Consider the following 53,815-nt stretch of genomic DNA (forward strand, 5'->3'; position numbering starts at 1 on the left):
GCCCCGCAGGCGAGCGCCTTCCATGTTGCCATCTCACATCCTCCCAAGGCCTATTCTTGTTCCAAGGACCCTCGGGCCGTGCGCCTGCGGAGTCAAAGGCCAAGGCGAAGCCGAAAACGGGGAGACGACGATGGCGGGTGATCTGGACTGGGTGTCGGCCGGGGAGCTGGCGGACATGCTGGCCGCCGGAAAGGTCAGCGCGCTCGAGGCGTTCGACGCGGCGGTGGCGCGTATCGAGGCGCGGGACGGCCCGCTCAACGCCGTGGTGGTCCGCGACTTCGACCGCGCCCTGGACCAGGCCAAGGCGGCCGATGCGGCCCTGGCGCGGGGCGAGCGCAGGCCGCTGCTCGGCGTGCCCATGACGGTCAAGGAATCTCACAACGTGGCCGGCCTGCCGACCACCTGGGGCTTCGAGGGCGCCCGCGGCTTCGTCGCCGACGCCGATTCCGTCGGCGTGGCGCGGCTGAAGGCGGCCGGGGCGGTGATCCTGGGCAAGACCAACATCCCCGTCGCCCTCGCCGACTGGCAGAGCGTCAATCCGATCTACGGGCGCACCCGCAATCCCTGGAACCTGGAGCGCAGCCCCGGCGGCTCCTCCGGCGGCGCGGCGGCGGCCCTGGCCTCGGGGATGGTCCACCTGGAGTTCGGCTCCGACATCGGCGGCTCGGTGCGGGTGCCGGCCGCTTTCTGCGGCGTGTTCGGCCACAAGCCCACCTACGGGATCATCCCGGCCCGGGGCCACGCCCCGCCGGGCCTGGACGGCGCCGACGTCGAACTGGGCGTGGTCGGCCCCCTGGCGCGCACCGCCGCCGACCTGGACCTGGCCATGGACGTGCTGGCCGGCCCTGCGCCGGACGCCGCGGTCGGCTGGCGCCTGGCCCTGCCGCCCGCGAGGGGTGAGCGCCTCTCCGACTATCGGGTGATGGTGCTGGCCGCGCATCCGGCCGCGCCGCTGGACGCGCAGGTCGCCGCCGCCCTGGAGCGCCTGGCCGGGCGGCTGGAAGCGGCGGGGGCAAGGCTCGTCCGCTCGGTCCCGGGCCTGCCCGACCTCGCCGCCGCCCATCAGGCCTACGGCGAGATGCTGGGGGCGGCCATGTCCCGCGGCGCCCCCGGCGCACAGTCCATCTCCGCACACGCCTGGATGGACCTGATCGACGCGCAGACCGCGATCCGCCGCGCCTGGGCCGAGGTCTTCGGCCAGGTGGACGTGGTGCTGGCCCCCACCTTCGGCGTCCTGCCCTATCCCCACGACGACGCGCCCTTCAACGAGCGCACCCACATGATCAACGGCCAGGTGTCGGCCTACGGCGCCCAGCTCGCCTGGCCCGGCATGGCGACCATGGCCAACCTGCCGTCCACCTCCGCCCCGATGGGTTTCAGCGCCGAGGGCCTGCCGATCGGCGTGCAGGTCATCGGGCCCTATCTGGAAGACCGCACCAGCATCGGCTTCGCCCGGCTGATGGAGCGCGAGTTCGGCGGGTTCACGCCGCCGCCGGGCTACTAGGGGGCCAATATCGCCGCGCCGGGCCCGCCGCGGCGCGCTATAGGGCGGCCATGTCCGATCCGATCCGAATCTGGCTGGCCGCCGACCACCACGCCGCCTTCCGCTGCGGCGGCTGGGCCTTCGTGCGCCAGGCGGCCGGCGCGGCCAGCGGCGCGGCCGGCGGCGACCGCCACGTCACCGCCGAGCGCAACGAACTGGCGGGTCTCGCCGCGGCGCTGGCCGACCTGCCGCCGGGGCCCCTGGAGATCCACACCGCCAGCCCCCGCCTCCTTTCGGCCGGCGCCGCCATCGCCGGGACCGCCGCCGGCGAGGACGCCCCCGCCGAGGACCTCGACCTTTGGGCCCGGATCGCCACCGCCGCCCGCGGCCGCGCCGTGCGCCTGGTCCGAGCCGATCCTGCGCCGAAGACCCCGGCCGCCTTCGCCGCCGCCTGGGCCGACCTCGCCCGCGACCGCGCCAAGGCCAAGGGCCCCTTCACCGCCCCGATCCCCAAGCCGAACCTGGCCAAGGCGTGGGGCGGGTAGGGCGCGGTTCCCCTCTCGCGCGACCTTGACATAACCATATAAAGATATCTTTATGTCCGCCATGGCGATGAGCGCTGAACAGGCGGTGGAGGTGTTGCGCGCGGCGGGCGAGCCGACGCGCCTGCGCATCCTGGCGCTCCTTGCGCGCGAGGAGCTGGCGGTGCTGGAGCTGTGCCGCGTCCTCGACCAGAGCCAGCCGCGGGTGTCGCGCCATCTGAAGCTGCTCGCCGAGGCCGGGCTTGTCGAGCGATTCCCCGACGGGGCCTGGGTGTTCTACCGCCTGTTGTCGGGGCGCGAGGGCGGGGCGCTGGTCGCCCAGGCCCTGGCCCTGATCGACCCGGCCGACCCGGTGATCGCCCGCGACGGCGAGCGGCTGGGCGCCGTGCGCGCCGAGCGCGAGTCCGAAGCCCTGGAGTATTTCGCCCGCAACGCCGCCCGCTGGGACGAGATCCGCTCGCTCTACGTCTCCGAGGCTGATGTCGAGGCCGCGATCCTTGCCGCCGCCGGCCCCGGCCCCTTCCGCCGGATGATCGACCTGGGCACCGGCGCGGGGCGCATGCTCACCTTGCTCGGCCCCCACGCCGAGCGGGCGCTGGGCCTGGACCTGTCGCAGCAGATGCTGAACATCGCCCGCAGCCGCGTCGCGCGGGCGGGGCTGGCCGGCTGCGAGTTGCGCCACGGCGACATCTTCGGCACCGGCCTGCCCGGGGAGAGCGCCGACCTCGTGGTCGTCCATCAGGTGCTGCACTACCTGGGCGATCCGGCCGCGGCCCTGAAGGAGGCCGGGCGTCTGGTGGCCGAGGGCGGACGTCTGCTGATCGTCGATTTCGCCCCCCACGCCCTGGAGTTCCTGCGCGAACAGCACCAGCACCGGCGCCTCGGCTTCTCCGAGGCCGAGATGGACCGATGGCTGGCCGAGGCCGGCCTCGCCGAGGTGTCCGCCGTGGAATTGCCGCCCGCCCGCGAGGCCGGGCTCACCGTCAAGATCTGGACCGCGGTCAGGCCGACCGCGCGTCAAAGGAGCGCCGCATGAAGCCCGTCGTCCCCGAACCGGAGCGCGCCAGCGCCCTCGGCCCCGTGGCCCGCGCGGGCGCCGGCCTGGGCCCGCGGCCGAAGATCTCCTTCGAGTTCTCCCCGCCCAAGACCCCGGTCGCCGAAGAGAACCTGTGGGAAGCCATCCGCCGCCTGGAGCCGCTGAACCCCGACTTCGTCTCGGTGACCTACGGCGCCGGCGGGTCCACCCGCGACCGGACCCACCGCACCGTCACCCGGATGCTGAAGGAGACGCGGCTGAAGCCCGCCGCCCACCTGACCTGCGTGGAGGCCAGCCGCGCCGAGGTGGACGAGGTCGTCCGCGGCTACTGGGACGCGGGCATCCGCCACATCGTGGCCCTGCGCGGCGATCCCCCGGGCCAGATCGGCGGGGTCTACACCCCCCGGCCCGACGGCTACCTGAACGCCACCGAGCTGACCGCCGGCATCCGCGCCATCGCTCCGTTCGAGGTGAGCGTCAGCCTCTATCCGCAGAAGCACCCCGAGAGCCCGTCGCTGGACCACGACATCGACGTCCTGAAGGCCAAGGTCGACGCCGGCGCGACGCGGGCGATCACCCAGTTCTTCTACGACATCGACGCCTTCCTGCGCTTCATGGACAAGGTCCGCGCGGCGGGGGTGACCATCCCGATCTCTCCCGGGATCATGCCGGTGTCCAACTTCAAGGGGCTGAAGAAGATGGCCGAGCCCGTGGGCATCCCCCTGCCGGCCTGGCTGGGCAACCTGTTCGAGGGTCTGGACGAGGACCCGGAGACCCGCCGTATGATCGCCGCCTCCGTCGCCGCCGAGATGTGCGTGCGCCTGGCCGAGGAAGGCTATTCGGACTTCCATTTCTACACCCTGAACCGGGCCGACCTCGTCTATGCGATCTGCCGCGTGCTGGGCGTGCGGGAGGTCGCCGCGTGACCCGCGCCAGCGCTTTCGCCGTCCTGGCCGCCCTCGCCGTGGCGGCGCCCGCCGCCGCCCAGCCGGCCGCCTGGAGCGCGCCGACCGAGCCGTTCCAGATCGCCGACGGCCTCTACTACGTGGGCACCCAGGGCATCTCGGTGTTCCTCATCACCACGCCCGAGGGCCACATCCTGGTGGACGGCGCCATGCCGACCAGCGCGCCGCTGATCGAAGCCTCGATCCGCAAGCTCGGCTTCGAGCCCGGGGACGTGAAGATCCTGCTCAACACCCACGCCCATTTCGACCACGCCGCGGGCCTGGCCGAGCTCAAGCGCGACACCGGCGCGATCCTGGCCGCCATGGCCCAGGACAAGCTCGCCCTGGAGTCCGGCAAGTACATCGGCTCCGAGGAGGTCGCGGCCTTCGACTTCGCCCCGGTCGCGGTCGACCGCGTGCTGAAGGACGGCGAGGTCGTGGAACTGGGCGGGGTGAAGCTGACGGCCCACCTCACCCCGGGCCACACGGCCGGCTGCACCACCTGGACCTTCCCGGTGACGGTCGAGGGCCGGACGCGCCAGGCGATGATCTACTGCTCCACCTCGGTGGCGGCCAACCGCCTGGTCTCCAAGGCCAAGGGGCCCCAGTACCCGGGCGTCGTCGCCGACTACGAGGCAAGCTTCGCCAGGCTGAAGGCGCTGAAGGCCGACGTCTTCCTGGCCCCCCACGCCGAACAGTTCGGCCTGGCCGCCAAGCGCGCGGCCCTGGCCGCCGGCGCCCCCAACCCATTCGTCGATCCCGGCGAGCTTGCGACCGTCGTGGCCGCCTCGGAAGCCGACTTCCGCAAACAGCTCGCCCGCCAAGAGGAGGCTGCGAAATGACCAAGGTCCAGCCCGGCCGCGCCGAGCGCATCGCCAAGCTGAAGGCGATCTCCAAGGAGCGCATTCTGATCCTCGACGGCTCCTGGGGGGTGATGATCCAGAAGCGCGGCCTGTCCGAGGCCGACTACCGCGGGGAGCGCTTCAAGGACCACGCCGTCCAGCTCAAGGGGAACAATGACCTCCTGTGCCTGACCCGGCCGGACATCATCGCCGACCTGCACGGCCAGTACTACGCCGCCGGCGCCGACATCTCCGAGACCAACACCTTCTCGGCCACCTCCATCGCCCAGGCCGATTACGAGATGCAGGCCGCCGTGCGCGACATCAATCTGGAGGGCGCGCGCATCGCCCGCCGGGTGGCCGACGAGTGGACGGCCAAGGAGCCGGACAAGCCGCGCTTCGTCGCCGGCTCCATGGGCCCGCTCAACGTGATGCTGTCGATGAGTTCGGACGTGAACGACCCGGGCGCGCGCAAGGTCACCTTCGACCAGGTGTACGAGGCCTACCGCGAGCAGGTGCAGGCCCTGCACGAGGGCGGCGTCGACATGTTCCTGATCGAGACCATCACCGACACCCTGAACTGCAAGGCCGCCATCAAGGCGATCCTGGACCTGCAGGACGAGGGTTACGAGCCGCTGCCGATCTGGATCTCCGGCACCATCACCGACCGCTCCGGCCGCACCCTGTCCGGCCAGACGGTGGAAGCGTTCTGGAACTCGGTGCGCCACGCCAGGCCCTTCGCCGTGGGCCTGAACTGCGCCCTGGGCGCCGAGCTGATGCGCCCGCACATCGCCGAGCTGTCGCGGATCGCCGACACCCTGGTCTCGGCCTATCCCAACGCCGGCCTGCCGAACGCCATGGGCGAGTACGACGAGACCCCGGACCAGACCGGCCACATGCTGCACGACTGGGCGGCCGACGGCATCGTCAACATCCTGGGCGGCTGCTGCGGCACCACGCCGGACCACATCCGCCACGTCGCCGACGAGGTGAAGGGCATGAAGCCGCGGCAGATTCCGGAGCGACCCGCGGCCATGCGCCTGGCCGGGCTGGAGCCGTTCGAGCTGGCGTGACCGCCAGCCGGGCGACAGAGCGGCGATGAAGACCTAGAAAGGCCTGACTGAGGCTGGATCCCCGCCCGTGCGGGGACGAGCGGGATTCCCAATGCGACCGACCTTCATCAACATCGGCGAGCGGACCAACGTCACCGGCTCGGCGAAATTCCGCAAGCTGATCGCCGAGGGCGACTATCCGGCCGCCCTGTCGGTCGCCCGCCAGCAGGTGGAGGCCGGCGCGGCCGTCATCGACGTCAACATGGACGAGGGCCTGCTGGATTCGGTCCAGGCGATGAGGACCTTCCTCAACCTGGTCGCCGCCGAGCCGGACATCGCCCGCGTGCCGGTGATGATCGATTCCTCCAAGTGGGAGGTGATCGAGGCGGGCCTGCAGACCGTGCAGGGCAAGGCGATCGTCAACTCCATCAGCCTGAAGGAGGGCGAGGCCAAGTTCATCGAACAGGCCAAGGCCTGCCTTCGCTACGGCGCGGCCGTGGTCGTCATGGCCTTCGACGAGCAGGGCCAGGCCGACACCGCCGAGCGCAAGATCGAGATCTGCACCCGCGCCTATCGCGTGCTGGTCGACAAGGTGGGCTTCCCGCCCGAGGACATCATCTTCGACCCCAACATCTTCGCGGTGGCGACGGGGATCGAGGAGCACGACAACTACGCCGTCGACTTCATCGAAGCGACCCGAGTCATCAAGCGGACCCTGCCGCACGCGCGGGTGTCCGGCGGCGTCTCCAACGTCTCCTTCAGCTTCCGCGGCAACGAGCCGGTACGCCGGGCGATCCACTCGGTGTTCCTCTACCACGCCATCGCCGCGGGCATGGACATGGGCATCGTCAACGCCGGGGACCTGCCGGTCTACGACGAGATCGAGCCGGAGCTGCGCGAGGCGGTGGAGGACGTGATCCTGAACCGCCCGCCGCGGGGCAACGTCACCAACACCGAGCGGCTGGTCGAGCTTGCGCCCAAGTACAAGGGCGAGAAGGGCCAGGCCAAGGTGGTCAACCTCGCCTGGCGCGACGCGCCGGTGGCCGAGCGCCTGACCCACGCCCTGGTGCATGGCGTCACCGATTACATCGAGGCCGACGTGGAGGAGGCGCGCCTGGCGGCCGAGCGCCCGCTGCACGTCATCGAGGGTCCGCTGATGGACGGCATGAACGTCGTCGGCGACCTGTTCGGCTCGGGCAAGATGTTCCTGCCCCAGGTGGTCAAGTCCGCCCGCGTGATGAAGCAGGCCGTGGCCTACCTTATGCCCTTCATGGAGGCCGAGAAGCAGGGCGGGCGCGAAGCCGCCGGCAAGATCCTGATGGCCACCGTCAAGGGCGACGTCCACGACATCGGCAAGAACATCGTCGGCGTGGTCTTGCAGTGCAACAACTACGAGGTCATCGACCTCGGCGTCATGGTCCCGGCCGACCGCATCCTGGACGAGGCCAAGGCCCACGGCGTGGACATCATCGGGCTCTCGGGCCTGATCACCCCCTCCCTCGACGAGATGGTGTTCGTCGCCGCCGAGATGGAGCGGCGGGGCTTCGACATCCCCCTCCTGATCGGCGGCGCCACCACCTCCAAGACCCACACGGCGGTGAAGATCGAACCGGCCTACAAGGCCGGCTCCACCACCTACGTCCTCGACGCCAGCCGCGCGGTGGGCGTGGTCTCGGGCCTGCTGTCGCGCTCGGAGCGCGATCGGATCCAGGCCGAGACGCGGGCCGAGTACGCGCGGGTGCGCGAGCAGTTCTCCCGCGGCCAGGGCTCGCGCGCGCGGGCCAGCCTGGAAGACGCCCGCGACAACGCCTTCACGCCCGACTGGTCGGCTTATGAGCCGCCCCGGCCCACGTTCCTGGGCCTGAAGACCTTCGCCCCCTACGACCTGGCCGAGCTCGCCCGGCACATCGATTGGACGCCGTTCTTCGCCAGTTGGGAGCTGGTCGGCCGCTTCCCGGCGATCCTGGAGGACGACGTGGTGGGCGAGGCGGCCCGCGACCTCTATCGCGACGCCCAGGCGATGCTGGAAAAGATCGTCTCCGAGAAGTGGTTCGAGGCGCGCGGCGTCGTCGGCTTCTGGCCGGCCAACGCCGAGGGCGACGACATCGTCCTTTGGACCGACGAGCAGCGGATGACCGAGCTGACGCGGCTGCACACCCTGCGCCAGCAGATGGCCAAGGGCGAGGGCGGGCGGGCCAACGTGGCCCTGGCCGACTTCGTGGCGCCGGTCGACACCCGGCCGGACTGGGTCGGCGGCTTCGCCGTCACCGCGGGCCACGGAGAGCTCGAGGTCGCCCGGCGGTTCAAGGAGGCCGGCGACGACTATTCGGCGATCCTCGCCACGGCCCTGGCCGACCGCCTGGCCGAAGCCTTCGCCGAGGCCCTGCACCGCAAGGTCCGCACCGAGCTTTGGGGCTATGCGCCGGACGAGCCGTTCGACCTGGACGCCCTGATCGGCGAGACCTATCGCGGCATCCGGCCCGCGCCCGGCTATCCGGCCCAGCCCGACCACACCGAAAAGGCGACGCTGTTCCGCCTGCTCGAGGCGGAGAAGCGCGCCGGCATGGCCCTGACCGAAAGCTTCGCCATGACCCCGCCGGCCAGCGTGTCGGGCCTCTACTTCTCCCATCCCGAGGCGCACTATTTCGGCGTCGGCCGGATCGGAAAGGACCAGGTCGAGGACTACGCCCGCCGCAAGGGCTGGGACGTCAAGACCGCCGAGCGCTGGCTCGCGCCGATCCTCAGTTACGAGCCGGCCTGAACGGGCTCAGCGCCCCTCGGCCCAGATGTCGAGGGGTTGGTGCTCTTCCTTGCGGATCACGCCGAAGTAGCCGACCGCGAAGACGACCAGGGCGCTCGCCAGTCCGCCCCAGAAGCCGGCGGGGGTGGCGAACCAAACCGTCAGGCCGGCGATCAGCACCGCCAGGTGCAGGGCCGCCCAGCGGACCAGCAGGTTGAAGACGTGATAGGTGCGCTCGTGCGCCAACAGCTCCCGGTCAGGAGGAGCGGTAAAGCGTTCGTCCATGACGTCGCCTCCGAGGGTCTGTCGTTCCCCGACCTGAACCACCTTAACGCATGACGGCCGCCTGAGGATCAGCCAAGGCCGTCCCGGGCGGCCTGCGCCAGCACCCACTCGCGGAAGGCGGCGATCTTGGGCGCGCGCCGGCGTTCGACCGGATAGGCCAGCCAGTAGGCGCCGAACGGGATGGACAGGTCGACCGGCTGGATCAGGCGGCCCTGCTCGATCTCGCGACGCCACAGCACCTTTGAGCCCATCGCCAGGCCCTGGCCGGCCAGGGCCAGGCCCACCTCGATCATCTGGCTGTCCGTGGCCAGGCGGGCGCCAGGAGCGCCGTGGCGGGCGGCCACGCCTGCGGCCTCGAACCAGAGCGCCCATTCCGCGTCGTCACCGATCCGCGGGACGTGCAGCAGGTCTTCGGCCCGGCGAAGGCCGCCGAAGCGCTCGGCGAACTCCGGCGTGCACAGCGGCACGAGGTCGGCGGGCGCGAGCTGGCGCGTCTCCAGGCCCGCCCAGCCGCCGCGCCCGCCCCGGATGGCGACGTCCAGGCCCTCCCGCTGCAGGTCTACCACCCGGCCGGTCACCTCGAGGCGCACGGCGATGCGCGGATGGGCGAGCTGGAAGTCGCCCAGCCGCGGGGCCAGCCAGAGGGTGGCGAAGGAGGGCAGGGCGGTGATCGACAGAACCCCCTCGGCGGCCTCCGTCAGGTCCGACAAGGCCGTCCGCAACAGGCTGACCGCCTCGCCCGCCGCCCGCGCCAGGCGCTCGCCGGAGGCGGTCAGAACCACCTCGCGCGTCTGGCGCACGAACAGGGGCTGGCCGAGGCGCTTCTCCAGGGCCTTCACCTGCCAGCTCACCGCCGCCTGGGTGACGCCGAGCTCCTCCGCCGCCCGCGTGAAGCTGCCGTGCCGGGCGGCCGCCTCGAACATGCGGATAGCGCTGAGCGGGATCTGAGCGAGCGGGTCTGACATAAGTGATGCTTATGTATGTGCGAGGAGGACGCGTTTGTCACCTCCCCGGCCATCCAAGAAAATATGCGGGATAGAAGCACATGACCCTGGATGACCGCCATGGAAGATCCTCATCGTACACATAAGGAAGTCCCCTTCGGATGGGTGTTGGTCCTGCAACAGGCCCTGGCCTCGCGGCGACGGCCGCGCGGGCGCGGGCCCTGGTCCGACCCGCCCCCCGCCCCGGAACCCGCCTCGGGACTGATGCGCCTGTCCTCGCCGCACTGAGGGGCTGGCCCGATGCTTGAATCGGGGTTCGCCATGGCGTTGCATCATGGGACGCTGCGCAACCGCGGTTGAGGGAGGGCCATGTTGCAACCCGCCAACGACAACGCTCGCGTGGAGCGGCGCACGGGCGAGCGGCACAGGGTGCTGCTGAGCGGCAAGGTCGCCTGGATCCACAACCTCCAGTCCAGCGACTGCGCCATCCGCGACCTCTCCGAGACCGGCGCGCGAATCCGCCTTGCCGATCCGCTGGCGCCGAACGATCCGGTGCTCATCGTGCTGCGGTCCGGGGCGGCGCACTGTGCGCGCACGGCCTGGCGGCACGGCGCCCATGTCGGGCTGGAGTTCCTCGACACCGTGGACCTGACCGGTCCGGTCCCCGCCCACCTGGACCGCCTGCGCCGGCTTTGGGTCGATCAGCTTCCGCGCTGAGGCCGAAAAAAAGGGGCGGCTCGTGAGAGCCGCCCCAGCATGAAGCCTAGAGAGGGAAGGACCTCTAGAACTTCTTCGTCAGGTTCAACTTGTAGTAGCGCCCAAACGGGTTCGCCGTAAACGGGTCGTAGCTCAGGTCGAGGCGCGCGAACGGCGGGTCCTCGTCGAGCACGTTGATCACCGACAGGCTCAGCGTGGTGTCCCACGGCAGGAGGGCCCGGTAGGAGATGTCGTGCGTGACGAAGGCGTCGATCTTCTGGCCGGTCGGGTTGGTGGCGAAGGTCGCCGAGCCCGCGCGGGTGTCGATCATGTCGTCGATGTAGCGCACCGTCCAACGCACGTTGTGGATGTCGCGGTTGTACTCGGCGAACAGCGAGCCCTTCCACTGCGGCTGGGAGCCGTAGCCCAGGTAGTCCATCGTGCCGGCGTAGTCGTTGGCCTCGGCCACCGTGACGCCCTCGATGACGTTGGCCTCGACCTCGTACTTGAGGACGTAGGACAGATCGACGCCGAAGTTCAGGTCGCCGCCGCCGAACGCATCGCGCATGCGGTAGCTGGCCGACACGTCGATGCCGTCGGTCTTCACGTCAGGCCCGTTGACGTACTGGATGCGCACGCGGTTGATCGCCGTGGCCGAGCAGGCGCCGGTGAAGGTGATCCGCGAGAGCAGGCCGGCGTAGGCCGGATTGGCGCAGTTGTTCGCGCCGGTCGCGCCGTTCGGGAAGATCGCGTTGACGATGTCCGAGCCGGATTCGTTGTCGATCGGGCCTTCGAAGTCGAACGACCAGTAGTCGATCGACGCCGTGAAGTCGCCGAAGTCGAACAGGGCGCCCAGGTTGAGGGTCTGGGCTTCTTCCGGCTCCAGGTTCGGGTTGCCGAAGGTGTCGTAGGCGCGATAGCCGCCCGCGGCCGTGGTGTAGGCCAGGTTGGTCGTGGCGCCGGGGGCGATCTGGGTCTGCGGCGGGGCGCGGAAGGTCGAGCCGGCCGAGGCGCGGAACGCCAGCCAGTCGGTCGCCTCCCACTTGAGGGCGACCTTGGGGTTGGTCGTGGCCCCGATGTTGCCGCCGTAGTCCTCGTAGCGGATTGCGAAGGTCAGCGAGAGGTCGTCGGTGATCGGCGCCTGCATTTCGGCGAAGCCGGCGATGACCGAGTAGTCCAGGTCATAGTCCGACAGGGCGCCGAAGAAGGTGAACGGGCCGTTCTGCGCCGCGCAGGTCGCCGCCGGATTGACCGGGGAGTCCGTGCAGGGGCTGACGGCGACGTTCGTGTAGTCGCTGTTCTGGCGCTCGATGCCGCTCCAGCGGTACTGGGCGCCGGCGGCCCAGGCGAACGGCCCGGCCCCGAAGTCGACCGGCAGTTCGCCGTTGAAGACCACGTCGGCGGCGAGCATGCGCGAACGGATCTCGTAGGCGTACTCGTCGAAGATGTAGTCCAGGACTTCACGGCTGTTGGCGGTGGAGGCCACGTAGTTCGGGTTGGTGCGCCCGTCGACCGCGTTGCCCGGCGTGCCCGAGGAGAACGGGTTGAACCACAGGCAGCCGTTCTGGCCGGGGGTGTTGGCCGCCACGTTGCAGCCGTCGCCGCCCAGGCCGCGCAGGGCGAGCTGGAGCTTGGCCACCAGGATGTCCGGGGTGGCGATGGTGCTCCAGTTCTCCATGTAGGTGACGCCGGCGTCCCAGCCGACGCCGCCCGCGAAGTCGAGCTTGCCCTTCAGGCCCGCGGCGACGCGGTAGGCGTCGAAGCGGCGCTTGTCCTTCTTGTTGTAGCCGCCGAACAGGTCGTTGCCGTCGACGCCGATCGGACGCCACGCCACCGAGGTGAACAGGCCCGCGGTCGCGGCCGAGGCCGGGATCGCGCCGGGGTTCTGCGCGATCAGCGCGATCAGGCCCGGGTTGTTGGCCGGGATGAAGTAGCCGTTGCCCTGGATCTTGGTGGAGAGCGCCGAGCTCGGGAAGTTGTTCGGCGGATAGGAGGGCGAGGACGCCTCGGCCGACACGTCGTGGCCCGCGTAGAGCGCTTCGGCGTGGAACGTCGTGGTGTCGGTGAGGTCGAAGTTCACCTCGCCGTAGAGCTGCCAGTGGTCTTCTTCCTCGGTGAGGTGGTTGAAGCCGATGTACTGGAACTGGCAGGTGGCGCCGGTTTGCGGGCCGGAGATGACGCCGCAGGCCGGGTCCGTGACCGGCGAGGTGTAGGTGATCCCGCCGTTGGTGCTGGCCAGGTACAGGCCCGGGTTGCCGAAGCTCGACCAGCCGCCCTGCGGGTTCTCGGCATAGGAGCGGACCGCGAAGTCGCGCTCGGTGGTCGGCAGTTCCGAACGGTGGCGCCAGCCGGCGGTCAGGAGCACGTTGCCGCGGTCGCCCACCCAGCCGTAGGCCAGGTTGGCGTTGTAGTCGCCGTCCGAGCCGTCGATCAGGGAGTAGCCGGCCGAGACTTCGAGACCGTGCAGGTTCTTGCGGGTGATGAAGTTGACCACGCCGCCGATGGCGTCCGAGCCGTAGGTGGCGGCCGCGCCGTCCTTCAGCACTTCCACCCGGCCCACGGCGGCCGAGGGGATCAGGTTGGTGTCGACGTAGATCGTGCCGGGGGCGATCGCCATGCGGCGGCCGTTGAACAGCACCAGCGTGCGCTCGGCGCCCAGGCCGCGCAGGTTGGCGTTGCCCGCGCCGGTCGTCTGGCCCGCGCCGTACTGGTTGGATTCGCCGACGGCGTTGGAGACGGCCGGCAGCGACTTGAGCAGGTCGACCGTCGACGGCGAGCCTTGCTTCTGCAGTTCTTCCGAGCCGATGACGTTGACGGGCAGGGCCGCGTCTTCAGGCGTGCCGGCGATGAACGAGCCGGTGACGACGACTTCCTCGACCTCGGCCACCTCGGTGTCCTGCGCCGCGGCGGCGCCGGCGGCGAACGTCAGGGCCGCTGCAAGCACGGCGCGTGACGCATGTACACAGTACTTGGATGCTTTCATGCGTTTCCCCTTCCAAATTAAAAACAATGTTATTTGCCGAGCGTCGGCTGATACGCGCGACAAGAAAACGTAGGCGCTTTGAAAATCAAGTTTCCTGATCGCAATATTAACGGCGCCGCCTTGAAATTCTTGGCGCACGCGTCAAATGTACTGCGTACTGGACGGTAGAATTTCACCGTTACGCCAAAAACAAGCGCCATTGTGCGGCGCGGCGTGAAAAATCGCGCGAAAAAATCAGCGTTCTGGGTGTTTTGACGACGCAGCGCAAAAGGCCGGCGTCCGCGGCCTTCGCCCGGTGTGGCCGAAACACCACGACCTGCGGGTTTCTTTTCCCCTACGGCAGGGCAGGGGCCCGTCGGCGGCGCCTAGGGGGCGGGCTGCGAATCTTCGGCGGCCGTCCCGTTCGCAGAACCGATGTCGGTGGAGGGCTCGAGCAGGGCGTCGATTCCGGAGAGCGCGGGCGCCGCCGCGTCGGCCGGGGCGGCGGGTTCGGCGGGGGCTTGCCCCGTCTCGGCGGCGTCGAAGGTCACGCCCAGCAGCTTGGCCCTGGCCTCCAGCCGTTCGGCGGCCGGGACGCAGACGGCCGGCAGGGCCCAGCTCATCCATTCCTGGGCGACGCGGGCCTTGCTCATCGAGGCCGCCGCCGACCATCCGGCGCGGCCCTTCTTGACCGCCTCGGCTCCCCGTTCGCTGATCGGCTTGATGCTGGCCTTCTCCGCCGTCTCGATGGCGCGGGCGAAGAGCTCCAGATTGCTGCGGCTCGTCACCTGCAGCTCGTCGTAGACCTTCAGGTCCTCCTGCAGGTTGGAGCCGGGCCGGCGATAGGTGCTCTCGATGCGCGTGACCTCGGGCATCACCTGGTCGTGCAGGTCGACATAGCCGCCGAGCGCCCCATAGCACCAGGCGACGAGGCCGTAGTCGTCCTGCGGCGCGCCGACAGGGTAGGCGGGCGCGGCGTCGGCGGCGGCGGGCTGGTCTGCCGCGAGGAGGGCGAGGGCGAAAAGCAGCGCGGGCATGGACTTGGACCTTCGGGACGTTCGATCAGGGGCGGCGGACCCGGCCGAAGCCCCCGCCCCCAGGGGTTTCGATCTCGATCGCGTCGCCGGGCTGGACCGTAACGGAAAAACAGCCGGGAAGCTCCTTTATCGCGCCTGAGGACTTGATCAAACGCTGCGCGCCCGGGCGGCCAGGGCCGCCGCCCGCCAGCCCCTGGGGCGCGTGCTCGCGCCGCGTGGACAGCAGCGCCGCCTCCATCGGGGCCAGGAAGCGGACGCGGCGCACGGCGCCGTCGCCGCCGCGGCGAAGGCCCGTCCCGCCCGATCCGCGGCGCACGGCGAAAAGCTCCACCCGCACGGGAAAGCGCCGTTCCAGGATCTCCGGATCGGTGAGGCGCGAATTGGTCATGTGGGTGTGGACGGCGCTGGCGCCGTCGGCTTCCGCGCTCGCGCCGGCGCCGCCGCAGAGGGTCTCGTAGTACTGCCGCTGCTCGTCGCCGAAGGTGAAGTTGTTCATCGATCCCTGCGCGTTGGCCATCACCCCCAGGGCGGCGTAGAGCGCATCGACCACGTGCTGGCTGGTCTCGACGTTGCCGGCCACCACCGCCGCCGGCGGGCGGGGCGCCAGCATCGAGCCGGGCCGGGTCAGGATCCGCAACGGCTCAAGACAGCCGGCGTTCAGCGGGATGTCGTCGTCCACCAGGGTGCGGAACACATAGAGCGCCGCGGCGTCGACGATGGCCGAGGGGGCGTTGAAGTTCGAGGCGAGCTGGTCGGCCGAGGCGGTGAAGTCCAGCACCGCCTCGCCCCGCGCCGCGTCGACCGTGGTGCGCACCACGATCTCGCCGCCGCCGTCCATCGGCATGCGCGCCTCGCCGTCCACCAGCCGGCCCACGGCGCGGCGCACGCAGGCGGCCGCGTTCTCCTGGACGAAGGTCATGTAGCGGCCGACCACCTGCGGCCCGAAGGCCTCGATCATCTGCGCCACCGCCGCGCCGCCGGCCTGGCAGGCGGCGATCTGCGCCTTCAGGTCGGCGAGGTTGCGCTCCGGCGCCCGCGCCGGCCAGCGCCCGGCGCTCAGAGCCGCGCGGGTCTGCGCCTCCAGGAAGACGCCGTCAGCCATGATCGGCAGGGCGTCCAGCAGCACGCCCTCCTCTTCGATCGTGCGCGAGAACGGAGGCATCGAGCCGGGCTGAACCCCGCCCACGTCGGCGTGGTGGCCGCGGGCGGCGACGAAGAAGGCCGGCTCGCTCCCTTCCGGCATGAACACCGGCATGACGACCGTGATGTCCGGCAGGTGGGTGCCGCCCGCGTAGGGGTTGTTCAGCGCAAAGGCCTGGCCGGGGCTCAGCCGCGGATGGCGCGCACGCACGGCCCTGACGCTCGCGCCCATGGAGCCCAGATGCACCGGCATGTGCGGTGCGTTGGCCACCAGCCCCCCGTCGGCGTCGAACAGCGCGCAGGAGAAATCCAGCCGCTCCTTGATGTTGACCGAGTGGGCCGTCCGCTCCAGGGCCGCGCCCATGGCCTCGGCCACGCCCATGAAGCGGCGGTTGAAAAGCTCCAGCGTGACCGGGTCAGGCGCGTCCAGGGCGACCTCGGCACGGGCCGGCGCTCCGATCTGGACCAGGCGGATCAGGCCGTCGTCCTGGGCCTCGGCGCGCCAGCCGGGCGTCAGGGCGATCTGCGTGTCGCCGCGCACGATCAGCGCCGGCCCCTCCACGGCTCCCAGACCGCCGGCCGCGATGACGGGCGCATCGTGGAAGCCGCCGGCGGCGAACATGCGGATGGCGCCGAGGTCCCCTCGCGCCGGGCCCGCCGCCCACGCGCCTTCCGCCGCGCTCGCGCCGCCGGCGCCGTCGAGGGACGGCCGCGGCGGGCCTTGGCCGTCCGTCGCCTCCACCTCGACCGCCGCGATGAGGATCGTGCGCTGCGGCTCCACGAAGCCGAACAGCCGGCGGTGACCCGCCTCGAAGGCGGCCCTGGCCTCGTGCGCCTCGCCCAGCGGAACCGGCAGCTCGGCGTCGGCGCCTTCGTAGCGCAGGCGAAGGACGCCGCGGGCCTCGCCGGCGCTTGCGCCCTGCTCGGCCAGGGCCGTTTCGGCCTCGGCGGCGAGCTCCATGGCGAGGGTGCGGGCGCGCTCCAGCCCTTCGGGGCCGAGGGGCAGCTCCAGGCCGGCCTGGCGCAGGGCGGCCACCCGCGCCTGGCCGATGCCCCAGGCCGACAGCACGCTGCCGTAGCGCGGGCAGAGCACCTCGCGCACGCCCAGGGCCTCGGCCACCTGGCAGGCGACCTGGCCCGCCGCCCCGCCGAACGCCGTCAGCGCATGCTCGCGCGGATCGAAGCCGCGCTCGGTGGATATGCGCCGGATCGCCTGGGCCATCTGCTCGACGGCGACCGCCACGAAACCCTCGGCCGCGGCCTCGACGCTCTCGGCGCCCATCGCCCCGGCCAGCTCCTCCAGGCGCGCGCGGGCGGCGGCGACGTCGAGCGGCGCGTCCGCCGCCGGACCGAACACCTGCGGAAAGGGGCGCGGGTCGAGCCGCCCGAGCACGAGGTTGGCGTCCGTCACCGTCGCTGGACCGCCGCGGCCGTAGGCGGCGGGGCCGGGGTCGGCGCCTGCGCTGGCCGGGCCGGCTCGGGCGCGGAAGCCGTCGAAGGCCAGCACCGAGCCGCCGCCGGCCGCCACCGTCTCCACGTCCAGCATCGGGCTGCGCAGACGCACCCCGGCCACCCTCGCGGAATCCCGCCGCTCCAGGGCGCCCGCATAGCGGCACACGTCGGTCGAGGTGCCGCCCATGTCGAAGCCGAGCACCGCCGCCGCGCCCGCCGCCTCCGCCGTCCTCGCCACGCCCACGACGCCGCCGGCCGGGCCGGCGACCACCGCATCGCGGCCGCGGAAGGCTTCGGCGCGCACCAGGCTTCCGGCGGAGGTCATGAAATAGAGCGGCGCCCCGGCCACCGCCCGGGCCACCCGATCAACGTAGTCCTGCAGCACCGGCGTCAGATAGGCGTCGGCGACGGCGGTCTCGGCGCGAGGGATGAAGCGGGGCAGGGGGGAGACCTCATGGCTCAAGGCCACGAAGGAAAAGCCCGCCGCCCGGGCCAGCTCGCCCGCCGCCAGCTCGTGGCGCGGATCGAGGTCCGCGTGCATGAAGGCGATGGCGCAGGCGGTGAAGCCGGCCTCGACCGCCCGCCGCAGTTCGCCCGCCAGCCCCGCCCGGTCTAGGTCGGCCGCCACCGCCCCGTCGGCGCCCAGGCGCTCGTCCGCCTCGACCACGGCTTCATAGAGGGGGGCGGGCCGCTCGATGCGCAGGGCGAAGAGGTCCGGACGGGCCTGGTCGCCGATCGTCAGGGCGTCGGCGAACCCGCGCGTGACCACCAGCAGGGTGCGCGCGCCGCGGCGCTCCAGGAGCGCGTTGGTGGCCACGGTCGTGCCCATCTTGATCGACGACACCCGATCGGCGGGGAACGGCGCGCCGGGGGCCACGTTCAAGATGCGCCGCATGGCCTCGACGGCGGCGTCCTCATAGGCTGGGGAGGCGGAGAGCAGCTTAAGGGAGGTTTCGGCGCCGTCCTCGGACCGTCCGATCACGTCGGTGAAGGTGCCGCCGCGGTCGATCCAGAAACCATAGCGCCTGTCCAAAACTTAACCTTTCAAGCGGTTGATTGTCGTTGTCACCGAGCCGCCGCGACTCTAGGCTTTCGCTTACTCCCATGAGCTTCTGGCGCAACATCGCAGGGCTCGCAGTCCGGCGTCCGGACTTTGCGGACTGCCCAGACTGCCCTCCCGGCCTGCCGGGCGAGGACCCTGCGTTCTCGACCGCGGTCACGGCGCTGGGCGCCAAGCTGGCCAAGGCCGACGGCCGGGCGCACGACCTGGAGTTCGAGACCTTCTCCGAAGTGTTCCAGACCGAGGGCCGCTCGGCGCGCGACGTGCGCCGGCTGTACGAACTCGCCCGCCAGACCACCCGCGGCTTCGAAAGCTACGCCCGGCGGCTGGCCAAGCGGTATCGCTCCTGCCCGCAGCTTCTCGAAGATGTGATGGACGGCCTGTTCCACATCGCCACCGCCGACGGCGCGGTGACCGCCGACGAGATGGCCTATCTGGAGCGGGTGTCGGACCTGTTCGCCATGTCGCCGCTCACCTTCCGCCGGCTGAAGGCGACCCACCTGGGCCTGGCGGCCGACGATCCCTACGCCGTGCTGGAGACGCCCCACGACGCCCCGGACGAAGAGCTGCGCCAGGCCTGGAAGCGGGCGCTGGTCGAGACTCATCCCGACCGAGTGCGCGCCCGCGGCCTGCCGGCCGAGTTCATCGCCCTGGCCGAGACCAAGGCGGCGGCCATCAATGCGGCCTTCGATGCGGCCATGCGCGAGCGGCGGGCCCTGGCGCCCGCTGGTGCGGCATGATGTCGGATCTGGAAGGAATTGGTGCTAGCATGCTTGATCATGGGTGGCGCAGAGCCGACATGATCGACAGGCCGTAAGAAATCGGCGAAAGGGTCAATATGGTCAGGGAATTCGCTCGCCGCCCCGGTTCCGCGTTCCGCAGCCTCGCCGCGGTCGGCGGAGCCTTGGCCACCGCGGCCGCCGTCGCGATCGGCGCCATGCTCGCCCTGTTCTTCGCCGCGACCGTCGTGGTGATCGCCGTCCTCGCCAGCGTGCTCCTCGCCCTGGCGGGCCTGGCCTTCCGCGCCCGACGCACGTCGCGCCCGCGCGCCGACGGCGTGATCGAAGCCCACCACATGGGCGGCCACCACTGGGTGGCCTACGGCTGGAACGAGCGCCGCTAGGGCGCCGCCCACGTCCCGCGCTTCACCGGCGGCCAAGGCCGCTTGCCGCCCGCGCCAAGCCCGACTACCGTCGCGGTTCAAACAGGCGTTGGGAGGACGACATGATCGGCGTGGTGGCGACCCTTAAGGTCCAGGACGGCAAGGGCGCGGAATTCGAGGCGATCTTCAAGGACCTGACGGCCCAGGTTAAGGCGAACGAGCCGGGTTGCCTGGTCTATCAGCTGACCAAGAGCCGCACCGACCCCACCGTCTACAAGGTGCTGGAACTGTACGCCGACGCCGACGCGCTGAAGCATCACGGCGGCACCGACTACTTCAAGGCCGCGGGCGCCAAGATGGGGCCCTGCATGGGCGGCCGTCCCGAGATCGAATACCTGGACGCGGTGGAGTAGGGCCATGGACCTGGACTTCTCGCCCGAGGACCTGAAGTTCCGCGACGAGGTGCGGGCCTTCATCGCCGAAGCCTTCGACGACGACATGCGGGCCAAGTCGGCCCAGTCGAAGAATGGCCACATCGACAAGGAGGGCCAGGTCCGCTGGCTCAAGCGCCTGTACGACAAGGGCTGGATCGCCCCCGACTGGCCGGTCGAGTACGGCGGCACGGGCTGGTCGCAGGCCCAGAAGTACATCTTCGACATGGAGATGGCCCTGGCCGGCGCGCCGTCGACGTCCAACATGGGGCTGAAGATGTGCGCCCCGGTGGTGATGGCCTTCGGCACGCCTGAACAGAAGGCCCAGCATCTGCCCAAGATCCTGTCGACCGACGTCTGGTGGTGCCAGGGCTATTCGGAGCCCGGCTCGGGTTCGGACCTTGCGTCCCTGTCCCTGAAGGCCGAGCGCGACGGCGACCACTACGTGCTGAACGGCTCCAAGATCTGGACGACCTACGCCCAGTGGGCCGACTGGATGTTCTGCCTGGTCCGCACCTCGGTCGAGGGCATCCGCCAGCAGGGGATCAGCTTCCTGCTGCTGGACATGAAGACGCCCGGCATCACCATCTCGCCGATCCCGACCCTGGACGGCCCGCCCGAGGGCGACCAGGAGGTCAACCAGGTCTTCTTCGAGAACGTCCGCGTGCCGGTCTCCAACCGCATCGGCGAGGAGGGCAAGGGCTGGACCTACGCCAAGTACCTCCTGCAGTTCGAGCGCGGAAATCCCTACGCCGCGGGCCTGACCAACCAGCTCAACAAGGTGCGCAAGATCGCCAGCGTGGAGGCCTCCGACGGCGGCCGGCGCATGATCGACGATCCGGATTTCCGGCGGAAGCTGGCGGAAATGCAGATCAAGGTGGACACCCTCAACGCCACCGAACTTCGGATGTTCTCCGCCCGCGCGGCCGGCGAGGCGATGGGCGCGGCCTCGTCCATGCTCAAGCTCGAAGGCAGCCAGGCGCAGCAGGCGGTGACCGAACTGGCGCTGGAGGCGGCGGGCGTCTACGCCCAACCCTTCGTGCGCGACACCTGGGCCGAGCTGCGCGGCGAGACCAACGTGCCCCGGGCCGGGCCCGACTACGCGGCCACGGTCGCGCCGACCTACTTCAACTACCGCAAGACCTCGATCTACGCCGGGTCCAACGAGATCCAGCACAACATCATGGCCAAGATGGTCTTGGGGCTCTAGGCCCAGGCCGACCTGACCGCCGCCTCCCCGACGCGCTGCGCCGGGGAGGGGCGGGAAGGCCTCAGCGCGCCGCCAGCTGCTCGCGCATGCGCACCTCGCGTTCGGCCATTTCCGGCGTGAACGCCTCGCCGAAGTCGGCTTCCTCGTAGAACGGGCGGAGCTCCAGCTCGCTCGGGCCGGGCATCGGGTTCGGACAGCGCTTGGCCCAGGCGACCGCCTCGTCCATGTCCTTCACCTGCCACACCCAGTAGCCGGCGATCAGCTCCTTGGTCTCGGCGAAGGGCCCGTCGATCACCGTGCGATTGGGCCCGTCGAAGGCGATCCGCTTGCCCTGGCTGGACGGCTTGAGGCCGTCGCCGTCCAGCATGACGCCGGCGTTGACGAGCTCCTCGTTGAACTTGCCCATGGCTTCGAGCATTTCGGCGGAGGGCATCAGCCCCGCTTCGCTGTCGGCGGTCGCCTTCACAATGACCATCACACGCATGGCGTTTCTCCTCTGATTGCGGAGGCCCGATCGCCTCGTCGCCCCAAGGACGAGCTCAGGCGGGGATAGCCGACATTAGCATCCGATTTTTCCGTGGACCGCAGAAGTCGCTTGCTCGTTATGTTATAAAATAACATAAAAGAGCCGCATCAGTTCCGGAGTTCACATGTCCGACTCTCTGCGCCTGCTCGACCGATCGGCGATCGGTCTGTCGGGCCTGTGCCTGATCCACTGCCTGGCGCTGCCCGCGGCGGCGGTCGCGCTGCCCATGCTCGGCTCGCTCGCCAGCGCCGAGTGGGTGCATGTGGCGTTCGTGGCGCTCGCCGCGCCCTTGTCCGCCTTCGCGCTCGGCCGATCGGGCGCCTGGCGGTCGCCTCTGCTCGCCGGCCTGGCGGCGTTCGGCCTCGGCCTGCTGGCGGCAGGCGCCTTCGTTGCGCCGACCCATGGTCTGGAGACGGCGATGACGGTCGTCGGCGGGCTATGCCTGGCGCTCTGCCACGGCCTCAACCTGCGCCGGGGGCGCCACCACGCCTGATTGCGGCCCCTTCGGGGTCGGCTACTGCAGCTCTGCGGTCTGGGCGGCGGGCTCGGCCGGGGCGCTGTCGGGTTCGGCCTGGGCGGTCTGCGCCGGGGGCGCGTCGACGGCGATCGAGAAGCGGCTGATGAAGGCCAGGCGGGCCTTGTTCATGTCGGCTTCCCGGGCCTCGGCGGCGGCCGCGGCGTCGGCGGCCCGCTGCTGCTCGGGCGTCATGCCGCGATAGTCGATGTAGGCGCTGGCCGCGGCGTAGTCGGCCTCGCCGCAGGAGGCGCAGGCCTGCGCTCCGGTGGCGGCCAGCGTGAGGCCGCAGGTGAACAGGATCAGTGCGCGCATGGCTTTCGTCCCTCTGTGATGCGTGCGGTCAGCTCGGCCGGCCGTCGTAGATTCGATAAAAGACGCCGCCCTCGTCCTCGCCGAGAAGCTGCAGCGTGCCCTGCACGGTCACGACCCCATAGCCGAAGCGGATCGGCTTGCCGGTCTTGACCTCGATGAACTGGGTCGGGGCCGGGTTGAGGTGGAACGGACAGTCAGGCGGATAGGCCAGAAGCACGAAGTGCGTCTGGGTCTCGCCGTTCTGCAGCGGCATCATGTAGCCGGAGACCTTCACCGTCTTGCCCTTCAACGCCTGCACGGCGGGCGGGAAGGCCGGCTTGGAATAGATGTAGCCGTCCTTGCCGGTGCGGGTGATCTCCTTGGTGGATTCCAGCACCGACCAGGCGACCCCGCCCGGCGGGGTGTCGGCCGGCTTCCATACGCTCTCCGTCGGGGCCGCGGGCCGGGCCTGCACGGCGGCCAGAGCCGGAGCGGCGAGCGCCAGCATCATCGCGACGAGGAGGGGACGCAGGAGCATGAGGTCCTCTATCTGGCGTGGGCGAGGGTGTCGGCGATGTCGACGCCAAACACTCTGGCGGCGGGGATGAGGGCGGCCAAGCCCCCCATGGCCAGGGCGGCCAGGACGATGAGGGCCTCTGCCGGTTCGAAGCGCATCGCCGACAGGCCCATGTCGCGCAATTGGGCGAAGCTGGAGCCCGCCACGGCGACGACGCCGTGTCCCACCAGCAGCCCCAGAATCGCGCCCGCCGCGGCGAGCAGCACGCCTTCGAGCAGGATCTGACCGAAGATGGCCGCCGGCGACGCGCCCATCACCCGCAGCATGGCCAGGTCGCCCTCCCGATGGCGCAGGGCCGTATAGAGGCCGACGAAGATCGACAGGCCGCTGGTGAGGATCAGCAGCACGGCGAAGCCACGCACCGCGTCGAGCCCCACTCCCACCAGCGACAGCAACCGCGTGATCTCCACGGCCGGCGCCGCCGCCTGCAGGCTGGTCTGCTTGTTGATGAAGCTCGGCAGGCGCACCGCCGCCAGGGGCGAGCGGTACTTTATAAGCAGCGCGGTCACTTCGGGTTCGGCGTGGCCCTGGGCGGTGGAGGCGTTGAGCGCGCCGGCTCGCGGGCCGTGCGCGGCCTCATGCGGGTGGGCGGGCTCGGCCTCATGCCCGTGCTCGTCCTCATGCTGGTCATGGTCGATGCCGTGCACGTCCCAGACGCTTTCGACCGAGGTGAGGATCAGCCGGTCCGCCACCGTCCCCGTGGGCGCCAGCACGCCCACCACCGTGAACGGCGTCTCGGCGTGCTCGTGGCCGCCTTCGCCGCCGGCCAAGCCATGGGAGCCGATGAACTTCTGGCCGACCTCGGCGCCGGTGCGGCGGGCGACCTCGGCGCCGATCACCGCCTCGAACGGCCGGGACCAGCCCCGGCCGGCCGCCAGCTCTCCCCCATAGTGGGCGATGTAGGCCGGCTCGGTGCCGACGATCCGATAGCCGCGGAAGCTGTCGCCGAGGGCCAGGGGGATCACCTGGCCCACCGTCGGGTCGGCGCGCAGTGTCCGCACCGTCTCCAGCGGAATGTTCCCGACCGGCGCGTCCACCTGATAGATGCTCGAGAGGATGAGCTGCAGGGGCGAGCCCTTGGCCCCCACCACTAGGTCGATCCCCTCGGCGTCCCGCTGGAAGCGTTGGCCGAGCTGCGCCGAGAACAGCACCAGGATCACCATGGTGGCGACCCCCAGCGTCAGCAAAAGGACATTGAGCGCGGTGTTGAGGGCGCGGTCGCGCAGATAGGCGAGGGAGAGGCCGGCCAAGGTCATGCGGCGGCCTGAAGCGCCGGCTTCAGCTCCAGCGTCCGTGCGAAGCGCTGCTTCATCCGCGTGTCGTGGGTGGCGATCAGCAGGGTGGCTCCCGTCGCCGCCGCGCTGCGCAGCAGGAGGTCGGCCATGGCCTGGGCGTTGGCGTCGTCCAGGGCCGAGGTCGGCTCGTCGGCGACCACCAGCGCTGGGCGGGTGCACAGCGCCCGGGCGATGGCCGCCCGCTGGGCCTCGCCCTGGCTGAGCTCGCGCGGGCGGGCGTCGGCGCGGTGCGAGAGCCCGACGCGCTCGATCAACTCGGCGATTTCGGCCGCTTCGCTGCGGCCGAGGACGATGTGCTGGGCGAGCGACAGGTTCTGGCGCACCGTCAGGGCCGAGACCAGGCGCAGCGTCTGGAACACCAGGCCGATGGTGCGCTTGCGCAGCGCGTCGCGCGCGCCCGCCGGCAGGGCGCTCATCTCCTGGCCGTCGATCCACACCTGGCCGGTGGTTGGGGTGCGCAATCCGGTCAGAAGGTTGATCAGGGTGGTCTTGCCGCTCCCCGAGGGGCCCAGCAGCAGGGTGTGTTCCCCGCGCGCGGCGGTGAAGGCGCCAAGCTCCATGATGAGGCGCCCGCCGACGCGATAGCTGAGATCGCGCGCCTCGATCAGCATCGGGCCCGTGGGGGCAAGCGTCATCACATCCTCCAACCGGTTGGATGGTATAACGTAACGGTCAGCGGCGGGAGAGGGCTCCGCGCCCGCAGGCGTGGAAAATGCGGTTCTGCCCAGTTGTTGCGCAGCCGGCGCCGCGCGGGTGCGCCTGGGCCATTGAGCCGGCGAGGCTGCGCGGCCAAGATCGCGTCCGGCCGGATCGGCCTGGGGAGGATGCATCATGACGATCGAGTTCGCGGCCCGCCTGGAGCAGGCGGTGGCGGCAGGGGAGCTGGCGGGCGCGACGGCGGTGCTGGTCGACCGCGAGGGCGCGACGTTCGAGACCGCCCAGGGCCTGCGCGCGGCGGGCGGCGATGCGGCCATGACCCTGGACACCGTGTTCTGGATCGCCTCCATGACCAAGGCGGTGACCTCGGTGGCGGCGCTGCAGCTCGTGGAGCGCGGCGCCCTCAGCCTGGAGGGCGACCTCACCGGCCTTCTTCCGGAGTTCGGCGCGCTGAAGGTCGTCGAGGGTTTCGACGAGGCCGGCGCCCCGCGCCTTAGGCCGGCGCGCCGTGCGCCGACCCTGCGCGAGCTCCTGACCCACACCTCCGGCTTCAGCTACGGCTTCCTGTCGGACGATGTGGCGCGTTGCGCGACCACGGTGAACACCGGCGCCCGCAGCGACTACGTGCTGCCGCTCACCTTCGATCCGGGCGAGGCCTGGGGCTACGGCGTCGGCATCGACTGGGCGGGCCTGGCGGTCGAGGCGGCCAGCGGCCAACCGCTGGATGCGTACTTCCGCGAGCACATCCTGGGCCCGCTCGGCATGGACGACACCACCTTCGCCCCCGACGCCGGCCAGAGCGCCCGGCGGGCGGGCATGCACGTGCGCCTTCCCGACGGCGCCCTTGCGCCGATCCCCTTCGGCATGCCCACCGAGCCGGAGGTGTGGTCCGGGGGCGGCGGGCTGTTCTCCACGGCTTCCGACTACGCCCGCTTCGTGCGCATGCTGCTGAACGACGGCGCGCTGGACGGCGCGCGGATCCTCTCGCCCGAAACCGTGGCTGCGGCCAGCCGCGTGCACACCGGCGCCCTGCGCGCCGGCGCCTGGACCACCGCCCAGCCGACGCTGACCCGCGACGTCGACCTGTTCCCAGACATGCACACCGGCTGGGGCCTCACCGGCCTGGTGACGCCAGAGCCGGGCCCCGCCGGCCGCAGCGCCGGCAGCCAGGCCTGGGCGGGCCTGGCCAACTGCTACTACTGGGTCGACCGCGCGGCCGGGAAGGGCGGGGTGATGCTGAGCCAGGTCCTGCCGTTCGGCGATCCCAGGGTGCTGGAGCTGTTCGCCGCCCTGGAGGCCCAGGCCTACGCCTGAAGCGCCGTCTGGCGCGTCTCCACGGTCAGGTGGGCGATCTCGTGGACCGGCGCCAGTCTGCGGCGCACCGTCTCCTGGTCGGCGCCCGTCACGCTGACGATCGCCGCGTGGGCGCCCGGTCCGATGCGCCAGACGTGCAGGTCGGTGATCCGGGCGCCGCCCGGCCCCTCGACCTCCTGGCGGATCTCCGCCTCCAGATGCGGGTCCGTGGCGTCCAGGAGGACGGCGGCGGTGTCGCGCATCAAGGTCCATGACCAGCTCGCGATCACCAGGGCGCCGACCAGGCCCATCACCGGATCCAGCCACACCCAGCCCATGTAACGTCCGCCGAGCAGGGCGGCGATGGCGAGCACCGAGGTGAGCGCGTCGGCCAGGACGTGGAAATAGGCCGAGCGCATGTTGTTGTCCTGATGGTGGTGATGATGTCCGGCGCGATCGTGCGAATGATCGTGGTGGTCATGATCGTGGTGGTCATGGCCAAGTCCGTGCCCGTGCCCGTGCCCGTGCCCGTGCCCGTGCCCGTGCCCGTGGTGATGCCCGCCGCCCAGCAGCATCGCGCTGGCGATGTTCACCATCAGGCCCGCCACGGCGATGACCGTCGCCTCGCCGAAGGCCACCGTCTGCGGCTCCAACAGCCGTCCGAGCGACTCCACGGCGATGCCCAGCGCCACCAGGCCGAGCACTAGGGCCGAGGCGAAGCCCGCCAGGTCGCCGATCTTGCCCGTACCGAAGCTGTACCGGCCGCTGCGGGCATGCTTCTTGGCGTAGCCGTAGGCGATCGCCGCGACCCCGAGCGCCCCGGCGTGGGTGGCCATGTGGAAGCCGTCGGCCAGCAGCGCCATGGAGTTGAAGGCCACCCCCGCGACGATCTCGCCCACCATCATCACGGCGGTCAGGACCACCACCCACAGGGTGCGCCGGGCGTTGTCGTCATGCCCCCGGCCGAGGAACACGTGGTCGTGGGTCAGGGTTTCGAGCTCGGAATCCAGCGACATGGCGAGGGCTCCTATTTGGCGTATCGACGGATTGCGGCGATCAGCTCCTCCGCGCCTTCGGCGCGCGCCTCCTCGCTCAGTCCAGGCTTGGCCACGTGCTCGCGCACATGGTCCTCGATCAGTTCGTCCATCAGCCCGATCACCGCGCCGCGAACGCCGGCGACCTGGTGAAGGACGACCGCGCAGCCCGCCTCTTCGGTGATCGCCTTCTCGATCGCCGCCACCTGCCCGGCGATCCGGCGGACCCGGGCGAGCAGCGGGTCCTTGTGGGTCTTTGTATGCGCCATGGGATACCCCCCTATACCATATTCCACCGTGACGGAAGCAGCGGCTGGAACCTCCGCTGGCGTCGGTCCCAGAATTTTTGGCTCCGCTTCGGGCGTGGGCTCGGCTACACCGCGCCAAACGCGTGTTTGAATGGAGCTCCCATGGCCGCCGACGTCCTCTTCCAGCCCTTCGCCTTCAAGGGGCTCCGCCTCAAGAACCGCATCGTCATGGCGCCGATGACGCGCTCGTTCTCGCCCGGCGGGGTGCCCACCGAACAGGTGGCCCAGTACTACCGCCGCCGCGCCGCCGCCGAGGTCGGGCTGATCGTCTCCGAGGGCACGGGGGTGAACCGTCCGGCCTCGCTGAACGACCCGAACGTGCCGCGTTTCCACGGCGAGAAGGAGCTGGCTGGCTGGAAGCGGGTGATCGACCAGGTGCATGAGGCCGGCGGGGTGATGGCCCCGCAGCTCTGGCACGTCGGCGCGGTCAAGACCCGCGATCCGGTCTGGACCCCGCCCGGCCCCTATGACAGCCCCTCCGGTCTGTCACGGCCTGAAAAACAGTTCGGCGAGCCCATGAGCGAGGCCGACGTGGCCGACGCCATCGCGGCCTTCGCCGACGCGGCGCGCGCGGCCAAGGACCTCGGCTTCGAGGCCGTCGAGTTGCACGGCGCCCACGGCTATCTGATCGACCAGTTCTTCTGGGAGGGCACCAACGTCCGCGAGGACGCCTATGGCTCGAAGGATCTCACGGGCCGGGCCCGCTTCGCCGCCGACATCCTGCGCGCCGTGCGCCGGGCGGTCGGCCCCGACTACCCGGTGATCATCCGCATCAGCCAGTGGAAGCAGCAGGACTATGCGGTCAAGCTCGCCCACGACCCCAAGGCGCTGGAGGCTTGGCTCGGCGCCCTGGTGGACGCCGGCGCCGACATCCTGCACTGCTCGCAGCGCCGCTTCTGGGAGCCGGAGTTCGAGGGCTCGGACCTGAACTTCGCCGGCTGGGCCAAGAAGCTGACCGGCGTGCCGACCATCACGGTCGGCTCGGTCGGCCTGACGGGCGAGTTCATCGCCTCCTGGGGCGGCGAGCAGAGCCAGCCCGCCTCCCTGGACGAGCTGGAACGCCGGCTCGACCGGGGCGACTTCGACCTCGTGGGCGTCGGCCGGGCCCTGCTGCAGGACCCCGAGTGGGTGCTGAAGGTCAAGGAAGGCCGCACGAACGAGCTGATGAGCTACGACCGCGCCGCCCTGGCGACGCTCAGCTAGGACCCGGCGGGGACGGCGTAGCGCCGCTCCCCGTCCATCCGGCGCCTCTGCGGCGCCAAATGGCCGCTGCGGGCCGCCGCGCCCTTGATCGCGGCGGCGCCCCTGTGCCTGATGGCGCTGCGGTTCAGCAGGGAGCGAGTAATGGCGCAGTTGCGTTCGGGGGCGCGTGCGGCGGGCGGTTTCTCAGGCGGACCTCTGCGCCGGTGGGGGCCGATCGTCCTCGTGGTGGCGGGACTGACGGCGGTGCTGGTCACTCTGTTCGTCGGCCAGAGCCGCACCCATGCCCGGGCGATCGCCGAGGCCACGGCGGCCGCCAGGGTCTCGGAGCTGAAGGGCCCGCCCTGTCCGAAGGGCTTCTCCGGCGCCTGGGCCAACCCGGACTTCGCGCCGCAGAAGGCGCTGGTGTTCAACGGCGTGCGCTTCGCCCGCCGCGCCGGCCATGCGGACTGCTCGGCCGTGGCCGCCGGCGGCAAGTCCGGCGAGGACTTCGTGCAGCTCTGCCAGTTCTCGGCGCCGATCCTGGTGGAGGTCGCAACCGAAAAGGGCGTGTTTCGTTTCCAGCCCGGCGTCGGACATCCAGCGACGGTGGCCGTCGCCGACGGCCAGGCGAGTTGCGTGCTCGCCGCCAACGCCACCTTCTGAGGCGCCGGACCGGCCGGGAGGACTCATGAGCAAGCATCGGATCTGCTCGGCCAGCGTCGCCAGCGTCTATCCCCACTACGTCGCCAAGGCCGAGAAGAAGGGGCGCACCAAGGCCGAGGTCGACGAGATCATCCGCTGGCTGACCGGCTACGACGCCAGGGCGCTCGACGACCAGCTCGCGGCCGGGACCAGCTTCGAGGCCTTCTTCGAACAGGCCCCCAGGATGAACCCGTCCCGCGCGCTGATCACCGGCGTGGTCTGCGGCGTTCGCGTGGAAGAGGTCAGCGAACCCACGATGCGCGAGATCCGCTATCTCGACAAACTGGTCGATGAGCTCGCCAAGGGAAAGGCCATGGCCAAGATCCTGCGCGCCTAGGCGCGGCCGGACGCGCACGCCCGGCCCCGCTCCCGTCACGCGCCGTAGATCCAGTCTCCCGTGAGCGCCGAAAGGGACACCCCGACCAGGATCATCTGGCCGCCGCCTCCCATCGTGATGGCCACATCGCCGCCGATCTGCGCCACGGAGTAGACTGTCCCGGGCTCGAGCAGCACCCGGTCGCCTTCGCTGAGCTTGAAGTCGTACACCTTGTCGACGCCGGCCTCGCCGAACGTGTGGAAGATGTCGGCGCCCGCGCCGCCGCTGATCGTGTCGTTCCCTATGTCGCCGGACATCCAGTCGTCGCCGGCGCCGCCGTAGATGATGTCGTCGTCCTTGCCGCCGCGGACCCAGTCGTCGCCCGTGTCGCCGAAGCAGGTATCCGCGCCCATGTTGCCGTAGACGATGTCATTGCCGTTGTCGCCGTGCAGGTCGTCGCCGTCCCTGCCGCCGACGACCCAGTCGCCGCCCTCGCCGCCACTCGCGGTGTCGGCGCCCATGTTGCCGTTGATGTCGTCGAAGCCGACCCCGCCCGTCAGGCTGTCGTCGCCTTCGTCGCCGCGCAGGTAGTTGGAGCCGTTCGCGCCGACAATCGTGTCCGCCCCCGCGGCGCCGGAGATGGTGTCGCCGCCGCCGCCGCCCAGCAGGCGGTTGGCCGCCTGGTTGCCCAGGATGTCGTCGCCGAGGGCCGAGCCCGTGACGTTCTCAAGGTCTCCCAGCAGCCAGTAGAGGGTGCCCGGCGAGTCCAGGCCGGCCTCCACAAGGGGCACGGCCGAGCCCACGGGGGACGGGATGAGCGTGGAGAACGCCCGGTCGGGCAGGACGATCTCCCAGCCGTAGCCGGAGGTCGCCGCGCTGAGGGTGTCGATCCCGCCCGCGTCCCAGATCGTGCCGTAGACGCCCACCGCCCGGATCGAATAGGTCGTATCGCCCAGGTTGGCCGACATGTTGGGACCATAGAGGTACTGCAGGGCGAGCACGTCCACGAGCATCGGCGTGGCCGGATTGAAGTGCAGCAGGTCCTCGCTGTAGTCGTCCTCGTAGGACATGATCGAGAACCAGTCGTGGTCCAGGTCTTCCAGGCCGACGTCGCTGAAGGTCGGATAGCCGGTGCCCCCGTCGTCGTGCGGGTGCTTCAGGCCCAGGGCGTGCCCGATCTCATGCAGCAGCAACGCCCAGCCGGCGCTGCCGAGGTCGAAGGAGCCGATGTCGTCGCCGCCTTCGGCTGCGCTCAGGATCACGTCGCCTGGAGCGCCCTGATAGATCGAATCCCACGCGCTCACCGGAAACAGGCCGACGCCCCAATAGTCCACCGGCACGTGCGCATTGTTGGCGTCGAGGAAGACGTTGATCTCGCTGCCTGCGCTCGCCGCCGCGGCCGGATCGTCGAACACGCCCAGGAAGTTGAAGTTGATGTTCGCGTATTCCGAGAAGATATCGAGGGCCGCCGCGACCGCGGCGGTTGCGGCGGCCGGGTCGGACCAGCGCTCGCCTTCGAATCCGCCCGATAGCGAAAAATCGAGGGTTCGGCTGCCGTCGAGGTTCCATCGCAGGCCGGAGATCGCCACGTCGATCAACAGATCGCCCGTCGGCTGCATCACCGATGTCGCTGGCGTCGCAATACCCATCTCGTCTTTCCCCCTCGGCTGGTCCTTCCGGCCCAGCGCCCGCCGTCTCGTCATGGTGGACGAAATCGATCCAACTATGACTTCCGGTTGCAACTACCGGGCCGGGATCACGACGTAAAGGTGAAGCTTGTTTGCGCGCATCCCTTAAGGTTGTCGGATGCGGAGCATGCGCGGTTGGCCGGCGCTTCGGCGTCGGACGGGTCGAGGGGGAAAAGGGGCGGGGCGGTCGGCCCCGCCGCTGAAGGTCAGGCGTTGAAGTTCAGCTTAAGGCCGGGCCGGGGCCAGCGGGCCTTCATCAGCTTGCCGGTGGCCGAGCAGGTGACCCAGGCGTCGCGCATGTCGGCGCCCCCGAAGCAGATGTTGGTCACGATCAGGTCCGGGAAGGGGAAGTGTTCGGTGGAGCCGTCCGGGTCGAACGCGGTCACGCCGCCGTTGATGATGGTCGCCACGCACACCTTGCCCGAGGCTTCCACCGCCAGGCTGTCGAGAAGCTGATAGCCCGGCAGGTTGCAGACCACCCGGCCCGGGCCGAAGCCCTCCTGCGGCGCAAGCACGCCCGGCTCGGCGACGTCGAACGCCCAAAGCCGCCCCAGCTGGGTGTCGGCCACATAGACGACCTTTTCGTCCGGCGACAGGCCTACGCCGTTGGGAGAGATGATGTGGTCGCGCTGGCGGCTGATGTGCGAGCCGTCGGCCTTGGCGTAGTAGAGCGCGCCGAACTTGCGGCCTTCGGGGGTTGAGCAGCCGTGGTCGGTGAACCAGAAGCCGCCCTGCTTGTCGAAGACGATGTCGTTGGGCCCGATCAGGCGCTTGCCGTCGCAGGAGTCGTAGAGGGTCTTCAGCTCTCCGGTCTTCAGGTCGAAGCGCTGAATCATGCCGCCGGCGTGGCTCGGCGGCGTCGGGCCGGGGATGGTCATCCCCTGGTTCTCCAGCCACTGGAAGGAACCGCCGTTGTTGGTGATGTAGATCGCCCCGTCCGGCCCGATCGCCGCCCCGTTCGGGCCGCCGCCGGTCTCGACCACCGTCTCTTTGCGTCCGTCGGGCGTGACGCGGGTCAGTCGCTGGCCCTTGATCTCGGTGAGGATCACCGAGCCGTCGTTCATGGCGATGGGGCCTTCGGGGAATTCGAACCCCTCGGCGATGACCTGGGCGTCCATCCTGTCGCGTCCTCTTGCAGCCTGTCGTTGAGCGGGCGCGACTATAGGCGGGCGCCGTGGGGGCGCCGCAAGGGGCATGCGAGGCCTCCGGGGCTCAGCGGCGTTCGAGGACCCTGATGACGAATGGATGCTCGTCGCCTTCGCCGGCCGGGTGGGCCTCGCGGCGCACCTCGGTCCAGGCGGCCTCGTCGAACGGGGCCAGGTGTACGTCGCCCTCCACCTCGGCGTCGACCTCGGTCAGGTAGATCCGCCGCGCGCGGGGCAGGGCCAGGGCGAACAGCGAGGCCCCGCCGATTACGCAGACCTCGCCGGCCTCGTCGTCGCGGGCCTGTTCGCGGGCGATCCCCACGGCCTCGGCGAAGTCCTCGCACGCGATCGCGCCCTTCGGCTCGAACGAGCCGTCGCGGGACAGCACGATGTTGGTGCGCCCGACCAGCGGCTTCTTGGGCAGGCTCTCCCAGGTCTTGCGGCCCATGATCACCGGCTTGCCCATGGTCACGGCGCGGAAATGGGCCATGTCGGTCTTCAGCCGCCAGGGCAGGGCGCCGCCCCGGCCGATGACGCCGTTGCGGTCGCGGGCGATCGGGCCTGCAGTCAGGATCACGTCGGGCATGGCCATCGATTAGCCCGCCGCGCGACGGCGGCCAAGTTCGCCATTGATCCGGCGGCGATCCCGGTCAAATATTCTTGTAACGCGTTTCAAGAAGAGAGCGAGCGGTGGAAACGACCCTGACCCGGCAAAGGCGCTTCGTCACGCCTCGGCCCGACGAGACTCTGGAGGCTCTGGCCGCCCGCGCCATGCCCGGCGAGCCGCTGGAGTCGGCCAAGGAGCAGATCAAGGGCTGGAACCTGCACATCTTCGCCATGCGCAAACCCCGGGGCCTGCTCCTGGGCAGCGACGTCGTCTTCGTCGAGCCGCCGCTGGCATGACCGCGCCTGGCCGCATCGCCGCCGATCCGCCGCCCGAGGCGGTCATCGTCTCGGCCGCGGTCGGGCCCGGCCACGACGGCGAGGCTGAACTGATCGTCGCCCTGCTCCACCCCAACGGCGCGCGCGAATCCGTCTCGCTCGACGCCGAGCTGGGCTTTCACCTGATGACTGTCTGCGGCGCCAGCGATGCGGCCGGCCTGGCTGGCCAGCCCTGGCGCCGGATCCTGGAAGGGCTCTGACCATGTACGACGTGCTGATCAAGAACGGCCTTGTGGTCGACGGCGCCGGCCGCCCCGGCTTCCGGGCGGACGTGGCCGTCAAGGACGGCAAGATCGCCGAGATCGGCGCCCTGTCCGGCTCGGCCGCCAGGGTGATCGACGCCGAAGGCCGCGTCGTGGCCCCCGGCTTCATCGACCCGCACACCCATTTCGACGTCCAGCTCCTGTGGGACGGCGCGGCCAAGCCGGCGCTCGAGCACGGGATCACCTCCATCGTGCCGGGCAACTGCTCCCTGTCGCTGGCGCCGCTCAAGGCCGAGGACCGCCGCAAGGTCGTCGGCATGTTCCAGCAGATCGAGGAGATGCCGCCCGAAGCCTTCACCGTCGCCTTCGAGTGGAGCTGGGAGAGCTTCGAGGGCTACCGCGACGCCATCGCCCGGTCCCTGGCGATCAACGTCGCCCCGCTTGTCGGCCACAGCGTCATCCGCCTTTGGGTGATGGGCGAGGCTTCGCAGCAGCGCGCGGCCGCCCCGGACGAGATCGCCGCCATGCAGGACCTCCTGCGCCAGTGCCTTGAGGCCGGCGCGGTGGGCCTGTCCACCAGCTTCGTGGACGTGGACGAGAACGCCCGGCCGGTGCCCAGCCGCTTCGCCGATTCCGCCGAACTCGACGCCCTGGCCGCGGTGCTCGGTGAGTACGGCCGGATGCTGCAGATCGTGCCGGAGTTCTACGCCACCGACATCACCATCGCGCGCATCGACCAGTTGGCCGAACTGTCGCTGAAGCACGGCATCCCCACGACGTTCTCGCCCCTGTTCGACAGCGTGAACAATCCCGACAACGTGCCCCGCGCCATGGCCCGGGTGGCCGAGCAGCGCGCCCGCGGCGCGCGCGTGTGGCCCCAGGTGCAGACGCGCCCCATCGACCTGTCGTTCTCGCTGCTGCGGCCCAGCCTCTACTTCGCCTCGATGCCGAGCTGGGTGCGCACCCTGCGCCTGCCGCTGGAGGCGAGAATCGCCGCCCTGCGCGATCCGGCCGCCGTCGAGCGGCTGGTGGCGGAGGCGGGCCCCGACGGCGGCCTCGCCCGCATGGGCCGCCTGGTGGTGCGCGGCGGCGACCGCGCCCCGCCCGAGCTGGTCGGCAAGACCCTGGCCGAGGTCGCCGCGCTCCGCGGGCAGGCGCCGGCCCGGGCGCTGATCGAGCTGTCCCTGGAGAACGGCCTCGACGTGGCGTTCCTCTCGGCGAACATGGGCCACGACTCCTCCAACCGGGTCGGCGTGCTGCTGGCCGATCCCCTGGTCCACATCGGCGCCAGCGACGGCGGGGCGCACCTGGCCTCCTTCGCCACCTACGGCGACACCGGCTATCTCTTCAGCGAGTTCGTTCGCCGCACCGGCCACCTCACCCTGGAAGGCGCGGTCAAGAAGATCACCTCCGACACCGCCGAGATCTGGGGCCTGAAGAACCGCGGCCGCCTGGAGCCCGGCTGGGCCGCCGACGTGGTGGTGTTCGACCCCGCGACGATCGCCCGGGGCGAGGAGCGTCCCATCTTCGACATGCCGGGCGAGGGGATGCGCTACGTGCGCGACGCCGCGGGCGTGCATGTGGTGCTGGTGAATGGCCAGGTGGCCTACGCCGACGGCGCCTACACCGACGCCAGGGCCGGGGTGATCTGCACCTGATCTGAAAAGGGCGGCGCGCGCCGCCCTCAGACGGCGATCGGCGCGGCGATGGAGGGGTGGGCCTTGTAGCCCTCCAGCTTGAAGTCCTCGTACTCGAACGCCGCCAGGTCGCGCTTGTCGGCCAGGACCATCCGCGGCAGGGCCAGCGGCTCGCGGGCGAGCTGCAGGCGCGCCTGCTCGACGTGGTTCAGATAAAGGTGCGCGTCCCCCAGGGTGTGCACGAACTCCCCCGGCGCCAGTCCGACCACCTTGGCCATCATCAGGGTCAGGAGCGCATAGGAGGCGATGTTGAACGGCACCCCCAGGAACACGTCGGCCGAGCGCTGGTAGAGCTGGCAGCTCAGCTTGCCGTCGGCGACGAAGAACTGGAACAGGCAGTGGCAGGGCGGCAGGGCCATGTCGTCCACCTCCGCCGGGTTCCAGGCCGAGACGATGTGGCGGCGGCTGTGCGGGTTGGTCTTCAGGCTCTCGACCACGCCGGCGATCTGGTCGATCACCCGCCCGTCCGGCGCCGTCCAGGAGCGCCACTGCTTGCCGTAGACCGGCCCCAGCTCGCCCGCCTCGTCGGCCCATTCGTCCCAGATGCTGACGCCGCGCTCCTGCAGCCAGCGCACGTTGGTGTCGCCGCGCAGGAACCACAGGAGCTCCAGGATGATCGACTTCCTGTGCAGCTTCTTGGTGGTCAGCAGCGGAAAGCCCTGCGCCAGGTCGAACCGCATCTGCCGGCCGAACACCCCCAGGGTGCCCACGCCCGTCCGGTCGCCGCGCTGCACGCCGCTGTCGAGGATGTCCTGCAGCAGGGCCAGGTACTGCCGCTCCGGATGGTCGGCCGGCGCGACATAGGGTTCGGCGAGGGCGACGGGCGCGTTCATGGGCGAATCAGTCCGGTGTGTCCTTGCAGCGTGCTCGCGCGCGCAGGCGGCCGCAATCCGCCGCTGGCGGGGGCATGCGCATCCACAGTTGTATTGCGGCGACATTGCGGCGTGCGCTAGTAACAGTGATCTGGACGCCAGCTTCGGCGCCGCCAGCCCGGAGACCGCCGATGAGCGCCCTTCTGTCCGCCCTCGTCCTGTTCGCCGCTTCTCAGCCCGCCGCCGCGGACGTTGCAGCTCAAGGGGAGGGAACGGTCCAGGCCGCCGCCGACGCCGACCTGAAGCCCGGGCAGCGGCGCACCAAGATGGTCTGCCGGGTCGAGACGCCCACCGGCTCGCGCTTCGGCAAGCGCGTCTGCATGACGCAGGAGGACATCGCCCGCCGGACCGAAGAGTCCGAGCGCGGCTTTGGCGAGATGCAGAAGGCCGTCAACACCACCTTCTCCCGCGGCAACTGATCAGCCGGAGAAGCCGCCCTCGTCCAGGAACACCTGCTCCTCCGGCGTCGTCGTGCGCCCCAGGGCGGCGTTGCGGTGGGGGAAGCGGCCGAAGCGGGCGATGATCTCCTCGTGCAGGACCGCCCACTTCAGCGACTCCTCGTCGCCGGTCTCGTCGCGCAGGCGCGTGTACAGCCGCACGCTGAAGGCCTGGTCAGCCGGGTCTTCCGAGTGCTCGAAGGGCAGATAGAAGAAGGGGCGGAGCTGGGCCTCCACCTGCCGGTCGTGGCCCGCGTCCCAGGCCGCGCGGGCGATCGCGCGGGCCTTGCCGTCCGTGGCGAAGGCGTGGCCGGAGCCGCGGTAGAGATTGCGCGGGATCTGGTCCAGCAGCAGCAGCAGCGCCAGCGCCCCCTCCGGCGTGGCGGCCCATCCGTCATAGGCGCCGCGGGCGGCGGCGTGGTGCACCGGCTCGAACCGCAGCCGCAGCGCCTCGTCAAAGGCCTCGCTCTTGGCGAACCACTTCTTGGGGCCGGCCTCGCGCCAGAAGCCCACCACGTCCTGTGGAGCCGCCGCCATCGTTCGTCCTTCCTGCCGTGCCGGCCTTCCAGGCCGGCCGCCTATGTCCCGCGCCGGGGCCGTCCGTTCAACCCCGGTTCAGCCTCGACCGTTCACAAGGATTAACGAAGGGACCAAACCGGCCGCTCGCCTTCCGCGCCGGCCGCTGGGATGCAAAAGACGATGAAGAAGGTCATCACGACCGCCCTGGCCGCCGCCCTGTTGGCCTCCACGGCCGGCCAGGCCCTGGCCCAGGAAAGGACCGGCCGGGCCGGCCAGCAGTTCCGCGACCATCCGCAGGGCTCGCCCGAGCGGGCCGAACGCCAGGCGGGGGCCCAGGAGCGCCACGCGGCTCCCCCGCCGCCGGCGCCCGAACCCCGCCGCGCCGGCCGCGCCGGCGTGATCGTGCGCGATCAGCCGCCCCCCGCGCCCCAGGCCCGTCCCGCGCCCCAGGCGCCGCCTGCGCCGCGCCCGCCGGAGGCGCATCGCGGCGGCGGCGGCCACGACTGGAACCGCCGTCCCGACGACCGCCGCTGGAATGACGATCGCTGGAACGACGATCGCCGCCACGACGACAACCGCCGCTGGGATGACCACCGCTGGAACGACGGCCGCCGGCCGGGCGAGCGCGACCGTCCCCGCTACGACCGGCGCTACTATCCCCCCGTCTACCGCATCCCGCACCGCTACCGCGTGGCGCCCTACCGTCCGCCGCCCGGCTGGTACGCCTTCAGTTGGAGCTTCGGCGACGTGCTCCCGCACACCTGGTACGGGCCCCAGTACCGGATCCTCGACTGGTGGAGCTACGGCCTGCCGATCCCGCCGGCGGGCTACGACTGGGTGCGCGTCGGCGACGACGCACTCCTGGTGGACAGCTTCAACGGCCGCGTCGTGCAGGTGGTCTACGACCTCTTCTGGTAGGCTCGGCGGCCGCGCCCGCGGGCAGGGCGCGGCCGAATGCCCGGCGCGGCGCGTGCTCGCTTGACCTTTCGGCAAAAAAACGGTCGATAGCGCGGCCTTCGCCGCGGCGCTCTTGCGCAAGCCTGCGGCATACACCGAGTTCAGGAGAACAATCATGCGCGTCTACTACGATCGCGACGCCGACCTCGCCCGCATCCTGGACAAGAAGATCGCCATCGTAGGCTATGGCTCGCAAGGCCGCGCCCACGCGCTGAACCTGGTGGACTCCGGCGTGAAGAATGTGGCGGTCGCGCTGCGTCCCGGCTCGGCCACCGCCAAGAAGGTCGAGGCCGACGGCCTGAAGGTGATGAGCGTCGCCGAGGCCGCCGCCTGGGCCGATGCGATCATGGTGCTGGCGCCCGACGAGCTGCAGCGCGGCATCTACAACGAAGAGATCGCTCCCAACATCAAGGACGGCGCGGCCCTGCTCTTCGCCCACGGCCTCAACGTCCACTTCAATCTGATCGAGCCCAAGTCGACGATCGACGTGCTGATGGTCGCCCCCAAGGGCCCTGGCCACACCGTCCGCGGCGAATACCAGAAGGGCGGCGGCGTGCCCTGCCTGATCGCGGTCCACCAGAACCCGACCGGCAACGCCCTCGACTTCGGCCTGGCCTACGCCTCGGCCATCGGCGGCGGCCGCTCGGGGGTGATCGAGACCACCTTCCGCGAAGAGTGCGAGACCGACCTGTTCGGCGAACAGGCCGTGCTCTGCGGCGGCCTGGTGGAGCTGATCCGCGCCGGCTTCGAAACCCTGGTCGAGGCCGGCTACGCCCCGGAAATGGCCTACTTCGAGTGCCTGCACGAGGTGAAGCTGATCGTCGACCTCATCTACGAGGGCGGCATCGCCAACATGAACTACTCGATCTCCAACACGGCCGAGTACGGCGAGTACGTCACCGGCCCGCGCATCGTCACGCCCGAGACCAAGGCCGAGATGAAGCGCGTGCTCGAGGACATCCAGTCGGGCCGCTTCGTGCGCGACTTCATGCTGGAGAACCAGGCCGGCCAGCCCAGCTTCAAGGCCACCCGCCGCCGCGGCTCCGAGCATCAGATCGAGGAAGTGGGCCAGCGCCTGCGCGCCATGATGCCCTGGATCACCAAGAACAAGCTGGTGGACACCTCGCGCAACTGACGCGCGCCGCCAGAAAGCTCGAAGGCCCGGGGGCGACCCCGGGCCTTTTTCGTTGCCAGGGCGCCTGCAAGCCGGCCACCTTGCGCGCCGCAAGGAAAACGACGGGGAGCGGACCATGGACCTCAAGGGCAAGACGGCCTTCATCACCGGCGGCGCCAGCGGCATCGGCCTGGCCATGGCCGAGGCGTTCGGCCGCGCCGGCATGTCGGTCATGCTGGGCGACATCGACGAGGCCGCCCTGAAGGCCGCGGTCGAGAAGCTGGAGGGCCTGCAGGTGAAGGCGGACGGCCTTGTCTGCGACGTCACCGAGCGCGCCGCCCTGGAAGCCGCGGCCAACAGGACCGTGGAGACCTTCGGCAAGGTTCACGTGGTCTGCAACAACGCCGGCGTCGGCGCCGGCGGCCCGCTGGGCGAGGTCGCGGCGGCGGACTGGGACTGGGTGGTGTCGGTCAACCTGATGGGCGTGGTCTACGGCGTGGAGAGCTTCCTGCCGCGCATCCGCGCCCACGGGGAGGGGGGCGCCTTCGTCAACACCGCCTCCATGGCCGGCATGCTGTCGCCGCCGGGCATGGAGCCCTATTCGGCGACCAAGTTCGCGGTGGTGGCCATGTCCGAGGGCTGGGCCGCCCAGCTCGCCCCGGAGAACATCGGCGTCTCAGTGCTCTGCCCCGGGTTCGTGAAGACCCGGATCGACCAGAGCGGCCGCGCCCGCCAGGCCCGCTTCGGCGGACCCAAGACCCTCGCGCCCGTGGCGGCGGACAGCCCGGTGCAGACCGGCATCGACCCGGCCCGGGTCGGCGAGCGCGTGCGCGAGGCGCTGGAGGCTGGGGAACGCTACATCTTCACCCATCCGGACATGCGCCCGATGCTCGAGGCCCGCTTCGCCGGGATCCTGGCCGGGTTCGACCAGGCGGCGGCGAGCCCCGCCCTGGCCGGCATGGACTATTCGACGCCGCAGAACATCGGGATGCTCGACCTCTGACACCGCCTGACCTGCGGGGTCATCGACCTTGCGCGCCCCGTGCGGTCCCATGCGGCGCCCCATCACCTGAGGTTCCATGTCCGATCATCCCCTCGACGAGGCGCTCCGGCTCGCCCCCCTGGACGTCGGCCGCTTCAGCGGCCGCACCACGCCCGAGTACTGGAACATGGGCGGCCCCTTCGGCGGGGTCACCGCCGCCCTCGTGCTCAAGGCCGTGCTCGACCACCCCGAGCGCCGAGGCCGGCCGGTGGCCCAGACGGTGAACTTCTGCGCCGCCGTGGGCGAGGGGCCGTTCGAGATCGCCGCCCGCCTCGTGCGCGACGGCCGCTCCACCCAGCACTGGCAGGTGGAGATGACGCAGGAGGGCCGCGGGACCGTAACCACCGGCAGCGTCGTCACCGGCGCCGAGCGGCAGACCTGGGCCCACGCCGCGGCCGCCCCGCCCCAGCTGCCGCCGCCCGACGCGGTGCCGCAGATGGACACCGCCGGGCGCAACGCCTGGCTCTCCCAGTACGAGTTCCGCGTGCTGGAGGGCCGCACCGACTTCCAGCTCGAGCCGCCCGGCGAGATCGCCTCCGCCGCCTCGCGCCTGTGGGTGCGCGACCGGCCAGAGCGGCCGCTGGACTACGCCGCCCTGGCCGCCCTGGCCGACACCTTCATCGTGCGCATCCTGCTGGTGCGCGGCTACTTCGTGCCGGTCGCCACGGTCTCGCTCTCCACCTATTTCCTGGCCGACGAGGCGGCCCTCGCGCGGCAGGGCGCGCGCCCGCTGCTGGGCCTCGCCGACGCCCGCGCTTTCCGCCACGGCTTCGCCGACCAGTCGGCGGAGCTCTGGGCCGACAACGGAACCCTGCTGGCCGTCAGCCACCAGGTGACCTGGTACCGCGACTAGGTCATCGGTCCCGGTCCCGCTGCTTCAGGTGGGCGCGGAAGGCCTTGGTGCGGTGGGTCCAGATCCGCCGCTGCTCCTGGCGCGCCAGCGGGTCGTCGCGCCGGTCCAGCCAGGCGAGTTCCCGCTGCAGCTTCACGTAGCTGCGCCAGCGGCCCTCATCCAGCGCCCCGCGCTCCAGCGCCGCGCGGACGGCGCAGCCCGGCTCGCGCTCGTGCGAGCAGTCGCTGAAGCGGCACTGTCCGGCCAGGGCCTCGACGTCGGCGAAGATCGCCGAGACGCCTTCGTCGGCGTCCCACAGCCCCAGTTCGCGCATCCCGGGGGTGTCCAGGAGCAGCCCCCCGCCGGGCAGCAGCACGAGCTCGCGGTGGGTGGTGGTGTGCCGCCCGCGGGCGTCGTCCTCGCGGATCTCCCGGGTCGCCATCCGCGCTTCGCCGAGAAGGGCGTTCACCAGGGTCGACTTGCCCACCCCCGAGCTTCCCAGCAGCACGCCGGTGCGGCCCGGCGGCAGCAGCGCGCGCACCGCGTCCAGCCCCTCGCCCTCCAGGGCCGAGACGGCGAACACCTCCGCGCCGACCGCCGTGCTCTCCACCGCCAGCACCAGGTCCTCGACGTTGGGGCAGAGGTCGGCCTTGGTCAGCACCACCGCCGGCTGCGCCCCGCTTTGCCAGGCCAGGGCCAGATAGCGCTCCAGGCGACGCAGGTTGAGGTCCGCGTTCAACGAGGCGACGAGCAGGGCGACGTCGACGTGCGCCGCCACCGCCTGGACCCCGCCCAGGGGGTCCTTGCGCTGGAACAGGCCCTCGCGCGGCAGCACGGCGCGGATGTCGGCGCGGGCCTCGCCGGGCCGGGGCAGGCAGGCGGTCCAGTCGCCGGCGACGGGGTGCTCGCCGGGGGCCGCCGCGTGCAGGAAGCGGCCGGAGAGCTCGGCGCTCACTTCGCCGAGCGGCGTGGCCAGGCGGTAGAGCCCGCGCTGCTGGACGATCACGCGGCCGGGCAGGAGTCCGTCGGCCGCGTACGGCTCGAATTGCCGCTGGAGCCGTTCGCTCCAGCCGTATTGGTCTATCACTGTGAGATTCCCTGGATCGGGGCCGTATCAGGCGTCCGCCAGGGCTTCAGCGATCAGGCGAGCCCGGTGGCGGCGCCGCGGAGGCGGGCGCAGTTGGCGACAGTCATGAACGCACCCTCCTTTCCAATCGCATGGGGATGACAGGCCAGAAGCTAGGATCGCGGGCCCGTCCCGTCAATGCGGGCCCCAGGGCAGGGGCGCGGCCCCGCGCAGGATCGCGTCGGCCGCGGGCAGGAACGCCGTCTCGCCGCGGGCGTGCAGCACCAGCGGCGGCAGCAGCGCCAGCGGCGCCCTGCCGGTCTTCACCGCCCGCACCAGCACCCGCTTGGCCGGGGCGTCGGCGAAGGGCTGGACGGGGCGCACCTGGATCGAGCCCGCCTTGGGCGACAGCAGGCCCAGGATGTCCGCCAGGCGGTCGGCCCGGTGGATCAGGGTGAGGGTCCCGCCTTCGCGCACCGCCTTCAGGAGGAAGGCGATCCAGGCGGCCAAGCCCTCCTCGGCGATCCAGGCGCCCCGCTTGGCCGGATCGGGCGCTCTCAGGGTTCTCGGATCGTCGAAGAACGGCGGATTGGCCATGGCCGCGTCGAACGGCTCCAGGCCGAGGCGCCTGAACGGCTGGGCGACGTCGCCCTGGACCACGTGGACCCGCGCTTCCAGCCCGTTCAGCGCCGCGTTCTCCCGGGCCAGCGCCACGGCGGCCTCGTCCCGCTCCACGCCGGTGAAGCTGGCCCCCTCGCGCAGCCGCGCGGCGCACAATAGGGCCCCGCCCACGCCGCATCCGGCCTCGATCACGCGCGCGCCCGCCGCGGCGTCGCAGGCGCCCGCGAGCAGCAGGGCGTCGAGCCCCGCGCGATAGCCCTTGCGCGGCTGGCGAAGCACGATATTTCCATCCAGCAGCCGGTCTTCGGTGACGCCGGCGTCATTCTGTCGCAGAGTCGTGTCGGTCATGGCGATGTGCTTGCGGTGGATGCGCGCCTTGACCGTCCCCTATCGCGTGACCATTGTCCCGGCAAACGACGATCGTCGACTTCGACGGGCCGTCAGATCAGGAGTTTAGAGGTCCGTGGACGCAGTCCGAGCGCCCAGCCGCCCGAAGCCGGCCTCGATCGACGGCCTGATGCAGCTTGCCCGCGCCGACATGGCCGGAGTGGACGCGCTGATCCGCGAGCGCATGCAGAGCCCGGTCTCCGTCATTCCGGCCTTGGCTGAGCACCTGATCGGCGGTTCGGCCAAGCGCCTGCGCCCCCTCCTGACGATCGCCGCCGCCCGCCTCGCCGGCGCCCGCGACGACGCCTGCCTGAAGCTGGCCGCGGCGGTGGAGTTCATCCACACCGCCACCCTCCTGCACGACGACGTGGTGGACTCCTCCCAGCTGCGGCGCGGCAAGGTGGCCGCGCATCTGATCTGGGGGGCGCCGTCCAGCGTGCTGGTCGGCGACTTCCTGTTCGCCCGCGCCTTCGAACTGATGGTCGAGGCCGGCTCCATGCAGGCGCTCGAGATCCTGGCCCGCGCCAGCCGCGTGATCGCCGAGGGCGAGGTCCTGCAGCTCACCCGCGCCCACGACCTCAACCTGACCCAGGACATCTACCTGGAGATCATCAAGGCCAAGACCGCCGAGCTGTTCGCCGCCGCCGCCGAGGCGGGCGCCGTGGTCGCCGGGGCCAGCCCCGAGCGCTGCCGCGCCCTGCGCCAGTACGGCCAGGACTTGGGCCTTGCCTTCCAGCTGGTGGACGACGCCCTCGACTACAGCGGCGTCTCCGACGAGCTTGGCAAGAACACCGGCGACGACTTCCGCGAAGGCAAGGCGACCTTGCCGCTGCTGCTGGTGATGGAGCGAACGGGCGTGGCCGAACGCGACTTCTGGGTCCGCACCGTTGACCGGCGCGAACAGACGGACGCCGACTTCGAGCGCACCCGCGACCTCATGCAGGACACCGGCGCCCTGGACGCCACCCTCGAGCTGGCCGGCGCCTACGCCGCCAGCGCCAAGGCGGCGCTCGCCGACTTCGCCTCCCTCAGCTGGCGTCCGGCCCTCGAGGATCTCGCCGACTTCGCCGTCGCCCGGCGGATGTAGCCCCGAAGGCGGCGCCGGCCGCTCCGGGGCTCGGCTCCCAGGCGCCGTCAGCCCGGGGAGATCATCTTCTCCGGCCGCACGACGGCGTCGAACTCCTCGTTCGTCACATAGCCTCCGCCGACGGCTTCCTCGCGCAGGGTCGTGCCGTTCTTGTGGGCGGTCTTGGCGATCTTGGCCGCCGCGTCGTAGCCGATCTTCGGCGCCAGGGCCGTGACCAGCATCAGCGAGCGCTCCAGGGCCGCCTTGATGTTGTCCTCGCGCGCCTCGATGCCCACCACGCAGTTGTCGGTGAAGGAGACCGCCGCGTCCGCCAGCAGCCGGCAGGACTGCAGGAAGTTGTAGGCCATCACCGGGTTGAAGACGTTCAGCTCGAAGTGGCCCGAGGCGCCGGCGAAGGTCAGGGTCGCCTGGTTGCCGAACACCTGGGTGCAGACCATGGTCATGGCCTCGCACTGCGTCGGGTTGACCTTGCCCGGCATGATCGAGGAGCCTGGCTCGTTCTCCGGCAGCGACAGCTCGCCCAAGCCCGAGCGCGGACCCGAGCCCAGGAAGCGGATGTCGTTGGCGATCTTGAACAGCGAGCCGGCCACGGTGTTGATCGCCCCGTGGCTGAACACCATCGCGTCGTGCGCGGCCAGGGCCTCGAACTTGTTCGGCGCGCTGACGAAGGGCAGGCGGGTGATGTCGGCGATCTTCTGGGCCACCAGCTCGGCGAAGCCCACCGGCGCGTTCAGCCCGGTGCCCACGGCGGTGCCGCCCTGGGCGAGCTCGTACAGGCCGGAGAGCGTATCCTTGATCCGGCGCACGCCGTTGGCGACCTGCTGGCGGTAGCCGGAGAACTCCTGGCCGAGGGTCAGGGGCGTGGCGTCCTGGGTGTGGGTGCGGCCGATCTTGATGATGTCCGCGAAGGCCTGCTCCTTGTCCTTCAGCGCCGCGTGCAGGTGCTCCAGCGCCGGCATCAGCTCCTTGGCCACCTGTTCGGCGCAGGCGATGTGCATGGCCGTCGGATAGGTGTCGTTCGACGACTGGCTCATGTTGACGTGGTCGTTGGGGTGGACCGGCGTCTTCGAGCCCATCTGGCCGCCCAGCATCTCGATCGCGCGGTTCGAGATCACCTCGTTGGCGTTCATGTTCGACTGCGTGCCCGAGCCGGTCTGCCAGACCACCAGGGGGAAGTGGTCGTCGAGCTTGCCGTCGATCACCTCCTGGGCCGCCGCGACGATGGCCTTGCCGATCGTCGGATCCAGCTTGCCCAGCTCCATGTTGGCCTCGGCCGCGGCGCGCTTGACGATCCCCAGGGCGCGGATCACCGGCTTGGGCTGCTTCTCCCAGCCGATCTTGAAGTTGCCGATCGAGCGCTGCGACTGGGCGCCCCAGTAGCGGTCGGCGGGGACCTCGATCGGGCCGAAGGTGTCGGTTTCAGTGCGGGTCGCGGTCATCCAGGAGCCTCCAGCCGGAACGTCGCGGCCGGTTTAGCGAGGCTGCGTCAGACTGCAAGGCGTTCGACGCGCGAAGGCCCTAGGCGGCGGCCCAATCCGCGCTAGGAAGGCGCATGGACGAGGGCTGGACCCAACATGGCAAGGTGCGCGCGCGGGCGGGGGAGGGCGAGCTGCAGATCGCCGTCGACGGCCTGACCACCCAAGCCAAGTACTACAAGCCCCTGTTCCACGAGTTCTTCCGCAAGGCCTGGCGCGGGGCGCGGCCGGCCTGGGGCGAATACGCCGTCGACATCGTCATGGAATATGTGGGCGATCCGCCGTGGATCGACCTCGACAACCTGGCCAAGGCGATCCTGGACGGCGTCAAGGGCTACGCCTTCCATGACGACGCCCAGGTGGCGCGGCTGCTGGTCGAGCGGCGCCCCGGCGAGCGGGAGCGGATCCTGGTGCTGATCCGCAAGGCCGAGCGCTACGATCCCGAGGTCCGCCCCGTCCGCCGCTAGCGGGACCGCAGAATGAAGGCGGCCGCGCCCGGGGGGAGCGCGGCCGCAAGTTCGCGAACCTCACGTTTGGGGAGATGGCTCAGCGATACTGTTGGAGGCGGGTGGTGCGAAGGCCGGCCATGCCGTGGCGGTCGATCGACTTCTGCCACGCGAGGAACTCCTCGGTGGTCAGCGAATACCGATCGCAGGCTTCCTCGAGCGTCAGCAGCCCGCCGCGGACGGCGGCGACCACCTCGGCCTTGCGGCGAATGACCCAGCGCCCGGTGTCCCGCGGCGGCAGATCGGCCAGCGTCAAGGGCGCGCCCGTGGGGCCGATCACGTACGGCTCGCCGCGGCTGTTCGTGCGCGTCTGTTGTTGCTGCAACATGGCTTTACGCCTTTCCCACCATCACTGATCGGCAGGAACATACAGGCCGCCTCCTAACAGCGGCTGAATCGCAATAGTAAAAAAACGCCTAATCATTCGCGCCCCCGTGTACGAAAATGATACAGTCAAAGATGAGCTCTCAGGTTACTGTCGGTTAATCCCTAGGATTAGCGACGAATATTGATGAGTTCATCCAACATCTGATCCGCCGTGGTGATGATCTTTGAGCAGGCGGAGTAAGCTTTCTGCGTCGTGATCAGGCCGGTGAATTCGGACGACAGGTCCACGGTCGAGGCTTCCAGCGTCGAAGGCGAAATGGAGCCGGCGCCGGCGGTGCCCGGTTCCTTGATCGTGAACTCGCCGCTCTGGATGGTCGCGCGGTAGGAGTTGCCGCTCACCGCCGCCAGGCCGTCGGGGTTCTGGAAGGTGGCGACCGCCACCTTGGCGATCTGGCGCACCTCGCTGTTGTCGAAGATGGCCGAGACATAGCCGTCCTCGTCGACCTCCACGCCGACCACCGTGCCCACGGTGGCGCCGTCCGGGTTCACCGACTTCACCTTCGAGGCGCTGTTGTACTGGGTCAGCTCGTCGAGATTGAAGGTGATGGTCTGGGCCTCGATGCCCAGGGTGTCGTCCCACTTGGGCGCCGCGCCGCCGGAGGCGTCCAGGGTGATGGTGGGCTCCGCGCCCATCGCGCCGAACAGGTCGCTGTTGGCCAGGTCCAGCTTGCCGTCCCCGGTGAAGGCCAGGGTGCCCGAGGCGATCATGCCCGAGCCGGTGGCGCTCACCTCGCTGGGGTCGCCGTAGATTTCGGCGTGCCACTCGTTGGGATTGGTCGTCGGGTCCTTGCGGATCAGGCCGATCGTCAGGCGGTGGGTGCCGCCCTGGGAATCGACGACGTTCATCTCGATCTCGAAGTCCGGCGCCACCGCGCCCACGGTGGTGGGGTCGTCGGCGTAGTCGGCCATGTCGCCGGCGGCGTAGGTGGCCAGGTCCGGCGAGAGGGTGCCCTGGGCGTTCAGGTTGGCGTTCACCACCACGTTCGAGGTCGCCTTCACCGCCGCGCCCAGGTTCTTGACGTTGATCGGCTCCAGCCGCGTCAGGTCCGAAGGGTCGGTGTCGAAGGTGCCGTCGTCCTGCACGGGCCAGCCCTGCAGGTAGAAGCCCGCGTCGTTCTTCAGATAGCCGTCCGCGTCCGGCGAGAACGAGCCCGAGCGGGTGAACACCCGGGTGTCCGCGTCGGTCAGGCCCATGGCCTTTTCGGTGACCACGAAGAAGCCGTCGCCGCTGATCGCCAGGTCCGTCGAGGAGGTGGCGCTCTGGATCAGGCCCTGGGTGCTGACGTACTGGCGCGTCACGCCCTGCACGCCGCCGGCGCTGTAGCGCCCCACCACCGCCTGGGCGGTGACGATGTTGGCGAAGTTCACCTGGCTCCGCTTGTAGGCGGTGGTGTTCAGGTTGGCGATGTTGTCGGAGATCGCCGCCATCGAGGAGGAATTGGCCACCAGCCCCGACACGCCGGCGAGCATTGCGCTGTTGATGCTCATGTGTCTCTGCCTTCTTTCGAATTGTTCTTGTGGGTCGCGCGTACTGCGTCAGGCGCCCGTCAGGCGGCCAGGTCGGACGTGTCTTCTTCGTCCGTGTTGTTGGGGGTCTCCTCCGTCGTCGAGGCGTCCTCGTCGGCGGCGGTCTGGGCGATCTTGGTGACGGTCTCCCAGGGCACCTTGGCTCCGGCCACGGTGATCAGGGTTTCGCCGTCGCTCTGCTCCACGGCGGTGACGACGCCGTCGATGTAGGTGGTGGTCGGCACCGCGGTTCCCGATCCGTCGACCGCCGTCACCCGCAGGGTGTAGACGCCGCCGTCCGCCAGCTGCTTGCCGGTCAGGTCCTTGCCGTCCCAGGTGAAGGCGTGCTCGCCCGCGGCGATGTCCTCGACCTCCTCGGCGTGGACTACCTTGCCGCTGGCGTCGAGCACCTCGACCTTCACCTTCGAGGCGTCGCGGTCCTGCTTGTAGACCCACTTGGCCTCGCCGTTCTGGATCGCCGCATCGTCGCTGACCGCCCGCACTTCCTTGCCGATCAGGCTGACGGCGTCGGCGATGCCGCGCCCGGCCGTGTTCACCAGGGTCTGCAGCAGGTCGTTGGTGAGCAGTTGCTGCTCCACCCCGCTCATCTGCACGAGCTGGTTCGTGAACTCGGTGGAGTCCATCGGCGAGAGCGGGTCCTGGTTCTTCATCTGCGTGGTCAGCAGGGCCAGGAACGTGTCGAAGGTGCTCGCCAGGGAGGCGCGGCCGCTGGCGGTCGCGGAGGTCCCGGCGGAGGCTGATGCTGCGGCGTCGACGGCCATGGCCTTGTCCTCAGATGCGGATGTCTAGGCCGGACTCGGTCCGGCGTTGTTGGTGCTGGAGGGCGCCTGCGACGGCGCCCTCGGACGCCTCGTCAGCCACCCCCAGGGCGGCCTGGAAGGCGCGCCCGCGCCAGCCGCCAGGATCGCCCTGCTGCTGTTGCTGCTGTTGCTGGGCGAGGCCCTGGTTGAACTGGCCGCGATCGTCGCTGGTGTTGAACGACAGGCCGCCCGAGGTGTCGAACCCGGCCTGCTCGAGCGCCCGGTGCAGCTCGCCCGAACGGCTGCGCAGCTCCGCGGCGGCCTGCGGGTTGTCGAAGGTGAGGGCGGCGGTCACCCGGCCGTGGGCGCCGATCTCCACCCGCACGTCCACCCGGCCCATGCCGGCCGGCTCCAGCTCCACGTCGAAGCGGGTCGCGCGGCCGTCCAGCTTCTTGACGATCTCGGCCGCCAGGTTGGCCACGGTCTCCGGCGCCCCGCGCACCACGGCCACGTGCTGCGCGCCCGAGGTCGAGTGCGCCGACGAAGCCGCGCCGGACGGAGCCGGCGCCGGGCTGGAGGCGCTCTCCAGCCGCGGTTCGGCGGCGGCCTCGGCCTTCGGGGCCGGCGCGGCTGCGGCTGGCTCCTTGGCGGCCTTGTCGGCGAGCTTGGCGTCCGCCTCCGCGGCGGGGGCCAAGGGCTGGGGCGCGCCCTCGGCGTCGGCCGGCGGTGCGGCCTCCGCTCCGGGCTTGGCCGTAGCGGTCTGCACGCCGGCCTCTCGCGCCTCTCGCGCTGGCCTAGGGGCGGGCGCGGCCGGTTGCGGCGCCGGGGCGGCCTCGGCGGCGCCCGCGCTTTCGGCGAGCACTTCCGGCGGAAGCGGGGCCGGCTCCGCCGGCGCCTGCAGGGCGGCGGCCTCGGCCGGCGGCGCGGTCGCGGCGGGCGAGGGGGGCGCCGTCGTCGGAGCCTGGGCAGGCTGCTGAGGGGCCGGTTTCGCCGCGGGCGCGGCGGCCTGGGCGGGCGCGGTCGCTAGCGGATCGGGGAGCGCCTGCGCCGCCGCCTCGGGCGTCGCCGTCTCGACGGCCGTCCCGCTGGCCGGCGCCGGCGTCTCGGCGGTGGTCGGGATCGGCGCTTTCGCTGTGGCGGGAACGGCCGCGCCGCCTACGGCGACGGCCTCGGGTTGCGCCTTGGGCGCGGCCTGCACGGGCGCGGGCGGGGCGAAGAACAGGGCGGCGGCCAGCGCCTGGGCGTCTGGCGCGGGAACCTCGCCGTCGGTCGCGGGCTCGTCCGCGTCGGTCTTGCCGGTGGGCGCGGCCGGCGCCTGGGCGGGCGGCGCGGCGCCGTCGGCCACCAGCCCGCCGCCGAAGAAGGCCGCCATCAGCGCCTGGAAGCCGGCCGCGGCGCCTTGGCCGGCCGCCGGGGTCCCGGCGCCGGCGGCGGCGCCCGGCTGCTGGCCGGCCATGGGCGTGACGGGAAACAGGTTCAAAGGAGCCGCGGGCATGTCCTGGCGATCTGCTGACCGATTGGATGGAGAGCGCCTACTGCGCCGCGCACATTCGACAGGGCCGGAGCAACCTCCGCGCCAACTCGCCGATCAGGTATCAGTGCGTTGAAATCACACAGGAAAGGCGTTGGCGGCATGCCGAGCTCACCCGCAGAGTGGCGGCTGTTTTTGCCGATCGTGAGGCGTCGATAGGGCGTTCCCTGCCGATCTGGGCGCGTTTCGCCGATCTTGCGCCGCGTAACCCTGGCCGAGACCTCCTGCCACGTGAACGGCCCGGAAAGGCCGATTGGTGACAATCTTGGCGCCGCTCTTGCGCCTGGAGCTACGAACTGAATGGGGCTGGAAGGAGCCCTATTGAAAATGCAGGACTTTTTCGAAGCCCTCGCGCGGGCGATCACCATTGCCCCGGCAGAATTCGCCGGGTCGCGCGTCAGGCTTTGCCGGGCGGAAGGTTAAGAGATGTCGCTGAGCATCGCCATGAAGACCGCCACGTCGGGGCTCGTCGCAGCCCAGACGGCGTTGCGGACCGTCTCGGACAACATCGCCAACGTCAACACGCCCGGCTACGTGCGCAAGACGGTCGACCAGTCGCAGCTCGTCGTCGACGGCCGCGGCATGGGCGTGGAGATCACCGGCATCAAGCGGGTGACCGACCAGTACCTGCAGCTCGCCACCCTGACCGCCTCGTCGGACTCCAAGCGCTGGGACATCACCGCCCAGTACCTCGACAACGCCCAGAGCCTGTTCGGCGACCCCAGCGGCGACAGCTTCTTCTTCACCCGGCTCGACGACATCTGGTCGGCCTTCGCCGCGGCGGCGGACGATCCCTCCTCCAGCCTCCTGCGGGGCCAGTCGGTCTCGACCATGGAGGACTTCCTCAGCGAAGCGGGCCGGATCAACAACCAGATCTCCGAACTCGGCCGCACGGTCGACGCCCAGATCACCGCCGACATCGACCGGGTGAACGATCTGCTGGAGCAGATCAACAACCTCAACACCGACATCAGCCGCGCGAACCTCGTCAACGCCGACGGCTCGGGCGCCGAGAACATCCAGAGCCGTCTGGTCGACGAACTCGCCACCCTGATGAACGTCCAGGTCAGCCAGCGCGCCGAGGGCGGCGTGACGATCCGCTCGACCGAGGGCTTCCTGCTGGCAGGGGACGGGGCCTCCAGGCTCACCTACAACCGCACCGACGCCACCAAGGGCTACGTGTCCGTCGAGCCGCTCGACGGCTCCGGCCGCGCCCGGGCCATCGAGATCGCCAGCGGCGAACTGCGCGGCCTGATGGACCTGCGCGACACCGAGCTGCCGGGCCTGGCCGACCAACTCGGCGAGTTCGTCGCCCGCGCCTCCGAGGAGATCAACCGCGCGCACAACGCCGCCACCGCGGTCCCGGCGCCGGCCACCCTGACCGGGCGCAACACCGGGCTGGACGATCCGACGGTGTTCGACCACTTCACCGGCCAGACGACCGTCGCCATCGTCGATTCCGCCGGCGTCGTGACCCGCCGGGTCGACATCGACTTCGACGCCGGGACCATGACCGTGGACGGCGCCCCGGGGCCGGCGTTCACCCCCGCCACCTTCCTGACCGGCCTGCAGACCGCCCTTGGCGGCGCCGGCACGGCCAGCTTCACCGACGGCAAGCTCAGCATTTCGGCCAACAGCGGCGGCGTCGCGGTCGACGAGGGCACGTCCGACAAGGCGGGGCGCGGCTTCTCGCACTTCTTCGGCCTCAACGACGTGATCCGCTCGACGGGCATGACGACCTATGAGACCGGCCTGACGGGAACCGATCCGCACGGCTTCATTCCGGGCGAGACGATCACCTTCCGCCTGGCCCAGGGGGACGGCAAGCCGCTGCGGGACATCACGGTGACGGTTCCGGCGGCGGGCGACATGAATTCGCTGATCTCCGCCCTCAACGACAACACCACTGGGGTCGGCCTCTACGGCCAGTTCGCCCTGGATTCCAAGGGACAGCTCGGCTTCACCGGAACGCCGCCCACCAGCGCGACCCTGTCGGTGGTGCGCGATCAGACCCACCGCGGCGCCTCCGGCCCCTCGATCAGCGTGCTGTTCGGCGTCGGCACGCTGGAGCGGACCCGGCGCGCCAACAACTTCTACGTCGACAGCGACGTCGTCGCCGATCCGACCAAGCTCGCCTTCGCCAAGCTCGATCTCAGCGTCGGGGCCGGCCAGCCCGCGATCCGGCCGGGCGACGGCACGGGGGCCCTCGGCCTGTCGCAGGCCGGCGACGTGACCGCCGCCTTCAGCGCCGCGGGGGCGCTGGGCGCGGTGAACATGACCCTTACGCGCTACGCTTCCGAGTTCGGCGGCTCCATCGGGCGCAAGGCCGCGGCCGCCGAAACGCGCAAGGACGGCGCCGCGGCGGTGATGACCGAGGCCGCCGCCCGGCGGGAATCCGTCGAAGGCGTCAATATCGACGAGGAACTCGTGCGCCTGACGACCTACCAACAGGCCTTCTCGGCCTCCGCCCGCCTGATCCAGGCCGCCGACGAGCTGATCGACACGCTCGTGAACATGATCTGACGAGGCCCCGACCCATGACCCGCGTTTCGACCGTCGGCAACTACAGCGCCGTGCTCGCCAACCTGATGGCGGCCCAGCAGCGCCAGATCGACGCCGGCATCACCGTCTCAACCCAGAAGAACGGCACCAGCCTGAAGGAATATTCGCGCTCGGCAGAGATCCTGACGGCGATGAAGTCCATCGAGTCCCGCGTCAGCGGCTATCTGGAGCAGAACCGGCTGATCGCCGACAAGCTGGAGACCCAGGACTTCGCCCTCGACCAGCTCGCCGAGTCCGTACAGAGCACCCGCGAAGCCATCGCCTCGGCCCTGGCCAGCGGCCGCGCCGACACCCTGATGCTCGAGCTGGAGGCCAACTTCCGCAACGGCGTCCAGGCGATGAACACCCGCTACGGCGGCAAGTACCTGTTCGCCGGCGGCCAGATCGACACCGAGCCGGTGTCGGCCCAGGTGCTGTCGGACCTGACGACCCCGCCGGCGGTCATCGCCGACTTCTTCCACAACGACGACTTCGTCACCAAGGCCAAGGTGGACGACGCCACGACCGTGTCCACCGGCCTGCTCGCCGACGACCTCGGCACGGACATCCTGACCGCCTACCAGGCCATCCAGTCGTTCAACGAAGGCGCCGACGGCCCCTTCGGCGGCAATCTGACCGAGAACCAGCGCCTGTTCCTGGAGGGCATCCTCGACGACTGGGACGGGCTGCACAGCGACACCGTCGACCGCGCGGCCCGCAACGGCATGGCCCAGAGCCGGGTGGAGGGCGTGAAGACCGACCTGACCAACCGCAAGGACAGCCTGAACACGATGATCGGCGAGATCACCGACGCCGACATGGCCGAGGCGGTCACGCGCCTGG

At 70.6% G+C, this 53,815-nt stretch carries 54 protein-coding genes (2 of these 54 only partly in view); 29 read left to right on the top strand and 25 right to left on the bottom strand.

Translation table 11 applies throughout. The annotated features are described in order from the left end of the window. Nucleotides 1-32: the beginning of a hypothetical protein gene (locus ACK4YQ_RS06785; protein ID WP_409609644.1), read on the bottom strand. 1,561 nt of this gene lie to the left of the window's left edge; 32 of the gene's 1,593 nt are visible here — the first part of the coding sequence; its start codon is at nucleotides 30-32; its stop codon lies off the left edge, out of view. Nucleotides 33-130: 98 nt separating this feature from the next. Between ACK4YQ_RS06785 and ACK4YQ_RS06790 the strand changes: the two genes are divergently transcribed. The 7 genes from ACK4YQ_RS06790 (at nucleotide 131) to metH (ending at nucleotide 8,660) form a co-directional block, all read left to right on the top strand. After that, on the top strand, nucleotides 131-1,504 hold the full coding sequence (locus ACK4YQ_RS06790) for an amidase family protein (protein WP_409609646.1): 1,374 nt from the start codon (nucleotides 131-133) through the stop codon (nucleotides 1,502-1,504). 50 nt (nucleotides 1,505-1,554) lie between these two features. Further along, nucleotides 1,555-2,028, top strand: coding sequence for a ribonuclease H (locus tag ACK4YQ_RS06795; RefSeq protein WP_409609648.1), 474 nt, complete (start codon nucleotides 1,555-1,557; stop codon nucleotides 2,026-2,028). A 61-nt stretch (nucleotides 2,029-2,089) separates the two neighbouring features. After that, entirely contained in the window at nucleotides 2,090-3,061 is a 972-nt protein-coding gene (locus ACK4YQ_RS06800; protein WP_409610670.1) for an ArsR/SmtB family transcription factor, read from the top strand. Continuing rightward, nucleotides 3,058-3,987 (top strand): methylenetetrahydrofolate reductase [NAD(P)H], encoded by a 930-nt coding sequence (metF, locus tag ACK4YQ_RS06805; RefSeq protein ID WP_409609650.1) that lies wholly within the window; start codon nucleotides 3,058-3,060, stop codon nucleotides 3,985-3,987. Before ACK4YQ_RS06800 ends, metF begins: the two co-directional genes overlap by 4 nt. Beyond that, complete coding sequence (gene bla / locus ACK4YQ_RS06810) at nucleotides 3,984-4,847, top strand: subclass B3 metallo-beta-lactamase (RefSeq protein WP_409609652.1); 864 nt, start codon at nucleotides 3,984-3,986, stop codon at nucleotides 4,845-4,847. Before metF ends, bla begins: the two co-directional genes overlap by 4 nt. Beyond that, on the top strand, nucleotides 4,844-5,920 hold the full coding sequence (locus tag ACK4YQ_RS06815; RefSeq protein WP_409609654.1) for a homocysteine S-methyltransferase family protein: 1,077 nt from the start codon (nucleotides 4,844-4,846) through the stop codon (nucleotides 5,918-5,920). Before bla ends, ACK4YQ_RS06815 begins: the two co-directional genes overlap by 4 nt. A gap of 91 nt (nucleotides 5,921-6,011) precedes the next feature. Continuing rightward, complete coding sequence (metH, locus tag ACK4YQ_RS06820) at nucleotides 6,012-8,660, top strand: methionine synthase (RefSeq protein ID WP_409609656.1); 2,649 nt, start codon at nucleotides 6,012-6,014, stop codon at nucleotides 8,658-8,660. 6 nt (nucleotides 8,661-8,666) lie between these two features. Here metH and ACK4YQ_RS06825 read toward each other — a convergent pair whose 3' ends face one another. Together ACK4YQ_RS06825 and ACK4YQ_RS06830 are read right to left on the bottom strand one after the other, a co-directional pair. Then, nucleotides 8,667-8,924, bottom strand: coding sequence for an aa3-type cytochrome c oxidase subunit IV (locus ACK4YQ_RS06825; RefSeq protein ID WP_409609658.1), 258 nt, complete (start codon nucleotides 8,922-8,924; stop codon nucleotides 8,667-8,669). Nucleotides 8,925-8,992: 68 nt separating this feature from the next. Continuing rightward, the gene (locus ACK4YQ_RS06830) at nucleotides 8,993-9,889 is read right to left on the bottom strand and encodes a LysR substrate-binding domain-containing protein (protein WP_409609660.1); all 897 of its coding nucleotides are present in this window, start codon (nucleotides 9,887-9,889) and stop codon (nucleotides 8,993-8,995) included. 348 nt (nucleotides 9,890-10,237) lie between these two features. Between ACK4YQ_RS06830 and ACK4YQ_RS06835 the strand changes: the two genes are divergently transcribed. Next, nucleotides 10,238-10,585: a PilZ domain-containing protein gene (locus ACK4YQ_RS06835; protein WP_409609662.1), complete on the top strand. Its 348-nt coding sequence runs from the start codon at nucleotides 10,238-10,240 to the stop codon at nucleotides 10,583-10,585. A 64-nt stretch (nucleotides 10,586-10,649) separates the two neighbouring features. Here ACK4YQ_RS06835 and ACK4YQ_RS06840 read toward each other — a convergent pair whose 3' ends face one another. From ACK4YQ_RS06840 to ACK4YQ_RS06850, 3 genes are all read right to left on the bottom strand, one after another. After that, nucleotides 10,650-13,547: a TonB-dependent receptor gene (locus ACK4YQ_RS06840; protein ID WP_409609664.1), complete on the bottom strand. Its 2,898-nt coding sequence runs from the start codon at nucleotides 13,545-13,547 to the stop codon at nucleotides 10,650-10,652. Between the two features lie 365 nt (nucleotides 13,548-13,912). Further along, on the bottom strand, nucleotides 13,913-14,563 hold the full coding sequence (locus tag ACK4YQ_RS06845; protein WP_409609666.1) for a hypothetical protein: 651 nt from the start codon (nucleotides 14,561-14,563) through the stop codon (nucleotides 13,913-13,915). A gap of 25 nt (nucleotides 14,564-14,588) precedes the next feature. Beyond that, nucleotides 14,589-18,188: a hydantoinase B/oxoprolinase family protein gene (locus ACK4YQ_RS06850; RefSeq protein ID WP_409609668.1), complete on the bottom strand. Its 3,600-nt coding sequence runs from the start codon at nucleotides 18,186-18,188 to the stop codon at nucleotides 14,589-14,591. A 71-nt stretch (nucleotides 18,189-18,259) separates the two neighbouring features. Between ACK4YQ_RS06850 and ACK4YQ_RS06855 the strand changes: the two genes are divergently transcribed. The 4 genes from ACK4YQ_RS06855 to ACK4YQ_RS06870 all read left to right on the top strand — a co-directional run bounded on the left by ACK4YQ_RS06855 (nucleotide 18,260) and on the right by ACK4YQ_RS06870 (nucleotide 20,958). After that, on the top strand, nucleotides 18,260-18,955 hold the full coding sequence (locus ACK4YQ_RS06855) for a TerB family tellurite resistance protein (protein WP_409609670.1): 696 nt from the start codon (nucleotides 18,260-18,262) through the stop codon (nucleotides 18,953-18,955). Between the two features lie 164 nt (nucleotides 18,956-19,119). Beyond that, nucleotides 19,120-19,338: a hypothetical protein gene (locus ACK4YQ_RS06860; RefSeq protein ID WP_409609672.1), complete on the top strand. Its 219-nt coding sequence runs from the start codon at nucleotides 19,120-19,122 to the stop codon at nucleotides 19,336-19,338. 101 nt (nucleotides 19,339-19,439) lie between these two features. Next, a complete protein-coding gene (locus ACK4YQ_RS06865; RefSeq protein ID WP_409609674.1) occupies nucleotides 19,440-19,730 on the top strand; it encodes a putative quinol monooxygenase in 291 nt (96 codons plus the stop codon). 4 nt (nucleotides 19,731-19,734) lie between these two features. Continuing rightward, nucleotides 19,735-20,958 (top strand): acyl-CoA dehydrogenase family protein, encoded by a 1,224-nt coding sequence (locus ACK4YQ_RS06870; protein ID WP_409609676.1) that lies wholly within the window; start codon nucleotides 19,735-19,737, stop codon nucleotides 20,956-20,958. Nucleotides 20,959-21,019: 61 nt separating this feature from the next. Here ACK4YQ_RS06870 and ACK4YQ_RS06875 read toward each other — a convergent pair whose 3' ends face one another. Beyond that, nucleotides 21,020-21,442 (bottom strand): YciI family protein, encoded by a 423-nt coding sequence (locus ACK4YQ_RS06875; RefSeq protein ID WP_409609678.1) that lies wholly within the window; start codon nucleotides 21,440-21,442, stop codon nucleotides 21,020-21,022. Nucleotides 21,443-21,608: 166 nt separating this feature from the next. On the opposite strand from ACK4YQ_RS06875, the gene ACK4YQ_RS06880 reads away from it, so the two are divergent. Beyond that, the gene (locus tag ACK4YQ_RS06880; RefSeq protein WP_409609680.1) at nucleotides 21,609-21,977 is read left to right on the top strand and encodes a MerC domain-containing protein; all 369 of its coding nucleotides are present in this window, start codon (nucleotides 21,609-21,611) and stop codon (nucleotides 21,975-21,977) included. Nucleotides 21,978-21,998: 21 nt separating this feature from the next. On the opposite strand, the gene ACK4YQ_RS06885 is transcribed toward ACK4YQ_RS06880, so the two are convergent. The 4 genes from ACK4YQ_RS06885 to ACK4YQ_RS06900 are packed head-to-tail and all read right to left on the bottom strand — an operon-like array spanning nucleotide 21,999 to nucleotide 24,799. Then, complete coding sequence (locus ACK4YQ_RS06885) at nucleotides 21,999-22,313, bottom strand: hypothetical protein (protein ID WP_409609682.1); 315 nt, start codon at nucleotides 22,311-22,313, stop codon at nucleotides 21,999-22,001. Nucleotides 22,314-22,341: 28 nt separating this feature from the next. Further along, entirely contained in the window at nucleotides 22,342-22,830 is a 489-nt protein-coding gene (locus tag ACK4YQ_RS06890; RefSeq protein ID WP_409609684.1) for a DUF3299 domain-containing protein, read from the bottom strand. A gap of 8 nt (nucleotides 22,831-22,838) precedes the next feature. Further along, entirely contained in the window at nucleotides 22,839-24,125 is a 1,287-nt protein-coding gene (locus ACK4YQ_RS06895; protein WP_409609686.1) for an ABC transporter permease, read from the bottom strand. Further along, nucleotides 24,122-24,799 (bottom strand): ABC transporter ATP-binding protein, encoded by a 678-nt coding sequence (locus tag ACK4YQ_RS06900; RefSeq protein WP_409609688.1) that lies wholly within the window; start codon nucleotides 24,797-24,799, stop codon nucleotides 24,122-24,124. Before ACK4YQ_RS06900 ends, ACK4YQ_RS06895 begins: the two co-directional genes overlap by 4 nt. A 196-nt stretch (nucleotides 24,800-24,995) precedes the next feature. Between ACK4YQ_RS06900 and ACK4YQ_RS06905 the strand changes: the two genes are divergently transcribed. Continuing rightward, nucleotides 24,996-26,135 (top strand): serine hydrolase domain-containing protein, encoded by a 1,140-nt coding sequence (locus tag ACK4YQ_RS06905; protein WP_409609690.1) that lies wholly within the window; start codon nucleotides 24,996-24,998, stop codon nucleotides 26,133-26,135. Here the strand turns inward: ACK4YQ_RS06905 and dmeF are convergent. Further along, nucleotides 26,126-27,130, bottom strand: a complete 1,005-nt coding sequence (dmeF, locus tag ACK4YQ_RS06910; protein WP_409609692.1) for a CDF family Co(II)/Ni(II) efflux transporter DmeF — start codon at nucleotides 27,128-27,130, stop codon at nucleotides 26,126-26,128. The genes ACK4YQ_RS06905 and dmeF overlap by 10 nt on opposite strands. 11 nt (nucleotides 27,131-27,141) lie before the next feature. Beyond that, nucleotides 27,142-27,417 (bottom strand): metal/formaldehyde-sensitive transcriptional repressor, encoded by a 276-nt coding sequence (locus ACK4YQ_RS06915; RefSeq protein ID WP_409609694.1) that lies wholly within the window; start codon nucleotides 27,415-27,417, stop codon nucleotides 27,142-27,144. 141 nt (nucleotides 27,418-27,558) lie between these two features. On the opposite strand from ACK4YQ_RS06915, the gene ACK4YQ_RS06920 reads away from it, so the two are divergent. From ACK4YQ_RS06920 to ACK4YQ_RS06930, 3 genes are all read left to right on the top strand, one after another. Next, on the top strand, nucleotides 27,559-28,659 hold the full coding sequence (locus tag ACK4YQ_RS06920) for an NADH:flavin oxidoreductase (protein WP_409609696.1): 1,101 nt from the start codon (nucleotides 27,559-27,561) through the stop codon (nucleotides 28,657-28,659). Nucleotides 28,660-28,800: 141 nt separating this feature from the next. Next, entirely contained in the window at nucleotides 28,801-29,301 is a 501-nt protein-coding gene (locus ACK4YQ_RS06925; protein WP_409609698.1) for a hypothetical protein, read from the top strand. A gap of 25 nt (nucleotides 29,302-29,326) precedes the next feature. Then, nucleotides 29,327-29,677 (top strand): DUF2200 domain-containing protein, encoded by a 351-nt coding sequence (locus ACK4YQ_RS06930; protein WP_409609700.1) that lies wholly within the window; start codon nucleotides 29,327-29,329, stop codon nucleotides 29,675-29,677. Between the two features lie 35 nt (nucleotides 29,678-29,712). Here ACK4YQ_RS06930 and ACK4YQ_RS06935 read toward each other — a convergent pair whose 3' ends face one another. The 3 genes from ACK4YQ_RS06935 to ACK4YQ_RS06945 form a co-directional block, all read right to left on the bottom strand. Then, complete coding sequence (locus ACK4YQ_RS06935; RefSeq protein ID WP_409609702.1) at nucleotides 29,713-31,275, bottom strand: reprolysin-like metallopeptidase; 1,563 nt, start codon at nucleotides 31,273-31,275, stop codon at nucleotides 29,713-29,715. A 275-nt stretch (nucleotides 31,276-31,550) separates the two neighbouring features. Beyond that, the gene (locus ACK4YQ_RS06940) at nucleotides 31,551-32,462 is read right to left on the bottom strand and encodes an SMP-30/gluconolactonase/LRE family protein (protein ID WP_409609704.1); all 912 of its coding nucleotides are present in this window, start codon (nucleotides 32,460-32,462) and stop codon (nucleotides 31,551-31,553) included. Between the two features lie 94 nt (nucleotides 32,463-32,556). Beyond that, complete coding sequence (locus tag ACK4YQ_RS06945) at nucleotides 32,557-33,081, bottom strand: dihydrofolate reductase (RefSeq protein WP_409609706.1); 525 nt, start codon at nucleotides 33,079-33,081, stop codon at nucleotides 32,557-32,559. Between the two features lie 98 nt (nucleotides 33,082-33,179). Here ACK4YQ_RS06945 and ACK4YQ_RS06950 point away from each other — a divergent pair, with 98 nt between their 5' ends. Genes ACK4YQ_RS06950 through ACK4YQ_RS06960 form a run of 3 tightly spaced genes read left to right on the top strand, consistent with a single transcriptional unit; the run spans nucleotide 33,180 to nucleotide 35,292 of the window. Then, nucleotides 33,180-33,392, top strand: coding sequence for a hypothetical protein (locus tag ACK4YQ_RS06950; RefSeq protein WP_409609708.1), 213 nt, complete (start codon nucleotides 33,180-33,182; stop codon nucleotides 33,390-33,392). Then, nucleotides 33,389-33,631, top strand: a complete 243-nt coding sequence (locus tag ACK4YQ_RS06955; protein WP_409609710.1) for a hypothetical protein — start codon at nucleotides 33,389-33,391, stop codon at nucleotides 33,629-33,631. The genes ACK4YQ_RS06950 and ACK4YQ_RS06955 overlap by 4 nt, the downstream gene beginning before the upstream one ends. Nucleotides 33,632-33,633: 2 nt before the next feature. Continuing rightward, entirely contained in the window at nucleotides 33,634-35,292 is a 1,659-nt protein-coding gene (locus ACK4YQ_RS06960) for an N-acyl-D-amino-acid deacylase family protein (RefSeq protein WP_409609712.1), read from the top strand. Nucleotides 35,293-35,318: 26 nt separating this feature from the next. Here ACK4YQ_RS06960 and ACK4YQ_RS06965 read toward each other — a convergent pair whose 3' ends face one another. After that, the gene (locus ACK4YQ_RS06965; RefSeq protein ID WP_409609714.1) at nucleotides 35,319-36,164 is read right to left on the bottom strand and encodes a thymidylate synthase; all 846 of its coding nucleotides are present in this window, start codon (nucleotides 36,162-36,164) and stop codon (nucleotides 35,319-35,321) included. 170 nt (nucleotides 36,165-36,334) lie between these two features. Here ACK4YQ_RS06965 and ACK4YQ_RS06970 point away from each other — a divergent pair, with 170 nt between their 5' ends. Beyond that, nucleotides 36,335-36,622, top strand: coding sequence for a hypothetical protein (locus tag ACK4YQ_RS06970; RefSeq protein ID WP_409609716.1), 288 nt, complete (start codon nucleotides 36,335-36,337; stop codon nucleotides 36,620-36,622). On the opposite strand, the gene ACK4YQ_RS06975 is transcribed toward ACK4YQ_RS06970, so the two are convergent. Next, the gene (locus tag ACK4YQ_RS06975; protein ID WP_409609718.1) at nucleotides 36,623-37,177 is read right to left on the bottom strand and encodes a DUF924 family protein; all 555 of its coding nucleotides are present in this window, start codon (nucleotides 37,175-37,177) and stop codon (nucleotides 36,623-36,625) included. A gap of 162 nt (nucleotides 37,178-37,339) precedes the next feature. On the opposite strand from ACK4YQ_RS06975, the gene ACK4YQ_RS06980 reads away from it, so the two are divergent. From ACK4YQ_RS06980 to ACK4YQ_RS06995, 4 genes are all read left to right on the top strand, one after another. Next, nucleotides 37,340-38,077 (top strand): RcnB family protein, encoded by a 738-nt coding sequence (locus ACK4YQ_RS06980; RefSeq protein ID WP_409609720.1) that lies wholly within the window; start codon nucleotides 37,340-37,342, stop codon nucleotides 38,075-38,077. A gap of 154 nt (nucleotides 38,078-38,231) precedes the next feature. Further along, nucleotides 38,232-39,251 carry a ketol-acid reductoisomerase gene (gene ilvC / locus ACK4YQ_RS06985; RefSeq protein WP_409609722.1) on the top strand — a complete coding sequence of 340 codons (1,020 nt, stop codon included), beginning with the start codon at nucleotides 38,232-38,234 and terminating at the stop codon, nucleotides 39,249-39,251. Between the two features lie 115 nt (nucleotides 39,252-39,366). Beyond that, a complete protein-coding gene (locus ACK4YQ_RS06990) occupies nucleotides 39,367-40,233 on the top strand; it encodes an SDR family NAD(P)-dependent oxidoreductase (protein ID WP_409609724.1) in 867 nt (288 codons plus the stop codon). 76 nt (nucleotides 40,234-40,309) lie between these two features. Next, nucleotides 40,310-41,125: an acyl-CoA thioesterase gene (locus ACK4YQ_RS06995; protein WP_409609726.1), complete on the top strand. Its 816-nt coding sequence runs from the start codon at nucleotides 40,310-40,312 to the stop codon at nucleotides 41,123-41,125. Nucleotide 41,126: 1 nt separating this feature from the next. On the opposite strand, the gene rsgA is transcribed toward ACK4YQ_RS06995, so the two are convergent. Both rsgA and ACK4YQ_RS07005 read right to left on the bottom strand, forming a co-directional pair. Continuing rightward, entirely contained in the window at nucleotides 41,127-42,191 is a 1,065-nt protein-coding gene (gene rsgA, locus ACK4YQ_RS07000; protein WP_409609728.1) for a ribosome small subunit-dependent GTPase A, read from the bottom strand. A gap of 174 nt (nucleotides 42,192-42,365) precedes the next feature. Next, nucleotides 42,366-43,139: a tRNA1(Val) (adenine(37)-N6)-methyltransferase gene (locus ACK4YQ_RS07005; protein WP_409609730.1), complete on the bottom strand. Its 774-nt coding sequence runs from the start codon at nucleotides 43,137-43,139 to the stop codon at nucleotides 42,366-42,368. Between the two features lie 157 nt (nucleotides 43,140-43,296). Between ACK4YQ_RS07005 and ACK4YQ_RS07010 the strand changes: the two genes are divergently transcribed. Next, complete coding sequence (locus ACK4YQ_RS07010) at nucleotides 43,297-44,265, top strand: polyprenyl synthetase family protein (RefSeq protein ID WP_409610672.1); 969 nt, start codon at nucleotides 43,297-43,299, stop codon at nucleotides 44,263-44,265. A gap of 47 nt (nucleotides 44,266-44,312) precedes the next feature. Here the strand turns inward: ACK4YQ_RS07010 and fumC are convergent, their stop codons facing one another. Further along, nucleotides 44,313-45,704, bottom strand: a complete 1,392-nt coding sequence (gene fumC / locus ACK4YQ_RS07015; protein ID WP_409609732.1) for a class II fumarate hydratase — start codon at nucleotides 45,702-45,704, stop codon at nucleotides 44,313-44,315. Nucleotides 45,705-45,817: 113 nt separating this feature from the next. On the opposite strand from fumC, the gene ACK4YQ_RS07020 reads away from it, so the two are divergent. Continuing rightward, the gene (locus ACK4YQ_RS07020; protein WP_409609734.1) at nucleotides 45,818-46,207 is read left to right on the top strand and encodes a RusA family crossover junction endodeoxyribonuclease; all 390 of its coding nucleotides are present in this window, start codon (nucleotides 45,818-45,820) and stop codon (nucleotides 46,205-46,207) included. A gap of 79 nt (nucleotides 46,208-46,286) precedes the next feature. Here ACK4YQ_RS07020 and ACK4YQ_RS07025 read toward each other — a convergent pair whose 3' ends face one another. The 4 genes from ACK4YQ_RS07025 to ACK4YQ_RS07040 form a co-directional block, all read right to left on the bottom strand. Then, nucleotides 46,287-46,574 carry a DUF1153 domain-containing protein gene (locus tag ACK4YQ_RS07025; RefSeq protein WP_409609736.1) on the bottom strand — a complete coding sequence of 96 codons (288 nt, stop codon included), beginning with the start codon at nucleotides 46,572-46,574 and terminating at the stop codon, nucleotides 46,287-46,289. Between the two features lie 167 nt (nucleotides 46,575-46,741). Continuing rightward, entirely contained in the window at nucleotides 46,742-48,121 is a 1,380-nt protein-coding gene (locus ACK4YQ_RS07030) for a flagellar hook protein FlgE (RefSeq protein ID WP_409609738.1), read from the bottom strand. A gap of 59 nt (nucleotides 48,122-48,180) precedes the next feature. Further along, entirely contained in the window at nucleotides 48,181-48,921 is a 741-nt protein-coding gene (locus ACK4YQ_RS07035) for a flagellar hook assembly protein FlgD (protein WP_409609740.1), read from the bottom strand. A 10-nt stretch (nucleotides 48,922-48,931) separates the two neighbouring features. Beyond that, complete coding sequence (locus tag ACK4YQ_RS07040) at nucleotides 48,932-50,395, bottom strand: flagellar hook-length control protein FliK (RefSeq protein WP_409609742.1); 1,464 nt, start codon at nucleotides 50,393-50,395, stop codon at nucleotides 48,932-48,934. 462 nt (nucleotides 50,396-50,857) lie between these two features. Between ACK4YQ_RS07040 and flgK the strand changes: the two genes are divergently transcribed. After that, nucleotides 50,858-52,954, top strand: a complete 2,097-nt coding sequence (flgK, locus tag ACK4YQ_RS07045; RefSeq protein ID WP_409609744.1) for a flagellar hook-associated protein FlgK — start codon at nucleotides 50,858-50,860, stop codon at nucleotides 52,952-52,954. A 14-nt stretch (nucleotides 52,955-52,968) separates the two neighbouring features. After that, nucleotides 52,969-53,815 carry the 5' portion of a flagellin gene (locus ACK4YQ_RS07050; RefSeq protein WP_409609746.1) on the top strand. The gene runs 83 nt beyond the window's last position, so the window shows 847 of its 930 coding nt (coding positions 1-847); its start codon is at nucleotides 52,969-52,971; the stop codon falls past the right edge of the window.

The organism is Phenylobacterium sp. (assembly GCF_046291545.1).
Lineage (GTDB): Bacteria > Pseudomonadota > Alphaproteobacteria > Caulobacterales > Caulobacteraceae > Phenylobacterium.

Coding starts and splice junctions, on each gene's coding strand:
- ACK4YQ_RS06870 (WP_409609676.1), top strand. CDS start 19,735: ATGGACCTGGACTTCTCGCCCGAGGACCTGAAGTTCCGCGACGAGGTG.
- ACK4YQ_RS06955 (WP_409609710.1), top strand. CDS start 33,389: ATGACCGCGCCTGGCCGCATCGCCGCCGATCCGCCGCCCGAGGCGGTC.
- ACK4YQ_RS07040 (WP_409609742.1), bottom strand. CDS start 50,395: ATGCCCGCGGCTCCTTTGAACCTGTTTCCCGTCACGCCCATGGCCGGC.
- ACK4YQ_RS07030 (WP_409609738.1), bottom strand. CDS start 48,121: ATGAGCATCAACAGCGCAATGCTCGCCGGCGTGTCGGGGCTGGTGGCC.
- ACK4YQ_RS07020 (WP_409609734.1), top strand. CDS start 45,818: ATGGACGAGGGCTGGACCCAACATGGCAAGGTGCGCGCGCGGGCGGGG.
- ACK4YQ_RS06855 (WP_409609670.1), top strand. CDS start 18,260: ATGAGCTTCTGGCGCAACATCGCAGGGCTCGCAGTCCGGCGTCCGGAC.
- ACK4YQ_RS06920 (WP_409609696.1), top strand. CDS start 27,559: ATGGCCGCCGACGTCCTCTTCCAGCCCTTCGCCTTCAAGGGGCTCCGC.
- ACK4YQ_RS06915 (WP_409609694.1), bottom strand. CDS start 27,417: ATGGCGCATACAAAGACCCACAAGGACCCGCTGCTCGCCCGGGTCCGC.
- ACK4YQ_RS07035 (WP_409609740.1), bottom strand. CDS start 48,921: ATGGCCGTCGACGCCGCAGCATCAGCCTCCGCCGGGACCTCCGCGACC.
- ACK4YQ_RS06885 (WP_409609682.1), bottom strand. CDS start 22,313: ATGCGCGCACTGATCCTGTTCACCTGCGGCCTCACGCTGGCCGCCACC.
- ACK4YQ_RS06865 (WP_409609674.1), top strand. CDS start 19,440: ATGATCGGCGTGGTGGCGACCCTTAAGGTCCAGGACGGCAAGGGCGCG.
- flgK (WP_409609744.1), top strand. CDS start 50,858: ATGTCGCTGAGCATCGCCATGAAGACCGCCACGTCGGGGCTCGTCGCA.
- ACK4YQ_RS06815 (WP_409609654.1), top strand. CDS start 4,844: ATGACCAAGGTCCAGCCCGGCCGCGCCGAGCGCATCGCCAAGCTGAAG.
- ACK4YQ_RS06980 (WP_409609720.1), top strand. CDS start 37,340: ATGAAGAAGGTCATCACGACCGCCCTGGCCGCCGCCCTGTTGGCCTCC.
- ACK4YQ_RS06795 (WP_409609648.1), top strand. CDS start 1,555: ATGTCCGATCCGATCCGAATCTGGCTGGCCGCCGACCACCACGCCGCC.
- fumC (WP_409609732.1), bottom strand. CDS start 45,704: ATGACCGCGACCCGCACTGAAACCGACACCTTCGGCCCGATCGAGGTC.
- ACK4YQ_RS06935 (WP_409609702.1), bottom strand. CDS start 31,275: ATGCAGCCGACGGGCGATCTGTTGATCGACGTGGCGATCTCCGGCCTG.
- ACK4YQ_RS06835 (WP_409609662.1), top strand. CDS start 10,238: ATGTTGCAACCCGCCAACGACAACGCTCGCGTGGAGCGGCGCACGGGC.
- ilvC (WP_409609722.1), top strand. CDS start 38,232: ATGCGCGTCTACTACGATCGCGACGCCGACCTCGCCCGCATCCTGGAC.
- ACK4YQ_RS07005 (WP_409609730.1), bottom strand. CDS start 43,139: ATGACCGACACGACTCTGCGACAGAATGACGCCGGCGTCACCGAAGAC.
- ACK4YQ_RS06845 (WP_409609666.1), bottom strand. CDS start 14,563: ATGCCCGCGCTGCTTTTCGCCCTCGCCCTCCTCGCGGCAGACCAGCCC.
- ACK4YQ_RS06840 (WP_409609664.1), bottom strand. CDS start 13,547: ATGAAAGCATCCAAGTACTGTGTACATGCGTCACGCGCCGTGCTTGCA.
- ACK4YQ_RS06970 (WP_409609716.1), top strand. CDS start 36,335: ATGAGCGCCCTTCTGTCCGCCCTCGTCCTGTTCGCCGCTTCTCAGCCC.
- ACK4YQ_RS06905 (WP_409609690.1), top strand. CDS start 24,996: ATGACGATCGAGTTCGCGGCCCGCCTGGAGCAGGCGGTGGCGGCAGGG.
- ACK4YQ_RS06995 (WP_409609726.1), top strand. CDS start 40,310: ATGTCCGATCATCCCCTCGACGAGGCGCTCCGGCTCGCCCCCCTGGAC.
- ACK4YQ_RS07025 (WP_409609736.1), bottom strand. CDS start 46,574: ATGTTGCAGCAACAACAGACGCGCACGAACAGCCGCGGCGAGCCGTAC.
- ACK4YQ_RS06925 (WP_409609698.1), top strand. CDS start 28,801: ATGGCGCAGTTGCGTTCGGGGGCGCGTGCGGCGGGCGGTTTCTCAGGC.
- ACK4YQ_RS06800 (WP_409610670.1), top strand. CDS start 2,090: ATGGCGATGAGCGCTGAACAGGCGGTGGAGGTGTTGCGCGCGGCGGGC.
- metF (WP_409609650.1), top strand. CDS start 3,058: ATGAAGCCCGTCGTCCCCGAACCGGAGCGCGCCAGCGCCCTCGGCCCC.
- metH (WP_409609656.1), top strand. CDS start 6,012: ATGCGACCGACCTTCATCAACATCGGCGAGCGGACCAACGTCACCGGC.
- ACK4YQ_RS06940 (WP_409609704.1), bottom strand. CDS start 32,462: ATGGACGCCCAGGTCATCGCCGAGGGGTTCGAATTCCCCGAAGGCCCC.
- ACK4YQ_RS06960 (WP_409609712.1), top strand. CDS start 33,634: ATGTACGACGTGCTGATCAAGAACGGCCTTGTGGTCGACGGCGCCGGC.
- ACK4YQ_RS06930 (WP_409609700.1), top strand. CDS start 29,327: ATGAGCAAGCATCGGATCTGCTCGGCCAGCGTCGCCAGCGTCTATCCC.
- ACK4YQ_RS06945 (WP_409609706.1), bottom strand. CDS start 33,081: ATGGCCATGCCCGACGTGATCCTGACTGCAGGCCCGATCGCCCGCGAC.
- ACK4YQ_RS06830 (WP_409609660.1), bottom strand. CDS start 9,889: ATGTCAGACCCGCTCGCTCAGATCCCGCTCAGCGCTATCCGCATGTTC.
- ACK4YQ_RS06880 (WP_409609680.1), top strand. CDS start 21,609: ATGTCCGACTCTCTGCGCCTGCTCGACCGATCGGCGATCGGTCTGTCG.
- ACK4YQ_RS06825 (WP_409609658.1), bottom strand. CDS start 8,924: ATGGACGAACGCTTTACCGCTCCTCCTGACCGGGAGCTGTTGGCGCAC.
- ACK4YQ_RS06990 (WP_409609724.1), top strand. CDS start 39,367: ATGGACCTCAAGGGCAAGACGGCCTTCATCACCGGCGGCGCCAGCGGC.
- ACK4YQ_RS06895 (WP_409609686.1), bottom strand. CDS start 24,125: ATGACCTTGGCCGGCCTCTCCCTCGCCTATCTGCGCGACCGCGCCCTC.
- ACK4YQ_RS06875 (WP_409609678.1), bottom strand. CDS start 21,442: ATGCGTGTGATGGTCATTGTGAAGGCGACCGCCGACAGCGAAGCGGGG.
- ACK4YQ_RS06890 (WP_409609684.1), bottom strand. CDS start 22,830: ATGCTCCTGCGTCCCCTCCTCGTCGCGATGATGCTGGCGCTCGCCGCT.
- dmeF (WP_409609692.1), bottom strand. CDS start 27,130: ATGTCGCTGGATTCCGAGCTCGAAACCCTGACCCACGACCACGTGTTC.
- ACK4YQ_RS06965 (WP_409609714.1), bottom strand. CDS start 36,164: ATGAACGCGCCCGTCGCCCTCGCCGAACCCTATGTCGCGCCGGCCGAC.
- ACK4YQ_RS06975 (WP_409609718.1), bottom strand. CDS start 37,177: ATGGCGGCGGCTCCACAGGACGTGGTGGGCTTCTGGCGCGAGGCCGGC.
- ACK4YQ_RS06900 (WP_409609688.1), bottom strand. CDS start 24,799: ATGACGCTTGCCCCCACGGGCCCGATGCTGATCGAGGCGCGCGATCTC.
- ACK4YQ_RS06790 (WP_409609646.1), top strand. CDS start 131: ATGGCGGGTGATCTGGACTGGGTGTCGGCCGGGGAGCTGGCGGACATG.